General features: G+C 37.5%; 43 protein-coding genes and 2 tRNA genes (1 of these 45 running past the window's edge). 22 read left to right on the plus strand and 23 right to left on the minus strand.

What is annotated here, in order from left to right:
* Positions 1 to 14: 14 nt before the first annotated feature.
* Both EPA86_RS10685 and EPA86_RS10690 read left to right on the plus strand, forming a co-directional pair.
* Positions 15 to 90, plus strand: a tRNA-Val gene (locus EPA86_RS10685).
* 66 nt (positions 91 to 156) lie between these two features.
* A tRNA-Val gene (locus tag EPA86_RS10690) sits at positions 157 to 232 on the plus strand.
* Between the two features lie 261 nt (positions 233 to 493).
* Here the strand turns inward: EPA86_RS10690 and EPA86_RS18460 are convergent.
* The gene (locus tag EPA86_RS18460) at positions 494 to 5,569 is read right to left on the minus strand and encodes a S8 family serine peptidase (RefSeq protein WP_281284879.1); all 5,076 of its coding nucleotides are present in this window, start codon (positions 5,567 to 5,569) and stop codon (positions 494 to 496) included.
* 224 nt (positions 5,570 to 5,793) lie between these two features.
* Here EPA86_RS18460 and EPA86_RS10700 point away from each other — a divergent pair, with 224 nt between their 5' ends.
* From EPA86_RS10700 to EPA86_RS10720, 5 genes are all read left to right on the plus strand, one after another.
* Positions 5,794 to 6,636 (plus strand): MipA/OmpV family protein, encoded by an 843-nt coding sequence (locus EPA86_RS10700; protein WP_140603435.1) that lies wholly within the window; start codon positions 5,794 to 5,796, stop codon positions 6,634 to 6,636.
* Position 6,637: 1 nt separating this feature from the next.
* Entirely contained in the window at positions 6,638 to 7,027 is a 390-nt protein-coding gene (locus EPA86_RS10705; protein ID WP_140603436.1) for a DUF3019 domain-containing protein, read from the plus strand.
* A complete protein-coding gene (locus tag EPA86_RS10710) occupies positions 7,024 to 7,734 on the plus strand; it encodes a response regulator transcription factor (RefSeq protein WP_170309631.1) in 711 nt (236 codons plus the stop codon). The genes EPA86_RS10705 and EPA86_RS10710 overlap by 4 nt, the downstream gene beginning before the upstream one ends.
* On the plus strand, positions 7,731 to 8,960 hold the full coding sequence (locus EPA86_RS10715) for a sensor histidine kinase (RefSeq protein ID WP_140603438.1): 1,230 nt from the start codon (positions 7,731 to 7,733) through the stop codon (positions 8,958 to 8,960). Before EPA86_RS10710 ends, EPA86_RS10715 begins: the two co-directional genes overlap by 4 nt.
* Positions 8,961 to 9,087: 127 nt before the next feature.
* A complete protein-coding gene (locus EPA86_RS10720) occupies positions 9,088 to 9,474 on the plus strand; it encodes an RNA-binding S4 domain-containing protein (protein ID WP_140603439.1) in 387 nt (128 codons plus the stop codon).
* Positions 9,475 to 9,485: 11 nt separating this feature from the next.
* On the opposite strand, the gene EPA86_RS10725 is transcribed toward EPA86_RS10720, so the two are convergent.
* Entirely contained in the window at positions 9,486 to 9,971 is a 486-nt protein-coding gene (locus EPA86_RS10725; protein ID WP_140603440.1) for a GNAT family N-acetyltransferase, read from the minus strand.
* 67 nt (positions 9,972 to 10,038) lie between these two features.
* Here EPA86_RS10725 and EPA86_RS10730 point away from each other — a divergent pair, with 67 nt between their 5' ends.
* The 3 genes from EPA86_RS10730 to EPA86_RS10740 all read left to right on the plus strand — a co-directional run bounded on the left by EPA86_RS10730 (position 10,039) and on the right by EPA86_RS10740 (position 14,313).
* The gene (locus tag EPA86_RS10730) at positions 10,039 to 11,037 is read left to right on the plus strand and encodes an ion channel (RefSeq protein ID WP_140603441.1); all 999 of its coding nucleotides are present in this window, start codon (positions 10,039 to 10,041) and stop codon (positions 11,035 to 11,037) included.
* A gap of 143 nt (positions 11,038 to 11,180) precedes the next feature.
* Positions 11,181 to 12,881: a proline--tRNA ligase gene (locus tag EPA86_RS10735; protein WP_140603442.1), complete on the plus strand. Its 1,701-nt coding sequence runs from the start codon at positions 11,181 to 11,183 to the stop codon at positions 12,879 to 12,881.
* A gap of 211 nt (positions 12,882 to 13,092) precedes the next feature.
* Positions 13,093 to 14,313 (plus strand): pyridoxal phosphate-dependent aminotransferase, encoded by a 1,221-nt coding sequence (locus tag EPA86_RS10740; RefSeq protein ID WP_140603443.1) that lies wholly within the window; start codon positions 13,093 to 13,095, stop codon positions 14,311 to 14,313.
* Between the two features lie 108 nt (positions 14,314 to 14,421).
* On the opposite strand, the gene EPA86_RS10745 is transcribed toward EPA86_RS10740, so the two are convergent.
* The 10 genes from EPA86_RS10745 to EPA86_RS10790 all read right to left on the minus strand — a co-directional run bounded on the left by EPA86_RS10745 (position 14,422) and on the right by EPA86_RS10790 (position 22,906).
* Positions 14,422 to 15,711, minus strand: coding sequence for an acetyl-CoA hydrolase/transferase family protein (locus tag EPA86_RS10745; RefSeq protein ID WP_140603444.1), 1,290 nt, complete (start codon positions 15,709 to 15,711; stop codon positions 14,422 to 14,424).
* A gap of 160 nt (positions 15,712 to 15,871) precedes the next feature.
* A complete protein-coding gene (locus EPA86_RS10750; protein ID WP_140603445.1) occupies positions 15,872 to 16,462 on the minus strand; it encodes a NapC/NirT family cytochrome c in 591 nt (196 codons plus the stop codon).
* Positions 16,463 to 16,485: 23 nt separating this feature from the next.
* Entirely contained in the window at positions 16,486 to 16,941 is a 456-nt protein-coding gene (locus tag EPA86_RS10755; protein WP_140603446.1) for a nitrate reductase cytochrome c-type subunit, read from the minus strand.
* Between the two features lie 2 nt (positions 16,942 to 16,943).
* Positions 16,944 to 17,804, minus strand: a complete 861-nt coding sequence (napH, locus tag EPA86_RS10760; RefSeq protein ID WP_140603447.1) for a quinol dehydrogenase ferredoxin subunit NapH — start codon at positions 17,802 to 17,804, stop codon at positions 16,944 to 16,946.
* 2 nt (positions 17,805 to 17,806) lie between these two features.
* On the minus strand, positions 17,807 to 18,565 hold the full coding sequence (gene napG, locus EPA86_RS10765) for a ferredoxin-type protein NapG (protein WP_211664928.1): 759 nt from the start codon (positions 18,563 to 18,565) through the stop codon (positions 17,807 to 17,809).
* 44 nt (positions 18,566 to 18,609) lie between these two features.
* A complete protein-coding gene (napA, locus tag EPA86_RS10770) occupies positions 18,610 to 21,099 on the minus strand; it encodes a nitrate reductase catalytic subunit NapA (RefSeq protein WP_140603448.1) in 2,490 nt (829 codons plus the stop codon).
* Positions 21,096 to 21,386 (minus strand): chaperone NapD, encoded by a 291-nt coding sequence (locus EPA86_RS10775; RefSeq protein ID WP_140603449.1) that lies wholly within the window; start codon positions 21,384 to 21,386, stop codon positions 21,096 to 21,098. The genes napA and EPA86_RS10775 overlap by 4 nt, the downstream gene beginning before the upstream one ends.
* Positions 21,387 to 21,484: 98 nt before the next feature.
* The gene (locus EPA86_RS10780) at positions 21,485 to 21,625 is read right to left on the minus strand and encodes a TIGR02808 family protein (protein WP_140603451.1); all 141 of its coding nucleotides are present in this window, start codon (positions 21,623 to 21,625) and stop codon (positions 21,485 to 21,487) included.
* Positions 21,612 to 22,145 carry a ferredoxin-type protein NapF gene (gene napF / locus EPA86_RS10785; RefSeq protein ID WP_140603453.1) on the minus strand — a complete coding sequence of 178 codons (534 nt, stop codon included), beginning with the start codon at positions 22,143 to 22,145 and terminating at the stop codon, positions 21,612 to 21,614. Before napF ends, EPA86_RS10780 begins: the two co-directional genes overlap by 14 nt.
* Positions 22,146 to 22,573: 428 nt before the next feature.
* Positions 22,574 to 22,906 carry a fibronectin type III-like domain-contianing protein gene (locus EPA86_RS10790; protein ID WP_246058362.1) on the minus strand — a complete coding sequence of 111 codons (333 nt, stop codon included), beginning with the start codon at positions 22,904 to 22,906 and terminating at the stop codon, positions 22,574 to 22,576.
* A 65-nt stretch (positions 22,907 to 22,971) separates the two neighbouring features.
* Here EPA86_RS10790 and EPA86_RS10795 point away from each other — a divergent pair, with 65 nt between their 5' ends.
* Both EPA86_RS10795 and EPA86_RS10800 read left to right on the plus strand, forming a co-directional pair.
* Positions 22,972 to 24,504, plus strand: coding sequence for an MFS transporter (locus tag EPA86_RS10795; protein WP_140603457.1), 1,533 nt, complete (start codon positions 22,972 to 22,974; stop codon positions 24,502 to 24,504).
* 111 nt (positions 24,505 to 24,615) lie between these two features.
* Positions 24,616 to 25,617: a LacI family DNA-binding transcriptional regulator gene (locus EPA86_RS10800; RefSeq protein WP_140603459.1), complete on the plus strand. Its 1,002-nt coding sequence runs from the start codon at positions 24,616 to 24,618 to the stop codon at positions 25,615 to 25,617.
* A 67-nt stretch (positions 25,618 to 25,684) separates the two neighbouring features.
* On the opposite strand, the gene yfbR is transcribed toward EPA86_RS10800, so the two are convergent.
* Positions 25,685 to 26,299, minus strand: a complete 615-nt coding sequence (gene yfbR, locus EPA86_RS10805; protein WP_140603461.1) for a 5'-deoxynucleotidase — start codon at positions 26,297 to 26,299, stop codon at positions 25,685 to 25,687.
* A gap of 203 nt (positions 26,300 to 26,502) precedes the next feature.
* On the opposite strand from yfbR, the gene EPA86_RS10810 reads away from it, so the two are divergent.
* Positions 26,503 to 28,476 (plus strand): collagenase, encoded by a 1,974-nt coding sequence (locus EPA86_RS10810; protein ID WP_140603463.1) that lies wholly within the window; start codon positions 26,503 to 26,505, stop codon positions 28,474 to 28,476.
* Positions 28,477 to 28,750: 274 nt separating this feature from the next.
* Here EPA86_RS10810 and EPA86_RS10815 read toward each other — a convergent pair whose 3' ends face one another.
* The 4 genes from EPA86_RS10815 to EPA86_RS10825 all read right to left on the minus strand — a co-directional run bounded on the left by EPA86_RS10815 (position 28,751) and on the right by EPA86_RS10825 (position 33,338).
* Complete coding sequence (locus EPA86_RS10815) at positions 28,751 to 29,959, minus strand: EAL domain-containing response regulator (RefSeq protein WP_140603465.1); 1,209 nt, start codon at positions 29,957 to 29,959, stop codon at positions 28,751 to 28,753.
* A 207-nt stretch (positions 29,960 to 30,166) separates the two neighbouring features.
* Positions 30,167 to 30,334, minus strand: a complete 168-nt coding sequence (locus EPA86_RS18220) for a hypothetical protein (RefSeq protein WP_170309632.1) — start codon at positions 30,332 to 30,334, stop codon at positions 30,167 to 30,169.
* Positions 30,335 to 30,621: 287 nt separating this feature from the next.
* Positions 30,622 to 31,149, minus strand: a complete 528-nt coding sequence (locus tag EPA86_RS10820; RefSeq protein ID WP_140603467.1) for a DUF6942 family protein — start codon at positions 31,147 to 31,149, stop codon at positions 30,622 to 30,624.
* A gap of 140 nt (positions 31,150 to 31,289) precedes the next feature.
* Positions 31,290 to 33,338, minus strand: a complete 2,049-nt coding sequence (locus tag EPA86_RS10825; protein ID WP_140603469.1) for a glucosidase family protein — start codon at positions 33,336 to 33,338, stop codon at positions 31,290 to 31,292.
* Between the two features lie 290 nt (positions 33,339 to 33,628).
* On the opposite strand from EPA86_RS10825, the gene EPA86_RS10830 reads away from it, so the two are divergent.
* The 3 genes from EPA86_RS10830 to EPA86_RS10840 all read left to right on the plus strand — a co-directional run bounded on the left by EPA86_RS10830 (position 33,629) and on the right by EPA86_RS10840 (position 37,804).
* Entirely contained in the window at positions 33,629 to 34,570 is a 942-nt protein-coding gene (locus tag EPA86_RS10830) for an extracellular catalytic domain type 1 short-chain-length polyhydroxyalkanoate depolymerase (RefSeq protein WP_140603471.1), read from the plus strand.
* A gap of 141 nt (positions 34,571 to 34,711) precedes the next feature.
* A complete protein-coding gene (locus EPA86_RS10835; RefSeq protein ID WP_140603473.1) occupies positions 34,712 to 36,988 on the plus strand; it encodes a TonB-dependent receptor in 2,277 nt (758 codons plus the stop codon).
* Positions 36,989 to 37,129: 141 nt separating this feature from the next.
* Positions 37,130 to 37,804 carry a response regulator transcription factor gene (locus EPA86_RS10840; protein WP_140603475.1) on the plus strand — a complete coding sequence of 225 codons (675 nt, stop codon included), beginning with the start codon at positions 37,130 to 37,132 and terminating at the stop codon, positions 37,802 to 37,804.
* 4 nt (positions 37,805 to 37,808) lie between these two features.
* Here the strand turns inward: EPA86_RS10840 and EPA86_RS10845 are convergent, their stop codons facing one another.
* Together EPA86_RS10845 and EPA86_RS10850 are read right to left on the minus strand one after the other, a co-directional pair.
* Positions 37,809 to 40,298 (minus strand): bifunctional diguanylate cyclase/phosphodiesterase, encoded by a 2,490-nt coding sequence (locus EPA86_RS10845; protein WP_246058364.1) that lies wholly within the window; start codon positions 40,296 to 40,298, stop codon positions 37,809 to 37,811.
* A gap of 166 nt (positions 40,299 to 40,464) precedes the next feature.
* A complete protein-coding gene (locus EPA86_RS10850) occupies positions 40,465 to 43,992 on the minus strand; it encodes a PAS domain-containing hybrid sensor histidine kinase/response regulator (protein ID WP_140603476.1) in 3,528 nt (1,175 codons plus the stop codon).
* Between the two features lie 131 nt (positions 43,993 to 44,123).
* Between EPA86_RS10850 and EPA86_RS10855 the strand changes: the two genes are divergently transcribed.
* Positions 44,124 to 45,338, plus strand: a complete 1,215-nt coding sequence (locus EPA86_RS10855; protein ID WP_140603478.1) for an MFS transporter — start codon at positions 44,124 to 44,126, stop codon at positions 45,336 to 45,338.
* On the plus strand, positions 45,326 to 46,258 hold the full coding sequence (locus EPA86_RS10860) for an alpha/beta hydrolase (RefSeq protein ID WP_140603480.1): 933 nt from the start codon (positions 45,326 to 45,328) through the stop codon (positions 46,256 to 46,258). The genes EPA86_RS10855 and EPA86_RS10860 overlap by 13 nt, the downstream gene beginning before the upstream one ends.
* A gap of 121 nt (positions 46,259 to 46,379) precedes the next feature.
* Here EPA86_RS10860 and EPA86_RS10865 read toward each other — a convergent pair whose 3' ends face one another.
* The 3 genes from EPA86_RS10865 to EPA86_RS10875 form a co-directional block, all read right to left on the minus strand.
* Positions 46,380 to 46,751: a carboxymuconolactone decarboxylase family protein gene (locus EPA86_RS10865; protein WP_140603482.1), complete on the minus strand. Its 372-nt coding sequence runs from the start codon at positions 46,749 to 46,751 to the stop codon at positions 46,380 to 46,382.
* A 92-nt stretch (positions 46,752 to 46,843) separates the two neighbouring features.
* Complete coding sequence (locus tag EPA86_RS10870; RefSeq protein WP_140603484.1) at positions 46,844 to 47,626, minus strand: 3-hydroxybutyrate dehydrogenase; 783 nt, start codon at positions 47,624 to 47,626, stop codon at positions 46,844 to 46,846.
* Positions 47,627 to 48,247: 621 nt separating this feature from the next.
* Positions 48,248 to 49,759, minus strand: coding sequence for a leucyl aminopeptidase family protein (locus EPA86_RS10875; protein ID WP_140603486.1), 1,512 nt, complete (start codon positions 49,757 to 49,759; stop codon positions 48,248 to 48,250).
* A 368-nt stretch (positions 49,760 to 50,127) separates the two neighbouring features.
* On the opposite strand from EPA86_RS10875, the gene EPA86_RS10880 reads away from it, so the two are divergent.
* The 4 genes from EPA86_RS10880 to EPA86_RS10895 all read left to right on the plus strand — a co-directional run bounded on the left by EPA86_RS10880 (position 50,128) and on the right by EPA86_RS10895 (position 57,063).
* Positions 50,128 to 50,652, plus strand: coding sequence for a hypothetical protein (locus EPA86_RS10880; protein ID WP_140603488.1), 525 nt, complete (start codon positions 50,128 to 50,130; stop codon positions 50,650 to 50,652).
* A 95-nt stretch (positions 50,653 to 50,747) separates the two neighbouring features.
* Positions 50,748 to 51,104, plus strand: coding sequence for a hypothetical protein (locus tag EPA86_RS10885; RefSeq protein ID WP_140603490.1), 357 nt, complete (start codon positions 50,748 to 50,750; stop codon positions 51,102 to 51,104).
* A gap of 42 nt (positions 51,105 to 51,146) precedes the next feature.
* A complete protein-coding gene (locus EPA86_RS10890; protein WP_140603492.1) occupies positions 51,147 to 52,157 on the plus strand; it encodes an alpha/beta hydrolase family protein in 1,011 nt (336 codons plus the stop codon).
* A 355-nt stretch (positions 52,158 to 52,512) separates the two neighbouring features.
* Positions 52,513 to 57,063 carry a PKD domain-containing protein gene (locus EPA86_RS10895; protein WP_140603494.1) on the plus strand — a complete coding sequence of 1,517 codons (4,551 nt, stop codon included), beginning with the start codon at positions 52,513 to 52,515 and terminating at the stop codon, positions 57,061 to 57,063.
* 212 nt (positions 57,064 to 57,275) lie between these two features.
* Here the strand turns inward: EPA86_RS10895 and EPA86_RS10900 are convergent, their stop codons facing one another.
* A protein-coding gene (locus EPA86_RS10900; RefSeq protein ID WP_140603497.1) for a hypothetical protein crosses the window boundary here: on the minus strand, positions 57,276 to 57,671 show its 3' portion. The gene runs 309 nt beyond the window's last position; only the last 396 of its 705 coding nucleotides appear in the window; the start codon falls outside the window, past its right edge; its stop codon occupies positions 57,276 to 57,278.

The following is a 57,671-nucleotide window of genomic DNA, read 5'->3' on the forward strand; positions in this document are numbered from 1 at the left end:
TTAAAACTCAAAATGGACGATTAGCTCAGTTGGGAGAGCACCGCCCTTACAAGGCGGGGGTCACTGGTTCAAGCCCAGTATCGTCCACCACTTTATTCATGCAAAACTGAACGATAAAGTGACAATTCTTTGCCATAAAGAATTAAAACTCAAAATGGACGATTAGCTCAGTTGGGAGAGCACCGCCCTTACAAGGCGGGGGTCACTGGTTCAAGCCCAGTATCGTCCACCATCTTAATTTATTTCAATTAACTCTAATACATCATTTAATTTAACGATGCCCATGTAAGTTGGTGTGAAAAACACTTTCTACTCTTTAAAACACGTGCCAGTGTATTGCTCAAGTCCTCTATCGTTTAACACAATTAAGTTAGTCATAATTTTTATTACTAACCAAAGCTCATTTATACTGTAAACTAATCAGATAAAACAGATAAAAAAAGCCTGAAACAAAAGCTTCAGGCCTTTAAGTTACTATCTTAGTCTAACTAGACTATGAAAGTTTACGTCTAAAGATTAATAATGAACACAATGACAATATTAGCCAAGACATTGAACCACTAGATTTCTTAGGTTCTGGATCAGGAGTTGGAGTTGGAGTTGGAGTTGGAACAGGCTCCACACCATCAGAGTTAACGGTCAGCATAAAGCTAGTTGAAGCAACATCATTGCTAAACACTTTATCAGTAACCGTTACTGTTACCATGGTTTCACCATGCCAATCAGCATCAGGTGTAATGGTAATAGCTGAACCAGAGGCATTATCACTTACTTCTGCCGTAAAGTTATCACCTGTTACACTGATATTATTCGCTGAAACACCACCATCAGCATCAGTGTAATAAACACTTACGTCTGTTGATGTATTTTCATCAATCACTTGGTCATTAATAGTATCAATATTAATGTTTGATGCTACTGAGATATTAGTTACAGCACTTGCATCAGATACACCATCAATAGCGCCACTAATATTTAACATTTGGCTTGTTGAAATTGCAGCTTTTGTTACCCGTGCTTTAAAGTTTACCGTAATGCTTGTTGATTCAGGGCTAACAATATCGTAACAAACTACTAAACCAGATTTAATAACATCTTTAAGGTTGTTATAAGCTAAAGAAACACCAGTATGACCATTTAATGGCCACATTCCTGCGCGAGGGCCGTTATACCCACGTAAACCAATAGAACCTGAACCTTCTTGGCTACCAAAGTCTACATTGTCATAAGCCATAATAACTTCATATTCGCCCGGAATGTTTGAGGTATTGCTGCGCATAAACATTTGATGATCATAACTATCATCACGCTCATCAAAGGTAGTATTCCAGTTCATGTCAGTGCCTTTATCATGAGTTTTTGCATTGTCCCACTCAAGCACAACATAATCACCTAAATAAGCTAAGGTAACGCCACTTTCTTGCTCTGCATCCCAGCTGTTACGCTCTAATTTTGCTAGCGTAAGGCTTTGATTCCAGTTCATATCCTGCTCTGCATTCCATAAAGAAGCAAACAAGTAATCAGGTGGTGTTGTATAGCCAGTACTTGGTAATTCAAGATGAATTTGCTGAGGCATAATATCCCAAGGGTTATAGTTACCTATATCTAACTGCACCCAGCCTCTTGAACTCATTACCATTTGGTTAGTTTTAAAGTAAGCTTCATTATCAAATGGCGTCAAGTTGCTGCCAGTATCTGTAATGATAGGAATCTGCAACTCATGAACCCAGTTGCCCCAGCCCCACTCATTTACTTCAAAGAAAGATCCCCATGAAGGTTGAAGTCCATAATTACGTAGATCAACATAATTCCCTTCTGTTTCAGGTAAATATTCTGTCCAAGGCGTTTTACACATTGCATCATTTTCATTAGTTGTTACAACATAATTCGTTGCCCAATCAGCTGAATTCACTTGCTCTTTATTGATAGTAAAACCATTGTCAGTTAATACTAATCCTTCAACTTCATTCATTGAACCAGGCACGATTGATAAACCACTAGATAATTCAGCGGTTAAGTCTACTGTTCTGTCATCGCCTGACTTGTTAGCTTGAACAACAACTCGCATGTCAACAATATCACCAACTAAAGCATTCGTTTGAGATGCATTAATAGATACGGTATTAGCACCCCGCTTTATCGTCATTGGAATAAATGTTAATGAGCCTTGTGCATTATCCGCAGCTTGTACAGCAATAGCTGAGTGATATACAGTATTTTGCTCTAATGTACTATTCCAGCTAATAGTCATATCCGATGTTAATTCATCATCTGCAGACTGTGCAAAATCGAAACTAAAGTCAGAACTAACTTCTTTTGGTACGACTACATGATTTACAGAAAGTGTATCAACACTGTCAAACGGGTATAACAAGTTATTGTGTACAATAATTGAATACTCCCCTGCTTCAGGGTTTTCAATTGAACAAAACTCCCCTTCCGTTGTTTGAGGCAGTGCAGAAGCACAAATTGCTTCAGTGTAATGAAATTTACCATCGCTGTTGTAATCTCTAACAACGTAGATATCAGCATTAATGTATGAATTTGTACCTAAATCATTATTACTTGTTGTATCAATTACTGCACCTAGCTCAGCTCTTAATATTGCTGAATTTTCAGGTACAGTTACAGGAATAACTTTTAAGAAATCATGAACGACAATACCTGCATCAACATCATCTACTACATTGAAGTAACCTTCATTATTGAACACTTGAACGCCAAACCCCATACGAGGAATAACCATTTCAGTATTCGTTAACTCAACTGGTGCAAAGGCAACAGCACTAATTGCTCCGGTAGGTACTCCAAATGGAATATTCGCAATAAATGTACTGGCATTATCATCAGTTGCATCAATGTTTACCGTATTTGGTAAGGTTTTACCTTTAAATAGCGATGAATAAGGCCAAATAGCCATAGGTGTAGATTCATTTTCAGAGATGAACTGAATCTCACCTTGATCAGCATGAATAGTGCCGTCATACCATGCCATATCAATTTCTTCAAAGTTACTGGTGATAGTTAATGTTTTAGATTCACCCGCTTTTAAAGAAAAAGTGCTTGGCATAACAGAAACTTGAGCAGACGGGTCTAAAGACCATTCATAATCTAAATGAGCTTGCTGAAGTTTTTCAACATTAACAGACCAAGTGCCATCTTGAGTCGCTGTAACGGTACGTGTCCAACTACATTGACGACCACAATCCATATTGATTAACTGAGGTAAGTTTAAGTCACGAACTCGTCCACCATTATGTGGATTAGCACGTTTAAAGTTCTCCTCGGTCTCATCCATAATTAAACCAGAATCAATGGCTCTTGCAACATTAACTAAGCCATGACCAGCGCGATATGGGCCAGCAACAACCACTTCGTTATAATATGGGTGTTCCATTTTAATGGCTTTGGAATCAGCAGACATTTGTAATGCAGACTGTACTTGAGATGCAGTCCACTCCGGATGTGCTTGACGTACTAACGTCATAGCACCGGCAACATGAGGACTTGCCATTGAAGTACCGCTAATGCGATTCCAATCACGGGTATCAGAAACCGCTTCAAATGGGTTTTCTTCTGTCCATGCAGCAAAAATATCTACACCTGGAGCAGCAATCCCCGGCGAGAAAAGTTCTTCTACTGTTTGCGAAGGGCCACGAGATGAAAACGAAGCTAACCAGTCGGCATCTTCTTCATTAATATCACGTGTTACTTGTGAAGCTGTAATTGTACCCATATGGTCTGAGCCTGAGGCCAACCAAGGTTTTAATGCCTTAATTTTCCAGCTTGGTCCTTCCCATTGATCACGAGTAATATGAATACCAGGAATCACATACGGATCATCATTAATTTGATCACCTTCAACAGAGGTATTGTAAAGTACAAAAGCACCAGCACCACCGGCTTGAACATTAACTGCTTTTTCAAAACGAGCAATATCGCCACGTTCACACACAACAATTTGTGTTTCTGTGAAAGTACCAGGAGCAAATGGTTCGTTACAACGCGCATCACCAAAATCTGCACCTAATACAAATTCTCCCGTAAAGGAACCTGAGATTCCAGCACCTTCAAAGGTGGTTGGGGTTTTAGATTCATCGCCACCAGAAAAGCCAGTTAAGGTTTTGCCTGCTATATTAATAGAACGTGCATGCGTAGTTGCTGCAACGTTCAATACCCAAGGAGAAGTATGATCAACGGTATAAGTTGAATCTGTCCCTCGAGAAGCACCTGAGTTACCAGCAGAAAGAGCTACTGCAACACCAGCCTCACGAGCCGATAGAAAGGCCATTTCAAACGCATCATCCCATGGGAAATTTTCACTACCACCAATAGACATATTGATAACATCAACACCATCTTTTATCGCTTGGTCAATGGCAAACAACATTGCTTCACCACTACACCCCCCCGTTGGCATACATACTTGATAAGAGATGATGTTTGCCCTAGGTGCTACACCTGATGCTTTTGGCATTTTAACGCCGATAGGCTTGCCATGACCATCACCAATTAAATCAGGCAATAAATCATCAACGTCATATTGAACGTTACCTGCAACTGTACTGGCAACATGTGAGCCATGACCATTCCAATCTTCACCAAACTCAGGCATTAATCGAACGGGATCTTCCCACGAGTTTTCAGGTACTGAGAAAAAGGTGTCAGTTACTGTTTCATGAGTATAGACCCCAATAAGTTTATCATTACAACGCTCTGCATATTCTTCTAATGCACAATCCCCCAAATAGTTACCAGCACCTAATGGGTTGGTGTGGGTATAACCATCTTCATCGGTAGCTGCAAATGATGGATGCTGGGTATTAATACCGGTATCAATGATACCAACAAGCATGTTCTCACCCTTGTATTTCCCACCGCTAACAATACCAGTACCATCCCAAACACCACCAGCACCGATATGCTCAGGGCCAACATCCGTATGCAGTTCATAATTCATCGAACGTTGAATATAAGCAACTTCTGATAACTCAGCTAAACGCAGAGCTTCAGCTTGTGTTAAATCCATTGTTACTGCATTAATCGCATTAGTAAATTGACGTTTTACATCAGCATTTACCCCTTTACCTTGTGCTTTTTGCACAAATTTGTCTTGTTTATTCAACAAATGTTGTTCATACGCATTAATTGCTGATTCAGTATTACCTACCGGTTTAGCACCATTAAACAACTTAACATTATTATTTAAACTCGCTCTTGTTGCTTTAAGTCCCTTAATACTGCCGTCATAGGTTGCGATTGGTTGATCAATTAATCGAACAATATATGTATGTTTACCCGTTAATTCTTTTTCTTTTGCTATTTTTGTTGTGTAATCTTTCGGGGTGAGCTGCATATTCCTCTTATCACCTTGGCGCAGTGGTGAAAGAAAATTATTACCTGCATTTTGCGCTGCTTCTTTTTGAACTTCGTACAGCTTCATCATATCAATTGATTTAGGCTGAAACTGAGTTTCATTAGCAGCATAGCCATGGTCATTGGCACTTGCCGCAATACCGGCGGCACAAAATGCCGACGACATTGCTATAACTATAGTTTTAATCTTCATTGGATAACTCCCAAATTGTTTGGACTGAAAATTCTTCAGACATTTAAAATAAAACATAGAAAACAGTCAGGTTCAGCTCAATTCGTGTGCTAAATTGTTTGAGTGCAGACATGAAAATGTACGAATTTGTATGAGGGGGTGTATTAACACTTAGAGAGCGGTATGATAAGTAATCTGTGATCATTTGTATGTTTGTGTAATATCACGTTAGGTTGTTTCTAAAAATGTTTCAGAAGTTTTACTGTTTTCTATTTATTGCTTTGATAAGCCTGTACGTTCACTCCGTACATGCGTGTGACTCTGACTGTGTCAAAGAAGACAGCTGGGCTGCTGGTATAGCCGTTGGATTTGGTAAATACTCAAACCCTTTGCATGATGGCAAAGATCGTAATGTTAGCGTATTACCTTCTTTTTATTATTATGGTGAAAAATTCTATATAGAAAACACAGAAGTCGGTTATGTATTAGAGGAAAATGCAGACTGGATGCTGACCCTAAAGGGAAAGTTTAATAATGACGGTCTTTATTTTAACGAGTCTAAATTTGATAGCATCATCATTTCAGATATGCTCGGTCCTGGCTGGTTTGAAGAGCCCGATGAATCAGTATCTGTTGATGAGGTTGATAGGAAATACTCCTATATGGCTGGACTAGGTGCAAACTACTTTCTCAATGAAAATTTCATGCTGACAGCTGGCGCTTACCACGATATAACAGGGGTACACTATGGTTATAGCTTATCAACAAGCGCACAATATTTTTTACAACGAAATAATTGGCAATGGCAAGCAGGAGTTGGAATTGAATATAAAAATAGCGATTTAACTAATTATTATTATGGCTTACGGCCAGAAGATGGAACTTCCTATGTGGATTTCAATGTAAAATCAACCATCAATTTTTCGGCGTCAGCAACAGCATCATATCGCCTAAATGATAACTTCTTTCTAACTGCAAGCTACTATTACGAGTGGCTTGACTCAAACATGACTATCAGTCCAATTGTAGAAGATACGCATACGCAATTTTTCTTTCTTGGAATAACTGCTCAATACGGCTCAAACTAATATGAAGCTATTATTGACGATACTCATCTCCACAATAGCTTTATATTTTAGCCAAATAAATAAAGTAAAAGCTGATGACCCCTTATTGTCAATATCGCCTGAAAGCTGTATGGCAAAAGAAGGATGGTGTAAAACATCCCTTGAAATATCCTGGAAGTTAATCAAACCACAAAATGTTTGTATAAATATAGAGTCTCAAGACAAAGCATATTGTTTTAGACAAAGCCTAGAACAAAGCAAAGTTATTGCAATAAGTGTAAATCAGCCCATCAAAGTATATTTAACTTCTCTTACTTCTAACAAAATTATCGCTACGGCCAAGATGAACGTTTTAATGCAAGAACATAAAACGAGGAAACGACAACGACACGCATGGAGTATTTTACGATGAGCAATGAAAAACACATAATAATCATCGAAGATGATATTATGCTTGCGGACTTGACTCAGAATTTTCTTGAACAAAATCAGTATAAAGTGACAGTTTTTAATTCTGCCAACGCATTTCTAGATAAAGCTCAAAGTTTAAACATTGATATCATTATTTGTGATATTAACTTACCCGAAATGAATGGCTTTGAATTATGCGAGTTATCTCGTAAACGTTACAATGGGCCTTTTGTTTTTCTTACAGCCAGAAAAGATGATGCTGATCATATACAGGGACTTAGCATCGGTGCAGATGATTACATCAATAAACCTGTCAAGCCACCTCTATTATTAGCTCGCATAAAAGCAGCATTAAGAACAAATGAACGAAATAAATCAGACATAACCTCAAATTGCATAAAGCTAGAGAACTTAACTATTGATAAAGATGCTCGATTATTATCAGTTAATTCAAAGCCTATCCCGCTCACTTCGGACGAACTTGATCTCTTATGGTTATTTATTGCTAAGATGAATAAAACCCTAAGTCGAGATGACCTTTTTCTTGAGGTTATTGGAAGGCAGTATGACGGGCAAGATAGAGTCATTGATGCAAGAGTTAGCCGTTTACGCAAAAAGTTTAATGCCATTGAAGACAACCCTTATGAAATAAAAACAATTTGGCGAAAGGGGTACACTTTTGCCAGCAGAGGGTTACCTCCACAATGAAATCACAATTTTTACGGCTATTCTTTGTTATTTTAGCTAGCTTATTCCTAATAGGCTATTTTACTGAAAAATTCATAGATCAAAATGAAGAAAATAACCCAACTATTAGTGTTGAAGCACTACAAGATATGGTTGAAATTGAAACAAATCGAGGTTTAGAGCTTTCTAATACGCGATTTATTCCAATAGAAAAACTAGCATGGCCTGATGACCTAACAACAAAACTCAAAAATGGCGATATCATATCTTTAAGTAATGTGAATCAAGAGATTTTCTATTACTGGTTAATGAAAGAGCAGCCTAAACAAGTAATAGAGTTAGGGCCCTTTTTAATAGACAATGACGATAGCATTGTGTACATTTCGCTGAGTATCGCATTTTACGGTTTCTTTGCAGTATTTTTATTCGTATGGCTATACCCTATATTCAGAGACATCATCGAACTGATTGATTTAACCAATATTTTTTCAAAAAAACGAATTAAAATTAAAAGTAAAGTAAGATCAAACTCAATCATATCCCCCCTTGCCATTAGTGTTGAAAGTATGTCGAGACAAATCATCAGGTTTCTCAGTTTACAGCGTTTTCTGGCAAGCTCAATTTCTCATGACATAAGAACTCCTATTTCAAGAATAAACTTTCTTTTAGCGATGACTACACCAGAAAATTTAGAAGCCAATAAAGCCAAGATTGAAACTGAATTAGATGAAATAGATTCACTTACTGATGACTTTATTGAATTAGCGAGAATTGAAGAATGTCATCATCAGTTAGAAATCAAACAAGGCAATATGCAACCATGGCTTAAAAAGCTTGTAGATAGAATTCAAAGTACAACTTCTATAGCTATTAAGTTAAATATTAAAAATGAACTCAATATTAATCACGATGAAAAGTTCTTACAACGTGCTATACAAAACGTGATTTCAAACGCCATTAAATATGCTGAAAATCAGGTAGTTATTACAGTTACTTGCAATAGAGAACAGATAGAAATCCGCATAGAAGATGACGGTATGGGCATAAAACCTGAAGAACAAGAGCGATTAACAGGACTTTATGAGCGTGGAAAACCTTCAAAAATAGTTAGCTCTGGTTACGGTATTGGCTTAGCTTTTGTTAACGTGATTCTTGAGTGGCACGGCGGTAATGTGAGTATTAGTCAGTCTGTTTTACTCAATGGGGCTTGTGTCTCTCTCTTTATTCCAACACAAAAAGAACACTGAATTTTTTACAATTATAAGGAATTTTATTTATATAAATAACAAGATTTTGCTCGCTAGCTGACTATTTAGCTTCGAATAAAAAAATGATAAAATTAAAAAATACTTTAAATGCATTTATGTCCTTTTTATGTCAGACCAAGAATTGATCATAGAATTAGATCAACAACCCATAGAGTTATACAAATTACTTAAAATTGCAGATCTTGTATCAGGCGGCGGTGAAGCCAAAGTAGTAATTAGTGAAGGCTACGTGTTTCTTAATGGTGAAGTAGAGTATCAAAAAAGAAAGAAAATATACCATCAAGATATTATTGAATTTAATGGGACTTTATTGCATATACAAGTGAATGAAAACTTAGCAATTGAGCAAGAAATCAATGAAGAGGCAGAGCCAGCACCTCTTAAACAAGCAATGACAGAGGCTAAGCCTGAGAATAAACGAAATAAGCATTCAAACGCTACAAAAGACGACAGTGCGAATACTGCTCGAAAAAGAAGGCCTATTTCATTTTAATGAGTTATTAATTATGAAAGTTTTTTCTCCCAAAACATAGCTTTCCCCATTTTTTCATCAAGCTCGTAGCCCGCAAAGCCGAGCTTTTTATAAGCGTTTTGAGCAACTATATTCCCTTCGAGAACTTCTAAAGTTAATTTACAACATCCCTTTTGCTTGGCAATTTTTTCAACTTCATCAAATAAAAGGCCACTTATTCCCATGCCTCTATATTCAGATAAAACACCGCAATCGTGTATATTTATTAAGGGCTTACATTTGAATGTTGAAAAGCCTTCTACACAATTGATGATTCCAGCGGGCTTGTCATCTACATAACATAACACAGTAAAGACATCTGAGCGTTTCGCTAAACTTGCTACTAAGTTTTGCTTTACATGCTCTGAAAGTGGTTCACCTCCTCCCATGGGATCTAAAGCATAAGCATTTAATAACATCACTAAATCTGAAGCGTGTTGCTCATTATCATAATCAGCATGAATTAACGTAATCGTCATTGAAGTTCCTTCAAACAAAATATAGGTGGGTTTTACAATTTTTTATAAGGCACACTATACTCTAAAAATGACTGATAAAAAGCACACTTGCCAATATAAAGACCCTAATAATACGGATCATTCATCATATTGTTGTAAGGAAGCAGCCAATAGTTCAGGTTATTGTTTTTGGCATGATAAAAACACAGACAAATCAACACCCGACGTGAAAGGCAAATTAGAGTTGCACGCAAAAAGTGGTGGTATGCTTCGTGGCATAAAGTTAAGTAAAGCCCAACTCGAAGGTATAGATTTAGTTAATCACGGTCATAAACAAGGCTATGACTTTTCTCATGCAGATTTTTATCATGCCAACTTAAAAAGTGGTCATTTATTCAATATCAATTTAATGAATGCCAGTGTTATGAAAGCAGATTTAAGGGACTCTAACCTTAACTGTGCCAACCTAGAGAAAACTAACATGCTAGGCGTTAAATGGTCTGGTAGTAAATTTGAAAATGTCAAAATCGGCTCTAAACTAAAACAAGAATACGATGCTAAAAATGCTCAAATAAACAAAGACATGGCTGCATCTATTGATTATTTAGAACAAGCAGAAGAGATTTACCGTGATTTAAGAAAGCATGCCGAGCACGAAGGTATCTTTAGTCTTTCAGGCTTCTTTATTCAAAAAGAATTAACCATGAGACGATTACAACTTCCCAGATACAGCATCGCTAGATTACTTTCTAAAATGGTAGATATATTTTGCGGTTACGGTGAAGCACCTTTAAGAATCATAGGCTTATCTGTCATTATTATTATTGTTTGTGCGATTTTATATTCATTTACAGGGTTAAATTATCAAGATACCGTTCAAACTATTAGCAGCGAGCAAAGTTTGCAGCAAAACATACAGTTTTTTTTCTCTTCTCTTTATTACTCAGTTGTCACCTTTACTACCTTAGGTTACGGTGATTTCACGCCAGTTGGTTTATCTCGAGCAATAGCAGCTATGGAAGCTTTTACTGGTAGTTTTACTATCGCCTTATTCGTCGTTGTTTTTGTTAAGAAAATGACAAGGTAGTTTGGAACGATTTCTCACGCTCAATTAATATTCATCATAAAGATTCTTTTTGAAATATCTTTAATTATGCTCTTCTGCTAAATACTAAGCCCTGATAGAATAGCGCCATTATTATTACTGCCATATTACGGAATTTTTGTTCAATGCGTACTAGCCAATATTTACTGTCTACTTTAAAAGAAACACCTGCCAGTGCAGAAGTAATCAGCCATCAGTTAATGCTGCGTGCTGGTTTAGTGAGAAATGTTGCTTCTGGTTTATACACTTGGTTACCAACGGGTTTAAAAGTACTTAAAAAAGTTGAAAACATTGTTCGTGAAGAAATGCAAAGAGCTGGTTCAAATGAAGTATTGATGCCTATGGTTCAACCTGCAGACTTATGGGAAGAATCAGGCCGTTTAAATGACTATGGTCCAGAGTTGTTACGCTTAAACGATCGCCACAACCGTGATTTTGTTTTAGGGCCAACTCACGAAGAAGTTATCACTAAATTAGTAGCAAATGAACTAAGCAGTTATAAGCAGTTACCATTAAATGTCTTTCAGATTCAAACTAAATTCCGTGATGAAATACGCCCTCGATTTGGCGTAATGCGTGGCCGTGAATTCTTAATGAAAGATGCGTACACTTTCCATTTAGAGCATGAATGTTTAGAGAAAACCTATCAAAAAATGTTCGATGCCTATTGTCGAATTTTTGATAGACTAGGTTTAGATTACCGCCCAGTTATTGCTGATACTGGTTCTATCGGTGGCGATGCTTCTCATGAGTTCCATGTTTTAGCTGATTCAGGTGAAGACGATATTGCTTTTAGTGATGCCAGTGATTTCGCTGCCAATGTAGAAAAGGCTGAAGCCCTTGCACCAAGTGGTGAACGTGAAGAGCCCTCCAAAGATATTGAATTAGTTGAGTTAAAACTTGAGCGTTTAATTAAAACTACTGATACGCCGTTAAATGCCAGTGTAAAAACCTTATTAGTACAGGGTACTGCTACCGATGACGAATCAGAAAAATTTGTCGCTCTAGTACTACGTGGTGATCATCAACTTAATGAAGTAAAAGCGGAGAATCTACCAAGCGTTGCTTCGCCATTAACACTTGCTACAGAAGAACAAATATCTGCTCTTGTTAACTGTCATAGCACTTCATTAGGCCCTAAAGGCTTATCTGTTGAAGTTATAGTTGATCGCAGTGCTGCACACTTGAGTGATTTTACCTGTGGCGCTAATGAGAATAACCGTTCGTACACAGGCGTTAACTGGCAGCGTGACTGCGGAGATATTACAGTAGCTGATATTCGTAACGTAGTTGAAGGCGACCCAAGCCCATGTGGTAAGGGCAACATTGTGATTAAGCGCGGTATTGAAGTCGGTCATATTTTCCAATTAGGCCAAAAATATGCTGAAGCGATGAATTGTGCAGTATTAAATGAAGGTGGCAAAAACCAAACATTAACTATGGGATGTTATGGTATTGGTGTTTCTCGAATTGTTGCTGCTGCCATTGAACAAAACCATGATAAATACGGTATTAAATGGCCAAAAGCTATCGCACCATTTCAAGCAGCTATCGTACCAATGAATATGGCAAAGTCTGCTCGTGTAAAAGAGACTGCCGAATCATTATATGAGCAATTACTACAAGACGGCGTTGAAGTATTGTTTGATGATAGAAAAGAGCGTCCTGGTGTTATGTTTGCAGATCATGAACTCATGGGCACGCCTCTATTATTAATTGTTGGCGAGCGTAACTTAGATGAGAAAAAGGTCGAACTTAAAAACCGTATTACTGGCGAAAAGACTTTAATTGCCATTGAAGATGTTAAGGCTTTGTTTTCTAACTAATTGTCACGTCGTTCCTCATTGCTAGAAAGGGCCTACAGGGCCCTTTTTTATTGTTTTAATATTGTATATCTTCCTTTATAGCTAAATGTTTCATATTTATATTATTTTTCATTTAAAAAAAACAAATAAACAGTTTCAATCATGAAGAAAATTGGCAACAATGGAGTCAATAATCACCCATAAATTCATATATTAAAGAAGTGCCAATCTCATGAAAGCTATTACAAAATCATCTAAATTAAACAAGGTTTGTTATGATATTAGAGGTCAAATAGCAGCAGAAGCCCGTCGTCTTGAAGATGAAGGCCATAAAATTCTTAAATTGAATATTGGCAACCCTGCCCCGTTTGGTTTTGAAGCACCTGATGACATTTTAAAAGACGTTATACATAACTTGCCTAGCTCGCAAGGTTATTCAGAGTCTCAAGGCATTTATTCCGCTCGTGTTGCTGTTATGCAGTACTTTCAACAGCAAAACATTAAAGATGTGAGCGTTGACGATATCTATATTGGAAATGGCGTCAGTGAACTAATTGTTATGGCAATGCAGGCACTGTTAAATAATGATGATGAAGTATTAATACCAGCTCCTGATTACCCGCTTTGGACTGCATCAGTTGCATTGTCTGGCGGTACTCCTGTTCATTATCACTGTGATGATGAAAACTTTTGGTACCCTAATTTAGAAGATATGGCCGCCAAAATAACTAAAAAAACTAAAGCCATTGTATTGATTAATCCAAATAATCCTACGGGCGCTGTTTATCCAGAAGAAATATTACTTGGTATTATCGAACTAGCTCGTAAACATAACTTAATAATCTTTAGTGATGAGATTTATGACAAGATTTTATACGATGAAGCCACTCATATTCCTACAGCAAGTTTGGCGCAAGATGTTTTAATTCTAACAATGGGTGGTTTATCTAAAAACTACCGTATTGCAGGCTTTAGAGCTGGCTGGATGGTCGTTTCAGGCCCCAAAATACACGCTGAAGATTATTTAGAGGGCTTAAACATTCTCTCTTCTATGCGACTCTGTGCTAACGTGCCATGCCAACACGCGATTCAAACCGCTTTAGGTGGCTACCAAAGCATCAATGAGCTGATCACAGGTGATGGTCGTCTACTAAAACAGCGTAATATCGCAGCAAAAATGATCAATGATATTGACGGGTTATCTTGTCATCCAGCAATGGGCGCGCTTTACTTATTTGTAAAAGTTGATAATGCGAAATTTAATATCACTGATGATGAAAAAATGATATTAGATTTACTTAAACAAGAAAAAATACTGCTTGTACATGGTCGTGCCTTTAATATCAAAGACAGTAACTATTTCAGATTGGTCTTTTTACCTCATGTAGATGAGCTGGTCCCTGCCCTTGAGCGATTGAAAAACTTTTTTGAAACCTATAAACAAGTTAACTAATAAACAGAGTTATCAGTAAGAGTTTTATCGAAAAGCACTCTTTAAGAATAAAAACGATTAACATAAGTTAATCGTTTTTTTAATTGGATTAAAGATAACCAAAATTAACTATTGGGAGTTAATATGCCAAAGTTGATTCGCTTGTGCTGATAACTCTTCTCTAAAGTCTGGATGCGCGATAGCAATCAGTGCCTCAGCCCTTTCTTTTAGGCTTTTTCCTCGCAAATTAGCAACGCCATACTCAGTCACAATATAGTGAACATGCGCTCTCGTTGTTACTACACCTGCCCCACTATCAAGGGTAGGAACTATCCTTGATAGTTGGCCGCGTTTAGCCGTTGAAGGTAAAGCAATCACAGCTTTTCCTCCTTTTGATAGATTAGCACCACGGATAAAATCCATTTGACCGCCAACACCTGAATAAATTGAAGTACCGATTGAATCTGCACAAACTTGTCCCGTTATATCAACCTGTAGCGCACTATTAATTGCAGCGACATTATCATTACGACGAATAATTGAAGTATCATTAACATATTCAATGTCTAAAAAAGCGACTTGAGGATTATCATCAACAAAATCATAGAGCTTTTGAGTACCAGCAGCAAAGCCTGTGACGATTTTACCTGGGTGAACTTTCTTTAATTTGTTGGTAATGGCACCGGCTTCTATTAACTCAAGCACACCATCTGAGAACATCTCAGTATGAATACCTAAGTCTTTTCTATTTTTTAAACAAGCCAATACTGCATCAGGAATAGCTCCTATCCCCATTTGCAAACAATCACCATCATCTATTAATGCTGCTACATTTTCTCCAATCGCTTGAGTTACATCATCTAACTTAGCCTTAGGGTGTTGTGGTAACTCATCTTCTTGCCAATAAACACTATGAAATCTATCGTAAGAAATAAAGGCATCACCATGGGTTCTAGGCATTCTGGGGTTAATATGGGCAATAATTTTCTTTGCCATTTGACAGGCCGCATTGGTTGCTTCAACAGACACCCCCATAGTACACATACCATGTTTATCAGGAGGAGAAACTTGAATAATAGCTGTATCTATAGCTTGCTCTTTCGACCTAAATAATTTAGGTAATTCAGACAAAAATATAGGTACGTAATCAGCCTTACCTTGTGCAATTAAAGGACGCGTTGATGTACTAGTGAAGTAACAACGATGCCTCAGGTGAGAAGTTAGCGATTCGTCAGCCAATACTTCTCCTCTTTCTGTATGCAACTGCATTAAGGTTAAGTTCTTACGCGTTTTAGCATGTGTTGCTAATGCTGAGAATAAGACTCTCGGCGTAGCCGCCATTGAGTGAGTCCAGATGTATTCATTATCTTCAATAGTAGATATTGCTTCTAAAGCGGTTTTGCATATGTTCACTGACATAACATTTTCCAAAATAAAATTACCTTGGATAGTGTAATTAATCTTTAGTCAGGTACTTCTGATATACATCAATAATCGCTACGGCATGAGAATTTTAACTATAAAAAAAGCGACAATATTGTCGCTTTTTCGTTACAGTATGTGCTGATAAAAAGTGCTTTTACCAGTTTTCAACATCTTTCATGTCAGGTAGCTTATGTGCAATACCTTTATGACAATCAATACATGTTTTTTCACCCGTACCTAAAGCATCTTTGTGCATTTTTACACTACGATTACCTTGTTCTGAGAAATCCATGTATTCAAAGTTGTGACAGTTACGACATTCACGTGAATCTGTTTCTTTCATGCGTTTCCATTCACGTTCAGCCATTGAGCGTCTGTGATCATCAAACTTTTCAGGTGTATCAATAATACCTGTCATTTTGCCCCACACTTCTTTGCTCGCTGCAATTTTACGAATAATTTTATGTGTCCATTCTTTTGGCACATGGCAATCAGGACAAGTAGCCCTAACACCAGATCTATTCGCATAATGCACTGTTTCACGATACTCTTCATAGACATTGTTTTCCATTTCGTGACAGCTAATACAGAACTCTTCTGTATTGGTTACTTCTAAAGCAGTGTTGAAACCACCCCAGAAAATAATACCGCCAGCGAAACCGATAAGCAAAATAAACCATAACCCCGCACTGTTTGGCGATTTTAGGTATTGCAAAATGCCTTTTTTATTATTTGCATTCGTCATTTTATTCCCCTTTCACACTAGGATTATTCATTACCCAATGACTCAACAGGCTCAAAGGTATTTTCAACCAATGGTTTAGCGTCTGCTTGAGTTACATGACATTGAGAACAAAAATAACGACGAGGAGAAACATCTGAAAGCGTTTTACCGTCACGAGTTTCAAAGTGAGTTAAACTGATCTTGGTTGCGCCCGTTTCATTGGCATACTTCCAACCATGACATGTTAAACACTTATTACTATTAAGGTCTACACGATACCCTCTTGTTTGATGAGGGATCATTGGTGGTTGATGAACATAGTTACGCGCAATAGGATTTTTATCCTTTATCACACGCTTCATTTCATCAGCTTTTTTAGTAGCATCAAGCGTTGAGCTACCACGAAGAGATTCTACTCCTCCAGAGTTTACTTCTTCGGCTTGTAAAGACGTTGTACAGGCTAAACCTAAAACCATCACAACACTTAGTAATTTTTTCATAATTATACCTCTGCCTTTTCTGGCAAAATTGTCGTTATCTTAAATACATCTTTTGAGCAAATATCTATACATCTTGCACAGTTAGTGCAATCTGCAGAAGTTATTAGTGGACCAAACCCTTTATTCTCTCCAAAAAGAGGCATTTTTAACACTTGTGGCTCAGGGCAAACAGCAAAACAGTCCATGCATTTATCACACTGCTCGCGTTTGTCCGCCGTTACCTTTATTGGACTAAAACGCCCAACTAAGTTATAAAAAGCACCTTGTGGACAGATATGACCACACCAGCCTTGCTCAACGAGTAATAAGTCAAACAAGAATATACCAACGAGTATTACCCATCCAGCTCCCATACCAAAGATCACTCCTCGGTGAAACATAGATACAGGGTTAATCAACTCCCATGCCATTGTGCCTAGGTATATAGGCAGAACCAATGTCATAGCCAAAACCCAAAAACGAGTTTTACGAGACAATTTCGTTGATGTTCTAATTTTCAATTTTCGTCTTAACCATTGTGCTGCATCACTAATCATATTAACGGGACATACCCACGAGCAAAAAACTCTGCCGCCAAGTAAAAAATAAAAGCCTGTTATTAACATTGCACCTATTATCGCACTAGACTCTAGAAGATGACCTGCTGCAAATGCTTGCAAGGCCACAAAAGGATCTGTCATGGGCACTGTGTCTAATAAAAGACTAGAGCTCAAATTTCCTTTTATAATCCAAATGTCTAATAAAGGTCCTATTACAAATAGTGCCAAAATACCTAATTGGCAAAACCTTCTTAATAATAAATACTTATGTGTTGCAAACCAGCCTTTTGTTTCAATGGCTTCATGACCTATAGGGTGTTTCATAATTAACCTCCCTCCGGTACACGATCAGGTAAATCAAGCACTTCATCAATTAACGACCCACCAGCTTTGTCTTTTTCAATCCAACCCCAGCGGTAATGCTTACCCAACTCACCTTTTGCAATTTCACGAGGTAACACCTTAATTGCTGCTTCAGGTAATGGACATGCATGCTCACATTTACCACAACCTGTACACTTATCAGAGTGAACCGTTGGTATAAACATCGCGTGATGCCCTGTCCGCGTGTTTCGTTGTACCTCAAGAGTAATTGCTTCATCAATCAAAGGGCAAACCCGATGACAAATATCACAACGCAACCCTTGTGTGTTGAGGCACGTTTCTTGGTCTAATAATACAGCAAGTCCCATTTGAGCATCATTTATAGATTCAAGCTCAGGGGAAATTGCACCTGTAGGACATGCCTCCTGACAAGGAATATCTTCACACATTTCACATGGGATAATATTCGCATCAAAGTAAGGCGTACCCGTTGTAACAGGTTCAAATAATTTGCCGAGTTTCAACGTGTCATAAGGACAAGCTTCAACACAAAGACCACAACGAACACAAGCAGCTAAAAAGTCTTCCTCGATCAAAGCGCCAGGTGGTCGTAAACATTGAGCAGCTAAACTTTGAGATTGCTTGGCATAACCAGCAAGCCCCGTAGCTAATAAACCTACACCACAAATTCCACGACTAGCATCAGTGATTAGCTGACGTCTAGACATTTTTCTTGCTTGATAAGGTTTTGAACTGCTCATCGTTAACTTTTAAATCTCGTTAAAATTAGTATTCAGCTAAAGCATTACACTTTGGCAATTTTTACAGCACACTTCTTAAAGTCAGTTTCTTTTGACAATGGATCCGTTGCATCTAACGTTAACTTATTCGTTAACTGTTTAGCATCGAAAAATGGCATGAAAACTAACCCTTTAGGTGGGCGATTTCGACCGCGTGTTTCAACACGAGTCTTCACTTCACCACGACGTGAGGTAATCATACATTCATCACCACGGCGTAAACCGCGTTGACGTGCATCATCGGGATGCATGAAAATTACCGCATCAGGGAATGCTTTATGCAGCTCTGGTACACGGTTCGTCATTGTACCGGTATGCCAGTGCTCCAAAACACGGCCTGTGCTTAACCATAAATCATATTCTTCATCAGGTGATTCTGCAGGTGGCTCATAAGGTAGCGCGAAAATTACTGCTTTCTTATCTGGCTTACCATAGAATTGTACACCTGAGCCTTTTTCTACGTACGGGTCATAACCTTCTCTAAAGCGCCATAAGGTTTCTTTACCGTCAACAACGGGCCAACGTAAACCACGTGCTTCATGATAAGTATCAAAATCAGCTAAATCATGTGCTTTACCACGACCAAAAGTTGCATACTCTTCGAATAAACCTTTTTGGATATAGAAACCAAAATGATCTGCTTCAACGTTTGCATCACCTTTACAGTCAGAAGTTGGGAATTTATCAACTTGACCATTAGCAAAAAGTACATCGTATAACGTTTTATCTTTATACTCTGGTGCTTTAGCTACTAATTCTTCAGGCCACACTTCAGCCACTTTGAAGCGTTTAGAGAATTCTACTAATTGCCATAAATCAGACTTAGCTTCTCCTGGTGCTTGAACTTGTTGATGCCAGAATTGTGTACGGCGTTCAGCATTACCATATGCACCTTCTTTTTCTACCCACATTGCTGTTGGTAAAATAAGATCTGCTGCTTGTGCAGAAACAGTAGGATATGGATCAGATACCACGATGAAGTTATCTGGGTTACGATAACCCGGAATTGCTTCTTCATTCATATTAGGACCTGCTTGCATATTGTTATTACACATTACCCAATAAGCATTTAACTTGCCGTCTTTAAGCATACGGTTTTGTAAAACGGCATGATAACCAGGTTTTGGTGGAATAGTTCCCTCAGGCAGTTTCCAGATTTTCTCAGAAAAAGCTCTGTGTTTAGGGTTTTTAACAACCATATCTGCTGGTAAACGATGAGCAAACGTACCTACTTCACGCGCTGTACCACATGCTGAAGGTTGACCTGTTAATGAAAACGGGCTATTACCAGGTTCAGAGATTTTACCTGTTAATAAATGTACGTTATACATCAAGTTATTAGCCCACACACCTCGAGTATGTTGGTTAAAGCCCATGGTCCAGAACGAAGTAACTTTCACTTTAGGATCAGCATAAAGTTCCGCTAACTCAATTAAGTTCTTCACTGGTACACCTGATAGTTCAGATACATACTCAGCAGTGTACTTGCTAACAAATTTAGCATAGTCGTCAAAACTCATTGGTTTAGAGCCACCCTTACCAGGGTTTTTCGCAGCTTGCTCCAATGGGTGAGTTGGACGAAGGCCATAACCAATATCAGTAACACCTTCGCGGATATTTACATGATTTTTTAAGAAGTCTTTATTTACAGCTTTGTTTTCAATAACGTAATGTGCAATAAAGTTCAAAATTGCTAAATCTGTTTGAGGCGTGAAAATCATGCCATTATCTGCAAGCTCGAAACTACGATGCTTAAATGTTGATAATACATGTACTTTCACGTGCGGTGCACTTAAACGACGGTCTGTTAAACGCGACCATAAAATTGGGTGCATTTCCGCCATGTTTGAGCCCCAAAGGACAAAGGCATCGGCTTTTTCTAAATCGTCATAACAACCCATTGGCTCATCGATACCAAAAGTACGCATGAAACCGCCAACAGCAGAAGCCATACAGTGGCGCGCATTAGGATCAATGTTATTTGAAAGGAAACCAGCTTTATATAACTTAGCTGCTGCATAACCTTCCCAAATTGTCCATTGACCTGAACCGAACATACCTACTGATGTTGGTCCCTTCTCTTTCAATGCTTTTTTAAACTTGTCAGCCATCACATCAAAAGCGGTATCCCAGCTAACTGGTGTGAAATCACCCTCTTTATCATATTGACCATCAGTCATACGTAATAAAGGTTTAGTGAGCCTGTCTTTACCGTACATGATTTTTGATAAGAAGTAGCCCTTGATACAGTTTAAGCCTTTATTAACTGGCGCATCTGGATCACCTTGCGTGGCGACTACTTTACCGTGTTGCGTTCCTACTAATACACTACAACCTGTACCGCAGAATCGACATGGTGCTTTATCCCACTTAATTTTGCTCTCAGATGATTTTGTAATCATATTCGCAGCAGAAGTGGGGACTGATACGCCAGCTGCAACAGCAGTTGCGGCGATAGCGTTTGCTTTTATAAAATCCCGTCTAGTCAGTGTCATTTTTGCCCTCCTGAAAACTGTGCTAATCCGGCATCATTATGATGGAAAATTAATGATGAGGAGATCACACCGGGGATGTTGCTCATAGTTGTTATTGTTTCAATTAAGCGTTGATCTTTATTGTCTTCCTCTATTGTCACTACCATGTTACCTTTTTCAGTGATTTCATGGACTTCAGCGCCTGGAAACTCGCTCAGTTTGCTTGCAACTGCTTCAGCATTTTCTGGCTGAGCTACAAACATCACTCCTGCGATATTGACAGGGTTTTCTTCAAGTAGATTGATCACAATAATTGACCTCAGTTTAATTCGTTTATGTTAAGCCTTAAGACTTAGGTTTACTTTTACTTTACTTTTTTACTTATAAATAAAACTTTCGTTTTAACTTACTCTTCTTTTGCTTCTGCACCAGTCATTTTCAACAAAGCAATTGCAACAACTGCTGTGCCAATAAAACCAGTGAGAAAAATGACAGGCATTGATGAATAGCCTAGCACTGTCCAAATTAATGACTCAAGTGAGCTCATACTTATCTCCTATAGCTAAGGTAGTTTCTAAAAGCTTTATTTCTATTGCTGATTGCGGGCAAACAGCAACACATGCACCACACCCTGTACAATCATCTTGATTTATACGCATTTGTGGCACTGAAGATTTTAGATATTGAAATGAAATGGCTTGGGTATCACAGCTATCTTGACAGCTCTGACACATAATCTGATTCTGCGCTAAGCAATTACTTTTTACGGTAGTTTCAATTTGCCATGGTAACTGAGTAGTATCTTCAGAAAAGACATCTTCTTTACACGCCGAAACACACTTCTGGCAAAATGTACATTCGCCAAGGTTAAAGTCGACTTGTGGGAAGCCACCATCACCTTTTTTAATAATTTGAGTTTCGCAAGCAGAAATACAATCAGTACACTGGGTACAATTATCATACAATGACTGTTTATTTTTAAGCCAAGGTAAACGCAAAGCAGGTTTTTCACTAGGTCTTCTACCTCGGAAAAAGTTGCGTCGGGATTGATCTACACCTACAGCCATGTACTTGCCTTTTAAACTTTGAAAAAGTGTTACTTATTGAGTGGCTCGGTATTTATCTTAAGCCTAGCAAGCTAGAATTCTAGTTTTGCTTCAATAAATTAATAATAACCCTTCTTCTAATGATGGATTGATTATACACCGATTGAATTGACAAACATCAAGTAGCGTTATTTATAACTTGATGTAGATCAAGAAAAATCTCAAATCTTTTGACATATATCAAGATGATAATAGCAGGTAAAATTTACTCTTGCTGACTTTATAATCAACCAACAAAAACGAAGGTGTGAAAATGAACAAGAATCATTCATTTTGGATAGGAACAATAGTGCTTATTTAACTACTTTTACATTATCGCAATTAAGGATAATCTAATAAATATGAGGTTCAACTCGGCATTTAAGTATCACCTCACATTGATTTTCGGATCAGTTATAAGTAAATGTTTCAGACAGCATAATGTTATCCGAGGAATTCCCTACCAGCACCGTAAACTCACCTTTTTCAGCAAGCCAATTATTTTGCTTAACGTCCCAAAAAGACAAGTCTCTTGTATTTAGTTTTAAGGTGACTTGCTTGCTTTCTCCAGGTGACAACCATACCTTTTCAAAGGCTTTTAACTCTTTTAAAGGTCTCTCTACACTTGAGGTCGTATCATTAAGGTAAAGTTGAACCACTTCAGCCCCTGCTACTTTGCCGGTATTTTTTATTGTTAACTCGACAAAGAGATCTTCACCAGCGCTCAATTCTTTATGTGACAATTTAAACGTACAGTGAAGCAAAGTGGCATTGCCTATAGTGAAATGATAAGCCAAAGATAACAATCATGACTAAACTTCATTTAAAAGAAAAACTATCTTATGCTATGGGAGACGCTGCAGCGAATCTTGTATGGCGCGGCGCTCTCGCTTATTTAGCCGTTTTCTATACCGACACCTTTGGTTTAACAGCTGCTGCTGCGCTACTTTTTTTAGTTGTGAGACTCTCTGATGGTATTTCGGACATTATTATGGGCATGGTAGCCGACAGAACTCACACCAAATGGGGTAAATTCAGACCTTGGATCTTATGGTCTACCCCTTTACTCGCTTTGTTTATGGTGCTTTGTTTTACCACACCTAACTTTAGCGATACAAATAAATTAATCTATGCTTATATCACCTACATTGGCTTAACATTAGCTTATACCTTAAACAATGTTCCTTACTCTGCCCTAATGGGAGTGATGACACCTGATGATAAAGAGAGAACTAGTTTATCAGGTTTTAGATTTGCCGGTGCGTTTGCTGGTGGTCTTCTCGTCATGGGTTTCTTACCTGATTTAGTGAACCTATTTGGTCAAGGTGATAGCGCTTTGGGTTACCAACGTACTATGTATTTCTTTGCATTCATTTTAACAATACTGATGCTCATCACTTTTGGAGGCACTAAAGAGAGAGTTTTGACACCATCAGAGTCAAGTCACTCACTGAAAAGTGAATTGTTAGATTTATCCAAGAGCCTACCCTTTATTATCCTGCCGCTCTTAGCCATAACCCTATTCTTTTATTACCGTGATTTATATAGCGGTATCTTTTTCTGCATTGTTTTCTGCTCCATGTGGTTAGTTATCAAGCGCGTTAAGAAGTTAGACTCAAGCCAATTAAGCTCCACTCAAATAGATATGGTAAACCTATTGACCAATAAACCATGGCTAATATTGCTCGGTATCGGCTTTTTAACCATGATGTTCAACGGTATTAAATACGGTGTTATTGCTTATTACTTCAAATATCAAATAGGTGACGAACTTTTAGCAGGTAAATACTTTATAGCCTTGCTTGTGGTTTCAATATTTGGGGCATTATCAACAGACTATTTAGCTCGTCTCGTTGGAAAAAGTAAATTACTAATCATCGCATTACTGTTAAGTGGTATATTGACCGTTGGTTTCTTTTGGGTTCCTACAGACAATTTAATGGCTGTATTTGTCTTAGGCTGCAGTGCTGAGTTTTTTGCAGCTATGATGCCGACATTATATTTCTCTATGCTAGGAGACTCAGCGGATTATTCAGAATGGAAAAACGGTAGAAGAGCTACTGGCTTAATATACTCTGCTGGCACCTTTGTTCAAAAAACGGGTGGTGGTTTTGCAGGCGCGCTTGTGCTCGTGGTTCTTTCAAGTTATGGATATAATGGAATGGACTCAAGCACTATTTCTGACGCACTTCCTGGCATGACACTATTAATGAGTTGGATTCCTGCTAGTTTCGCTTTTGCTGGAGCAGCCTTGATGTTGCTGTATCCGCTTACTAATGATCAGAATAAAATGATTTCTACCGAGTTAGATCAAAGGCGATTAGAGGTTAGCGCAATATAATCTATTATTTAGACCCGACTATCTATAGTGTTGATATAAATAATCATGGTAGAATTTTTATTATAAAAGAAAAATAACAACAAAACACTTTATCAAAAAAACAGGATTTTTATGGCGACAATTTATGAAGTGTCCAACCTCGCTGGTGTCTCCTTAGCAACAGTATCACGGGTAATAAATAATAATACCCGTGTCAGTGATAAGACAAGGCAAAAAGTAATAGATGCCATGGACAAGCTAGGCTATAGACCAAACTCTATTGCCCAATCATTAGCTTCAAATTGTAGTAATAGTGTTGGCATATTAGTGTCAGAGCTAAACGGTGCTTTCTTTGGTCAAATGATGGCAGGTATAGAGTCAGAGTTAAGAGCAGCAGGAAAACATGTCATCATCACGACAGGCCATAGTGATGAAGAAAAAGAAAAAGAAGGTATAGAGTTCCTAATTAGCAGAAACTGCGACGCGCTCATAGTACATGTTGAAGGTTTATCTGATGATTACCTTATTGAACTTGCTAAAGGCTCTACACCAATATTTTTTATGAGTCGCACGGTTAATACTATTGAAAAAAATTGTATAAGCTTAGATAACGAATTAGGTGGCTATTTAGCGACTAAAACAATGTTAGAGAACGGACATGAAAACATTGCTTACATTGCAGGGCCACAAGTTAAGCCTGATGCAAAAGCTAGATTTATAGGACATAAAAAAGCCTTGAAGGAATATGGCATCCCCTTTGACGATGAACTGTACTATGAAGGCAACTTTTGCGAAACAGGCGGTAATGATGGCTTGAAGCGCTTTTTAGATAAAGGCTTGAATTTCACATCGCTGGTCTGTGCCAATGATGAGATGGCATCTGGCGCAATGACATATGCAAGGGAGCATGGCATTTCACTTCCTGAAGATTTATCCGTTATTGGTTTTGATAATATTATTTTTTCACGCCATATTTATCCCAAATTAACAACCATCGATAACCCGGTTGGTGAAATGGGTCATATGGCAGCTAAACTTGTCTTAAAAAATGTCTACAACAAGAAGGACATAACCGTAAAATATTCATTTGAACCAAGCCTTATTGATAGAGACTCTGTCAGTAGACTTAACTAAATCAATATAATACTGAAGCTTTAGCTTGTTAGCTGTTTTTATTAAAGACAACTAGCAAGCTATTAAACTAATCAATTCTAGATAATTCATCCAAGGTTTGTGTGCATGCTGGGAACTGCGTTAAATAAAACTCTTCCACCTCAGGCCACTTTTCACAATGTTTAATAACCCGTTTTTTTAATAAAGTACAAGCATCGGTAAACTCACGGTTTCCAGTATTTAACTCCGACAAACTATAATGATATGCTGCTAAATCATCGGCTGCTTTTACAATTGACTTAATGTCTTTATCCACTTGTGATTGGATCACTATTGGCGCCATCACATCATGCAAATACTTGGGTAGCCCTTGATAAACCATAGATTGCTCTACTTCACGTTCAATTTTTTTTATTTGAGCCGTCAACTCAGGATTATGATACTTCAAAGGGCTTGGTAAATCCCCTACACCACCTGATTCTGACGCTTCATGATACAGAGCAGCAACAGCGATATCAGCGGGGTTATAAGTTCGCTTGAATTTAAGCTGACCGATAAGTGCAATTTGATGACTGATCACCGCAACATCAAATGAATGCTGAGAACAAGTCTCTGACTCACGAAACGTCATCAATGGCCAACGTATTATTTTGCGTAACCTTAATATCCAAGCGGTAAAACTACCTTCTTTATGATGAAACACTTATCACTCCACTTTAGCTAACTGACAAAATGCCAATTAAATTTAAATAACTTATGTACTAACTCTATACTTACTCTTTTTACACAATAAGTTAAGGGGAAAAACTACATTTTTTGATACAACTCAAGCAGCAATCTCACTTGAACTCTATTTTTATATTGTATACATTAAAGTGTTTGTATAATTTAAATAGTGAGTAGTTAATGAAAAAAACAATCCCTTTTCTATTAACAGCAATCAGTATTTCGGTACTTAGTGCTTGTTCTAATCAACAAAGTGTCAAATCTAACGATGTAAACCAACTGACTAATAATGCTGTAAGTGCTATTCAAAAACCTGCCATAAAAACATTACTCACAACTGATATTGATTCTCTATGGAGCCAAGACTTTGACCACTATCAAAAAGGGTTGCTAGCACAGGTTTCACAAGCAATATCAGCAGAAGCAAGTAAAGGTAATTTAAGCTCTAACTCATTAGATAAATTAAGTTTTTACTTACGAATATTTAGTAGTTTTGGCCCTGATAAAGACTGGCAAGCAGGTAGTGAAATAGCCTTGAATAATGCTTTAATTGCTTTGCAAAATATGGATGGTTTTTATCAACTCAATGAAAAAACGGCTAGATTACATGAAAACTACGCGGTAGCCCTTTATCGTTTGTACTTTTTAGAGCCGATGCAGCCTCTTGTTAAATCGCATATTGAACCGCTCACAAAGCTCATTAATTTGTATGCTAGTAATGAGCTCTCGTCTAACTCAACGATTAATAAAGCTCAACAATACGCCCTTTGGGAAGTACTCAGAGCTGGTGCAATATTACCGTATGAAGCGAAAAGAAAAAATAAAGCAGATAATTTGAATGACATTACAGCCAATCAAACCTTACAAAACGCCTTAATCGCTTTCATTAATTCTGACAACGCAATAATTGCTGGGGATGATTGGCCTGCTCAACATGCCGCTTGGGCACTGGCGCAATATTACAACGTCTACAATAAACAATACTGGAATGAGTATTACACAAAAACAAAAGAAGAGCGTAGTAAGTTAGATAATGATAAAGCTTCCCTTCCAAGTGAAGCTGCTATGAACGACTTAGATGAACAAGTTTGGACTGCACTTGAAACTTTTGGTCAAACACATAAAAAATCAGAAAAAGAAATAAAAACCTTATTTAGCATTCCTTATGTTGTGTCAAGCTTTCGTGGAAAGTCTGAATGTAAAGAAGGTAGTTTAGCAGGCCGATGTATTGAACCTACGATTGAAGAAGCGCTACCTATAAATCACACTTGCTCTGACAGCTTATTTATTTTAACGCAGAAATTAACAACTGCTCAGTTAAATGATTCTTGTAATCAATTAATTGCTCAAGAAGCAGACTTTCATAAAAAATTAGCAACTAACAACCAACCTGTAGCCAATGATTTTAATGACAAGTTAAGAGTGGTCATATTTAACAATGCTGCTGAATACAACAAATATGGGCAACTTGTTTTTGACATCCATACTGATAATGGCGGTATGTATATCGAGGGGACAACGCAGGATCCTGATAATATCGCTACCTTCTACTCTTACGAACATTTTTGGGTCAGACCTGAATTTAAAGTCTGGAACTTAAATCATGAGTATGTTCATTACTTAGATGGACGCTTCATTAAATATGACACCTTCAACCACTTTCCAAGTAATATGGTTTGGTGGTCTGAAGGCTTAGCTGAGTTTATTTCAAAAGCCGATGACAACCCTAAAGCGTTTAAGGTGCTATTAGATACTGAAGAGGATAAGTGGTTAACCTTAAAACAAGTCTTTGACACTGAATATAAAGATGGTACGACTCAAGTTTACCAGTGGGGCTATTTAGCTGTACGTTTTATGTATGAGAATCAATTAGAAGATTATCGTCAGTTAGCACACTTTTTAAAGACTGATTTCTTCAAAGGCTACAAAAATTTGCTTGATGAGTCTGGCGAGAAGTATCAAGATGAATTTCATCAATGGTTAAAAGATAACAAAGCGCTAGGTAAAAATAGTGAGGAAGCAAAAGATCCAAGAAAACCTCGCCAATTCTATCGCTATACTTATAAAGATTATTTACAACCTAAACATTTAACAGAAAGCAGCAGGCACATGCACTGGCAGTATTGGCATGCTAATGCATTAAAAAATAAATAATTTAAATGATTGAGGTTAAAAAGCTAAATCAACTTTTAATCAGGTAATAAAAGTCTCGACTTCAAAAACTAGATCACACTTAATATTAAAAATATGAAGTCGAGCATAAGAAAAACCAATAACAAAGCTATTGAAAGATTTAAATATCAGTGGGAGCTATATTGATATTTACCAGTCTTATTAATTGGGTTACGGTTATTCAGTAAGTCTTGAAAATAAGACAGTCAAAAAACAACTATTGTCATTTGATTGATTTGGAATGTTTATATCAGCCTTATGTTTTTGCGTTCCAATCACGTTGCCATGCTAGTACTTCTTTAGCTTTCATTGGGCGACTTATATAGTAACCTTGTCCGTAGTCACAGCCCATTTCAGTGACTAGGTTAATGATGTCTGAATCTTCAACCCCTTCTGCAATCGTTTTAATATGTAACTCCTTAGCCACGGAAAGAGTACTATTGATAAGCGCTAATTGATTTAAATTGCCTTTTTGCTCAATAAAATAACTTTTATCAAGTTTTAAATAAGTAACAGGAAACTTCTGTAAACGTTCTATAGTTGAATTATTCTGACCAAAATCATCTAACGCTAATTCAATTCCCCTCATATTTAAGCGGTTTAAGTTAGCAAGCTCTTGCAGAGGATCATCAGCTAACATACCTTCAGTAATTTCAATACATAGCTTATCAGCCGGCATAGCAAACTGTGAAAGTAACATAAATACTGTATCAGCAAACTCAGGTTGTTGTAGTGCTACGGGTGAAACATTAACTGATAGCTTTAATTCCAAGCCATTCATTGACCACTTTTTCCAATCCCCTAATGCCTTTTTCAACACAGCAAGTGTTATATGAATAATAAGTTCACTTTCTTCGGCTTTATCAATAAATCTATCCGGTGAAACTAGACCTAATCTAGGGTGGTTCATTCGACATAAAGCTTCTATGCCAATAAACTCTCTACTTGAAAGTTCAATTTGAGGTTGATAAAGCACCTCGATGTCATCATTTTTAATTGCTCTGATAATCTCATATGTTTTTAAAGACTCGGCGGATCTATTTTTACGGCGAGATACACCAATTTTCTTAAAGATGTTCTCAAAATCTGATTCATGAATAGGCTTAAGTAAAGTCCCTATGTAATTCAAACCATGACTCTTAGCTAAGGTTTCAACAGAAGAAATGATTTGAGTGGAAACACCACTCATAATGACAATATAGCCCTTGTACTCAATATTGCTTAACTTTTCCAGAAACTGAATACCGTCAACATTTGGCATATTTAAGTCTAAAAATACCAAATTAATTGACCTTGACGTTCTTAAAACATGCATCGCTTCTGCAGAAGAGCTCGCTTTATGAACATGTGTGATATTAAACGACTTTTCTAAAACTGTTGAGACATAATCTAATATAACGGTACTGTCATCAATAAGCAGAGCATTCAACCATTCATAGCCCTTTGTGTTGCTTTCTAAATCCATTTGAACGTCCAGTTAAGTCTTTAGTTGTGAGGTGCACGAAATACACCATTTAAGTATCGAACAAATAAATGGAAAATCAAGTATTGAAAAGAATAAAATTATTGATTTTCAACATAAAATAACAGACTGAATTAGCAAGTTTGTTATTCAATGCTTTGGGGCACATAAGAGCAACCCAATTAACTTTTGAGTTGCTCTACACTGTGGCTACAGTTGGAAAAGTTTTGTTAAAAACTGTTTAGATTCACCTGGTTTAGTAAAGTTAAAACGATGAGAGCCAGTTTGGTCTTTCACTACAATATTACTTTTATTGACTGAAATAGATTTTACTGGTGCTGCAATGTTATAAACCTTACCTTGATAAATATAAGACATAAAATAACTCCTTTTTGTCGATTCATCGACAATACAAAAGCTAACTTGCTAATTTTAGACAATAAAAGTACATCAAAAAGATGATAAAATTAGCACGTTACCAATTGAATAAATTGATTAAAAGGTGTTGACTGACTGTGAAAGGGAAAGACAAAACACGAATAAGCGTGAGGATTTTCTCATTAAACTAATTTTCTTGTTACGACTATGTATGGATCATAGGGATTAGCTTAACGGCGGCTAATGTAATTGATTACGCTTATAAAGTAAACAGTTTTCTAATCTATCTATATTTTAAAAGATATTATCAGCTTTATTAACCTGTCTATCTTCTTATTTGATAACTGCCTATAGTCAAAATAAGGACAAACAATGACATGATTTTGTTCATCAATAGCAAATTCGTTATCTAACCAAGTTAACTCAGCATTTAATGCGCCAGTTTTAATTAACGCTTTGGCATAGGTTCTTCCACAAATTATTTTAACGCACCTTTCAACATGCAAGAACTTAGGCGAAGAAAACAACAAGGCAATGTTACTCCCTGACTGTAACATTGCTTCATCTCGGTATTGCTGCCAACGACTAAATGCAGAAACATCCTCTATCTTTGAGGAATTAAGCGCATAAATCAGTTTTGCATAAACATTAAAAACTTTACGCCAACCATTACCACATGCTTGACCGATCGCATATATTTCACCTTGAGTTAGCGGTGTTAAATTTGATAGCTCTTGATATTCAGGCATATTAGGAAAATTGGCAATATAAACACCTAATGAAAATTGATTGTTACCAAAACCACTACCGCTCATCAAAGCTACCTTTATTTATCAACTTCTTAACTGGTAAGAGATATAACGTCTCAAACTACTTCACAGATCATAGTACCTTAACCAAAGTAAGTTGATGAAGCATTTTTATTAAAACACTTCATTTAACTTAATACCGCTGACTAGAGCGTTATTTTTATTGGGTTTTTACCATCCCACGCAAGGCGTTGCTCTGCTGTATTATTGGCATTAATAATGATTTCATATTGCGTAGAATTAACACTATCTCTTTGTACACACACATTAAAGTCATTCGAAAACGCACGAATATGGTTTAAACACATTCGATCCCATGAAGAAGGTAAATAGGGCGCAATATAAAATGCATTAAAGGCAACGGGTTCTATACCAAACAATCCTTCAGTTATAGTTCGAGCATACAGCGCACTTTCAGCAGACAAATGACGTTGATCTCCCTCAGGCCATGCTTCTACTGCATAAGGAACGTGCTCTCCTAATAGTCGTTTTCTAGAGTAATACTTAAAGTATCGTATTGCAGTATCGGTTTCTTGGGCATTAAAAATTCCACGAAATGCATACAAGGTTGCTCTATCCCAAAAGGTTTTATTTCCTGCTTCAGAGTAAATACCGTCTTCACTCCATAAATGTTCAGAAAGTAACGCCGCAAGAGTTTGCTCTTTTCTTTCAAAAAGCCCAAAAGTAAATGGTAAGGCTATCCAAGCTCTCAGTTTGTCATTTCCTTGATAATATTGATAAGTATCATAGCCTTGTACATTACCACCAAAATACTTTTCAATATTTTTTGCTAATACAATCGCTTTATTCTGATAACGTTCTGCCGTTGCAACATCACCCAACTCACGGTGAAGGTAACTCGCAGAAATTAAACTCCCGTAAGTTAACATATTGGTACTTAAGTTTACGTCACCTGCTGGAAAACGTCCTTCAAGTTCATCGCTATCAGAAGCAATAACACCTTCGCTAGTTTCCTGCTTAAAGCTATATTCAATACACCAGTTAATTAGCGGTAATAGCTCTGTCGCTTTTTGTTTATCACCATAAGCAAGAGCAAAGCGACTCGCCCCATAGGCTATCATAGCGCAGTCACCTCTATCACCTGCGCCATCCCAGATATCAGTACCTTCTGCAATAATTGAGGACGGAATATACTTCCATTCGTCATTCATAAAACGGGCAAAATGATAAAAGCTATTTATCGCCGACTCATTACCATTTTTATTTCCTAAAAACGGAAAAAATGGGTTGATATATTCTGCTTGATCATTCGCCCAAATAGCCGCGTAATATCGGCCGCCACCGGGACCGTGCATTAAGCCCCCTTTCGTTTTAAAAATAGATTCTGCTGAGCGAAGTTTTGCAAACTCAAACATTTGATTAATGACCGGATCAGGAGTAACAAGCTGTAAGTTTCTTTTTAGCCCCTCAACATATGCTTTTCTAGCAAGTAGCTCTTGCCCACTATCAAAGCTAGCAATTTGTCCAGTTTTTGTTGCTTTATAATCTACATTAACTATGAGAGTATCTCCTGATGCCAATGTGTATTTTCCTGATTTATCACTGGTAGCTTGCACTTTGTAACTACCATAAACACCTTGCTCCGCAGGCGTATAGTGCAGATACGCCAACGGCCCTAACTTTACATTCACAGAAGACTTAGAAAGATTTTTTATCGTTAATTGCTCTATCAATAAAGGCTTTGTTGGGCTTGGTGCTATTGTTCGAGTTACTGTTACCCCTGACTTTAAATTACTGTGAAGTGTTAAGGTGCCATCAATATCAACTTGTCTTAACAGCTCATGTTCAACCTCTTGACCATTTAAACTAATTGTCGGAGTAATTGATAAGTCAAAATCATGAATAAAACTTGCATGAGTATCATTAGGAATTGTTCTGAGCATTGGCCAAACAATTTTTCTTTTAAGGGTTAACCGACCTGTGTCATCATTTCCATAGTAAATAATGGCAGAAACTTGCTCGCCACTCATTTCTATATGGTCTTCGTGAATATCATTGACTCGCCAAGTAATGCCCTGCTCAGTTTGCTGCCAACGATTTTCTAGCGTATCAGCTAAACTATTGATATCTGTTTTTACTTGAGTTTTGAATTCAGGTTCAACATGAGCCTGTTTCGTATTGCAAGCTGTTATTATTGGCAGCATAGCTAAGATGGCATATACGCTAGATTTCATGGGTTCTCCTATTTTAAGTGATTATTAACAAGCACAATGGGCTACAAAATAAAATATCATAGCCCTAAGCTCGTTCAGTATTGAATCATGCTAAAAGGCTTTAGGCTTACACTAATGAGACATTAATCTCTCAAGAAATAACTTTTTTTATAGCGAAATAAAGTAGTTTATAACTGCTAATCAACGGCTTCGTTATTGCAGGATTCATTATCAATGACACTAAAGTGCCATTGATATTTGATGAAGATAAACGCCATTATGACTGCACCGATACCAAATGATTGATGCCAATGTTTTTCAATAAGAATAAATATTTCTACTTAGGGTGTTATATACTTGCCCTGCTCAGTTTCTCGTCACAGGCTACGTTCAAACCTTTAGTACAATTTGGCGAAAACCCAGGTGATTTAGCAGCAAGTTATTACCAACCAGAAAAAAGTAATGCTATTGTGGTATTACTTCATGGTTGTTTACAAAATGCTGAAAGCCTGGCCGAGCAAAGCGATTTTCTAGCCCTTGCCAAACAACATCAGTTTACTTTGTTATTACCGCAACAAAGCCAACAAAATAATGTTAAGTCCTGCTTTAATTGGTTTTCCAAACAAGATACCTCAAAAGATCAAGGCGAACTATTATCGTTAAAAAACATGATAACAACATTGCAAGATCGCTCACCCGTGAGTGATACCTATGTTGCAGGTTTATCAGCTGGCGGTGCAATGGCGAGTGCATTACTGGTGAATTACCCTGAAATGTTTACTTCAGGCGCTATAATTGCAGGCTTACCCTACCCTTGTGCAGACAACTTAGTGAAAGCTATTTCATGTATGCGAAACGGACCTTCTCAAAATGCTGAAGAGTTAAGTAAGCTCGCTTTAAGCTTAAATAAACCGTCTACGAAATGGCCCAGTATTTCAATTTGGACGGGCAAAATAGATAGCATAGTCAACCCTAAAAATTCATCTGCTTTAGCTAATCAGTGGGCACTAATATTACAAGCCAATGAGCAAAATCAAGTAGGAGGTACTAAAGGCTTTTCAAAATCGATATGGAGTACCAGCAAACAGGCCAACGCTGTAGAGCTGATTGAAGTTGACAATATAGGTCATGGCATCATGATAAACTCGCAAATTGAAAACGGTGGAACGAGTGGAAATTTCTTATTAGAGTCACCTATAAGTTCTGTCAAAAATATAGTGAGTTTTTGGCAGTTAAACGCAAACAACCCTTAGTTAAAACCCAATAAATACAAAAGGTTAACAATAGCACCATAGTAGTAAATCTTTTTTCAAATATATCTTGTAGAGTGATTATTAGCACTAAATATTACTACCATAAATTATAAAAAATATTACAAATAGAGGGTTGTCTTAATGAACAAGTTCAACATAAAGAAAAGCTATATCGCGCTAGCTATAACATCAGCACTATCAGTCAATGTATCATATGCAGAAGAAGCTGCTGCAGAACAACAAGATTCAGGTTTAGAGCGAATAGAAGTTACTGCTCGTAAAACAGCTGAAAGCTTACAAAATGTACCTGTTGCGGTAACATCAATAGGTGCTGAGCAGTTAGCGCAAAATGGGGTGAGCGTTATGACTGAAGTTCAGCAATTCTCTCCAAATACCACACTTCAAAGTAGCCGTGGTACAAACTCAACATTAACCGCATTTATTCGTGGTGTTGGCCAAGATGATCCATTATGGGGTTATGAACCTGGTGTAGGTATTTACGTAGATGACGTATATATTGCCCGTCCACAGGGCGCTGTTTTAGATATTGTCGATGTTGAACGAATCGAAGTTCTTCGAGGCCCTCAAGGCAGTTTATATGGTAAAAACACCATAGGTGGCGCAATTAAATATGTTACTAAGAAAATGTCTGGTGATATGGAATTTGACTTGGCTGCAACGTTTGGTAACTATGCCAGACAAGACTACAAAGTCGCTGCTAAGCTTCCTGTGATTGGCGATAAACTTTATTTTGGTTTTGCTTTAGCTAATTTAACTCGGGACGGCTTTGGTAAATTTTTAGAGTCTGATTTACCCAACCAAGACTTAGAAAACTATAACAAAGATGTATTTGCTGGCCGAGCAACCTTAGAGTTTACCCCGTCAGATGATTGGTTTTTCCGTTTTAATTACGACAAAACTATTGATGATTCAAATGCTAAAGGTGGTTATCGTTTATTACCAAGTATCGTAACTGATGCACCTGTTCCTGACAGCGTATATGACTCTTACACGAGTATGCCGACATGGAACAGTGTTGAATCTGAAGGCATGAGTTTAACTGCTGAATACTTTATTAATGATTTTTGGTCACTAAAATCAGTCACGGCAAGTAGAAGCAACTATTCAAGAACCAATATTGATTTTGATAACACTGCTGAACGTATTTTTGATGTACCTGCAATTTACGACGACGAGCAATTCACCCAAGAGTTTCAATTAAACTACGATGGAGAAGATTTAACATTTGTTTCAGGCTTGTACTATTACGATGGCGAATCTTGTGGTCATTTCGATGCTATTTTAGAACATTTAGGCACATCTTTAAGTCTTCCAGGTTTAACTCGTGAAGTGACAGGTTGCAATAACAGTGAAAGTTATGCTGTTTATGCTCAAGGCTCATATAATGTTACCGACAAGCTGTCTTTCACCTTAGGTGGTCGCTACACCCAAGAAGAAAAAGACGCCATTGTGAACAATGGTGTAGTTTACCAAACCGTATATCCTGAAGATGGTTGGGTACCTGGTTATGAGCGTGGTGATGTTGCCTTCCCTGAAGTACTTAACGACAGTGAAGATTGGTCACGTTTTTCACCACGTGCAGGTGTCGAATATCAATACAGTGCTGACATGATGTTCTTCGCAAGTTATTCTCAAGGTTTTAAATCTGGTACTTTTAACCCTAGAGCTAGTGGGCCTGAGCCAGCGGTAGATCCTGAAATTGTTGATTCATTTGAAGTCGGTGTTAAAAGTGAGTGGAATAATAACTTACGTGTCAATGCCACAGTATTTTATTTAGTTCATCAAGATAGACAGTTTGTCACGGTTCTACCTATTGAAGGTGGTGATGGTAGTGAACTAAGCCAGCGACTTGGTAATATTGGTCAATCAACAGCGACAGGTTTAGAGCTCGAAGTTAATTATGCCGCGACTGATAGCCTTGATTTATTTGCAACTTTAGGTTTAATCGACTCATCGTTTGAAGAAGTTAACTCCTATGACAGTGATGGTAACCCAATAGATATAACCGATGATTTTACTATTACTAATACTCCTAAAACTACGGCAAATATCGGCTTTACTTATGATATTGAAAGCTCAGTAGGCGGCTTTGTTGTTAATGGTAACTACTATTACCGTAGTGAATATGACTTAAACGTAACCGATAATTTATTAACTCAAGATGGTTACGGTTTGCTTAACTTTGGTGTTAACTGGTATAGCAATGACGGTGATTGGACTGCAGCATTGCATTGGAAAAACATTACAGATGAAGAGTACTTAGTTGGTAATTACGCATTTTTAGGCGAACAAAATGATGACGGTAGTTACAATCCAGGTCTTGGAGGCGATACAACCTTAATTGGCTACTATGGCGACCCTTCAACGGTTTCATTAACCATAGGTTATTCGTTCTAAATACATTAGGCTGAGAAAAAGAGCTAGTTATTACCGGCTCTTTTTCCGATAATCAAACCAGATTATTTTGAATAAAACTTTTTTCGTGAAAGCTAAATTCGAAAAAATAATATTAAGCTAAACATAAAAAGGTAAAAAGCTATGAGTGAAGCAAAAGTTGTCATTGCTGATGATCATCCATTATTTAGAGCTGCATTAAAGCAAGCTGTTGGTCATTGTTTACCTTTTGCCAAAACAGCTGAAGCATCAAGTTTTGAGGAATTACTATACGTCATCGATGCTTCTCCTTCATTAGAAATTGTTTTTCTTGATTTACATATGCCTGGCAATGATGGTTTTACGGGTTTGACGCAACTACAAAATAATCATCCTGATCTTATTGTGATTATGGTCTCTTCTGATGAAAATCCTGACATTATGCAAAAAGCTATTCACTTTGGTGCTGCAGCTTTTATTCCTAAATCAGCTGATCTAACCACAATCTCAACAGCGGTAAACTGTGTGCTAGAAGGTGATTCTTGGTTACCAGAAGAAATGAACAATTTAGCCGATTCTGAGCAAGCAAAAGCACATAAGCAACTAGCCCAGCAATTAACAAAACTTACACCACAACAATATACCGTATTAGCTTTAGTGGCTGATGGACAACTCAATAAACAAATAGCAGGTATTTTAGATATAAAAGAAAATACCGTGAAAAAACATGTCTCTGCAATATTATTGCAACTTGGTGTTAATAACCGTACTCAGGCAGGGTTAGCCTATCAACAACTCATGCTCGCACCGCAAACTACAAGTGAAGTGTTAGCAAGCTAAACCTTCAAGTTATGTACTTATCATTTAAAGCTGCCACAGGTAATGGTTTATCAAAATAATATCCTTGAATTAAATCACATTGATAAGAACGCAGTAAGTCAAACTGTTCTTTTGTCTCAACCCCCTCTGCTACTGTGGTTAAATCATAAAATTGCCCAATGGCAATAATTGTTTTCACTAAAGACTCGGTCTGATTATTTACCAATACTTTATCGATAAAAGAGCGATCTATCTTGATTTCATTTAAGGGTAAATTACCTAAATAACGTAAAGACGAATAACCTGTACCAAAATCATCTAATGACAGTTTTATACCCAGCGTGCGTAGCTCAATTAAAATAGGTTGTATCTTGTTTAAATCAGAGATGAGAATATTTTCAGTGATTTCTAAAGTGATTAAACTAGCATCAAAATCTAATGAGGTGATAGTTTTCGATAAGTGGGGTAAAAATTCAGGCTCTATCAACTGTTTCGGTGATATATTAATAGATAATTGAATCGCAGAAATACTGTTATTATTGAACTGTTTAATATCGCTAATAGCTTGTTCAATAACAAAGCAACCTATTTCAAAGATCATGCCTATATCTTCTGCGGTTTGTATGAATTCATCCGGAGAAACTGGGCCAAGGGTTTTATTATTCCATCGAACTAAGGCTTCAACGCTCGCTATTTTACTCGTTTTCACGCAAATTTGTGGTTGATAATTTAGTGATAATTCTTTCTCAAGCAACGCAAGTCGCAACTCTGACTCAATTAAAAAGTCTCGTTTAACTTGCTCATCTATTTGCTGATTAAAGAATAAGGAACGGCCTTTTTGCAACGATTTAGATTTATAAAGTACGATATCGGCTTTACTGATAAGATCCTCGGCGACTGTACCATCACTCGGATACATTGCCACACCTACACTACACGTTGAATAAATAGATTTTCCTTGTATTACAAACTCTTGTTTGAATAAAGCTTGAATCGCTTTGACTTTTTGTTTTGCTTCTTCATTGCTTTGAATCAATGGAAAACAAAATATAAACTCATCACCACCAAAACGTGCAACACTATCATGCTGTGACAGTATTTTCGGGAATTTTTCACCGAGTACTGCTAATAAACTATCCCCTACAGAATGGCCATGTAGATCATTAATTTTTTTAAAATCATCTAAATCGACAAACATCAAAGCTAGCTGTAGGTTTGATTTATCACTCAGTGCTATACCTTGTTTTATTTGCTCATTTAACATCACTCTATTAGGGAGTTTCGTTAAGGAGTCGTGCAGTGCTTGATATTGAGACTCCACTCTAATTTTATTAAGTTCAGTAAAATCTGCATTGATTTTATCTTCATACAAAGTAAAGCGACGCGCTAAATACTTTGTTAAAAGCAGCGATAATATAATGATAAATAAGGTAACTACAGAGCTTAACCCTAACAAGGTGTATAGCTCTTGTTTATGGTGTTCTTCAATCAGTTTTGAACGCTTTGCTAAATACTCTTGAGTTTCACTGATATAAAAGCCTGTACCAATGACCCACTGCCAATCAGCAAGTCCAACAACAAAACTAATTTTTTCTGCTGGCTTCCCAGTACTTGGCATTAAGGGGCTAGTGTATCGTATATAACTTTCACCTTGTTGAGCTACTTTAATTATTCTTTGTAAGGTTTCGGTATTTTTAGCATTAGTGACTCGATCGACGTTTGTATCTAGCAGCTCTTTATTATAATGAGCAAGAATTTTTCCTTGATAGTCCAGAAGGAAAATATAGCCATTTTCACCAAATCGAATATTTCTAATTCTTTTTATTAGTCTTTGTTTAATATCACTTTCAACATCAACAATATAATCTCCCGTGCCAATAAACCAATCATAAGGGGCGAAGTATTTGCCAAATCCTATTTTTTCGTATTCCTTGGTTTTATCGTCAGGTTTTACAAACCACCAATGATAGAATGCCTCACCATGTTTTTTAGCAAGTCGACCTAAATCCCGCACAATATAATTGCCACGAATATCTTGAAGGTTTGCTTTTGAGGTGCCTTCCATGTGCGGTAGTATCGGGTGCATAATACTCGCACCAGCAGTACTATAGATGAAAAAATACCCCCGACCATCATTAAAACGAATGCTTCGTAATGCATCTGTTATTAATTTTCTTACCTCAGCTTCTGGCTTATTTTTATTGTTGTTGTAAATCGTTGTCGCAATAGCATGAGCTTGTTGGATCTGATTATTAATGGTCGTTTTTAGGGTATTAACAGTGCTATTTTTTTCATAAATAATTTGTTGAGTAATTTGTTTTACTTGGGTTTTAATGGATTCTTTTTCTGAATTAATAAAGTCTTGTTCAAGGGTATGAATATCTGAGGAAAGCTGAGCTTTGTTATAATTTACCACGATAAAAATTGCTAATAGTGCAAATACAGTTATTAATACAGTAGGTATAACCCTAATGAGCCTTAATAACTTTTTATCATGAACCATTTGTATTTGCATTTATCAACTCAATAATGGCCTAATTAACTTTAGTAAAATCCTCGACAGTCTATGAGATAAGCCCATCGAATAATAAGTTAAGCAGAGTATTCCTAAATTTAACTAATGATATACGAAAAAAAGCGGGCTTACTTTGTATTTCCCTAATAATTAAAGGTTTATTGATCTAACTCTCTAAAACTTGTCTCATTAACTTCTTCAACGCTAATGCCTTAATGGGTTTACGCATAAAAAAGAAATTAGCTTTACTGGTGTGCTCTCTTACTTCTTCAGATGGATCTGCTGAACATATAATACATGGAGCATGCCACTGATTAGCTGCTAAGGTTTTTTGAACTAAATCGACACCATTTTTATCATGATCTAAATGGTAATCTGAAATGATTAAAGCTGGAATAAAATCTCTAAAGCTGCCCTCAGTTGCTAAAGCCTTATTAAGGGAAGACTCATCTTTTGCCGTGAGTACATCACTGCCCCAATCTAATAACTGTGTTTTCATCGCCGTTAACATCAGCTCTTCATTATCAATCAATAGTATAGGTAAATGGGTAAATTCACTTTGTTGTTTGTGCTTAGCAAGCTGATTAGTTTGAGTAGTATTTTGTCCAAAGGACTGATGGACAATGACACGAGGCACAGAAATACTAAAACAAGCTCCCTTATGCTCTATTGATTGTAGCGAAATAGATGAGTCTAACAATTTTGCTATACGCTCTGAAATAGCCAAACCTAGCCCTAAACCTGAAGTTTCCTGTGCTTGAGTTAATCGTTCAAACTCTTTAAAAATAGTTTGCTGTTTATCTTTCGCAATACCTGGACCATTATCCCAAACCTGTATATCTACTTGCTCACCGCGGCGTTTCACCCCTAAAACAATTTTGCCTTGTTTGTTTTTCTGCGGGCAATAATTCAAGGCATTAGATAAAAAGTTTTGTATGACTCGCCTAAGCATTCGCTGATCGCTTTCAATAAAACATTCACTTTCAATATAACTGAAATCAATATTAGCTTGCGCACATAATACGGAAAACTCTTTGCTTAATGGCGCCAGTAACTCCTTCACGGCAAAACTTCGCTTTTCAACTTTTTCGGTATTGGCATCGAGTCGAGAAATTTCAACTAAATCAGAAAGCAAGGTTTCTGCGGCACTAAGAGAGTTTTGAATGTTTGTTGCAAGCTCTTGCAGCTCTCCCCCTTGTACTTTCTTATTGAGCATATTGGTAAATAACGATAAAGCGTTGAATGGCTGCATTAAGTCATGACTTGCTGCGGCTAAAAATTTAGTTTTGCTGGTGTTAGCGGCTTCAGCCTCGGCTTTTGCTTGCGATAAAGCAATGGTTCTTTCCTGAACACGTTGTTCTAGACTCTCGTTAGCTTTTTGTAGTGTTTTTTCAGCTTCGATATGCGCTGTGATATCAGAAAAAGTACTAACAAAACCGCCACCAGGCATGGCTTGACCTCGTATTTCTATTACAATTCCACTGGGCATCAAACGCTGAAAATAGTGACTATGCCCCGCCTGCATATGCGCAACTCGACGTGCTATTAAATGCGCTACCTGCTCTTCACTGCCTTGATGCTGTGCGCTAGCATTTCCCCTGCTATCACTGATAATGCCACGTTCAATATTAAATCGTATTAGTTCACTTATTGGCTTACCCGCCATAACTAAGTGCGACGGATAATCAAGTAATTCAATATAACGTTGATTCCATGCTACCAAGCGCATATCAGCATCAATTACACTTATGCCTTGTTCTATATTCTCAACGCCCGCTTGTAAAAGCTCGCGATTAAACTCAAATAATTTACTGGCTTCATCAACAATATTTACCACATCTTCCAAAGGCATTGCTTGCTGCTTTGAAGCTGCTTTCATAACCATACGAGTTGAAGCAGAGCCAAGAACACTCGACAATTGCAAGCGTGTGTAATCAAGCAAACTCTCGCTTGCATCTTGTTCTTTCCTGCTTTTTTTCTTTATCGATTTATCTTGGCTAGCATCGATTTTTAACAATTTGTCTGCCGCAGCTTTATTCACAAATCTTACGAGTAATTGGTATAAGTCCTTTTTGCTAAGCTGCTGCTCAAAATGACTATTTTGTTTGTTTATAAACAGCTCTGCTTGAAGCTTTTCACCTAAACTGCGATGAGAAACAAATGAAATAATAATTAAACAACAGGTATTAGCGAATAAACTAACAAATAAGCCATGGCTTAATTCACCAAAAATATTAATACCAAACAATGCCGTAGGCTTTAACCAGCTGTGGTTAAATGGTCCATAAGTAAGCCATTCTGCATTAGGCCACAATGCGGGTACTAGTAAGGTGTAAAACCAGAAAGCACTGCCGACTATCAAGCCCCACAATGCGGCTTTTTTAGTCGCTTTTCGCCAATATAACGCACCAACAAGCAAGGGAAATAACTGAGCTAATAAAACGAACGAGAGCAAGCCTATGGCCGCTAAATGGCTTTGTTGATCGATAATACGCTCAAAGGCTAAAGCAAAAAGCAGCAGCAGCGCGATAGATATACGGCGAATATTAAGCAATAAACTGGGGACCGGCGTGTTAATCCGTGAAATAACTTGGTTATATTTAAGTAAAACAGGGTTAACGACCTCTGTTGCCACCATCGTACTTAACACAATAGTAGCAACGATGATCATACTCGTTGCCGCCGCCAAACCACCAATATAAGCCAAACCAGCTAACCAAGCTTGCTGATAAAATAACGGAATAGTAAGAACAAAAGTGTCTGCATCAACACTTCCACCAGGAAATAACACTTGCCCCGCTAAAGCAATAGGCAGTACAAACAGGTTAATTAAAATAAGGTAAAGCGGATAAAGCCAACGAGCCGTTTTTAATTCCGTTTCGTTATGGTTTTCAATCATCAACATATGAAACTGCTGAGGTAAAATGAATACCGTAACAATACCGAGTATTGCTTGAGCTATAGCAAAGTAAGTTTGGTTATTAACCGGCTCAGGCTGTGAATTTCTTGCGATATTTGCACCATGGTTTAGTAAGTCATGTAAACCATCGTACAAATAAAACGTCGCAAAAATACCAATTGCGGTCAGGGCAAATAATTTGATGATTGAACTAAAAGCAATGGCTAAAACCAAGCCTTTATTTTGTTTATTAACGGCAACCTGCCTAGCACCAAATAAAATACTAAACACAATTAAAACAAATGTTACCACGAACGTTGTGCTAATGCCGGACTGATAAGAACCAGTTAACAAATCAAAACTTTTACTAATTGCCCTTAGTTGTAATGCGATATAAGGAATCGTTCCCAGCAAGGCAACCAATGTGACACAAGCTGCAACATAAGGAGATCTGTCGTAACGACAAGCAATAAAGTCAGCAATTGAAGTTAGATTTAATTGTTTGGTAATGCGTAAAATTCGCAACAACATAGGCCATGCGATGACAAACGCCAATATAGTGCCAATATAAATAGGCGCGAGCCAAGCACCTGTTGCAGCAGCTTGGCCAACAGTACCATAAAATGCCCAAGACGAGCAGCTAACACCAATAGATAAACCATACACCCATGGGCGATTCAACCAACGACTCTGACTATGTTTTTGTCCCCAATAAGCAACACTGAAAAGTAAAAGCAAATAAGCTAAGGAAACAACAGAAATTAGCCAAGTATCTAGAGAAAGCCAAGCGAGCAACGATAAATCCTCATGTTTTTAATTGAGCTTAACATAACAAGCAAAGGTTAGTACTGCACGAAGGTAGTACATCAAAACTTTTATCATTACGTTAAGGTTATTACATGTGTTATTTGGGTAAAAAGTTATCTATGAAGTTGAATAAAATACAAAATAAATATGTGGTTGCTGTACTTGTGTTCTTAAGTTACACCTTATTCGCTATGGCTTGGGTGGGTGGCACTGCCAGCATGAACCAAATTATGGCCGCGATGAATATTGATAGTTTAGCTTCTGCTAGCTTTATTAGTGGTGCAGTCACTTTAGCGAAAATAGTGGGCACTTTTGCCGCGGCTTGGGTGGCGTTAAAGTTCGGTGTGAAATACGCATTTTTGATTTCAGGACTCCTTATTTCTATCGGTTTATTAACCCCGTTTGCTCCAAATTATGAGCTGTTATTGCTGAGTCGCTTTTTAATGGGTCTTGGCGGCGCATTAATGATTGTTTATTTCAACCCCATTGTTATGGCTTGGTTTGAGCCAGAAGAGCGCCCGACGATTAATGGTATTAATGCTGTATCCTTTAATGTGGGTACAGGGATTATCTTATGGCAAATGGGCGCATTCAACACTTTAACAGGAGGCTGGCAAAACAGCTTAGTACTGTTTTCATTAGCGAGCATAGTGTTGTGTGGCATTTGGTTGATGGTAGAAAATAAAGACAAAAAAGAAAGCACCGTAAACTCAGATACTACTGAAGAAGCATCAAATTATTCTTACATTGACGGATTAAAAGATAAATTCAATTGGCAATACGCCCTGACCTACTCAGGTATTTTAACTTTCTATATCTGTTTATTTACCTTCTACCCTAAAGCAGGCATTAGCCAAAGTGCGCTCGTTATTGGTTCAGGTATAATAGGAACTTTAGCGGGTATAGTGTTTAGTAAAAAAATAACCGCCAGATTACCGGTAATACGCTGGTCTGGACTTATCATAACCCTTACTGTGATAGGCCTGTCTTTTAGCACCTCTGAACTAATACAAACTAGCTCGGCAATGTTGTTAGGGTTCTTTATCTTTTTCCCTATTACTGCACTGGTGACAATTCCACATGAACTCCCAAGTATGACAGGTAAAAAAATCACCGTTATTTTCAGCTTATTTTATTCAATAAGTTATTTAGCTGGTACTTTAATCTTATGGGTTTTCGGTAAACTTGTGGACTTAAATCAAGGTGATTACACCTATTCATTTATCTTAATTAGCATTGTCAGCAGCACTTTTTTCTTTGGTAGCTTCTTTTTGCCTGAAACAAACCAACTTGAAACGACGACAACTAAAGGAAGTGTGCCATGCGAGGAATAGTTTCTAATAAGCTAACCGACTTTCTTTATCAAGTAGCTGATTCAGCAAGCACGGCAATTGCACAGGGCGTTGAGCTGACCCCACAATTAGTTAGAGCAAATTTAGATAAATTATCAGCCTTAATTGGTGAAGGGCCTGCACTTAAATATGTTAAAAAAACGTCCTTGTCTACACCTGAAAATACTGAAATTAAAGTAAACATTTACAGCCCAGCGCCAAAAGAAACACTACCTGTGGTTTTGCATTTTCATGGCGGTGGCCATATGGCAGGTAGTATTGCCTTATACGACAGTATCAGCCGAAAAATTGCTAAAGCTGGTCATTGTATCGTCATAGCGGTGGAGTACCGCTTAGCGCCTGAGCACCTTTACCCTAAAGGCATTGACGATTGCCAATACATCTCAGCTAATTATCAACAGTTACTGTCAGAGCTTGCCTTTAATGAACAACTCATTATCGTAGGAGATAGCGCAGGCGGAGCAATTTGCACAACGTTAGCCAGTAATAACCGACATAGCAATACCATTAATATCAACAAACAAATACTCATCTATCCCAGCGTTGACTACACCATGAGTTGTAAATCTGTTGAAGAAAATGGCAGTGGATTTTTACTCGAAAAAAGCAAAATACAATGGTATTTCAATCATTACTTTCAAGAAAGTCAATCAAGAGAAGCTGCTTCCCCGTTATTTATGCCCATAGATAAACACCTACCGAAAACGTTAATTTTTACTGCAGGGTGTGATCCTTTAAGAGATGAAGGTGTTGTGTATAAATATGCACTTATCGCAGAAGGTGTTTGTGTTGAGCACCACCAATTTGATGACATGATTCATGCCTACATGCTACTTGACGCTTTGGTGCAGGACGAATGCGAAAAAACATATCAATTAATTGGTGAGTTTATTAAAAAATAGCATTCATTAAAAAGTAACCGCTAACAAAAAGGCCATATCATTTTTCAATGATATGGCCTTTTCTTTACTTTAATTCACTATCGCAAAACATTACTAAGCCTCACTAAATTCAAGAAAACAATTATATTTTATCTAACTCAGTTAATACTTCAGTCGCGGCCCTAAATGCCTCTTGTGCTGCTGGTGCTCCACAATACACAGCACTGTGTAATAACACTTCTCTTATTTCTTCAACTGTTGCACCATTATTTATTGCCCCACGAACATGACCTTTAAGCTCTTGCGATGCTTTAAGTGCTGCCAACATGGCAACGGTAACTAAACTGCGAGTTTTCAACGAAATTCCATCACGTTGCCATGTAGAGCCCCAACCATGAGCATTAATGTAATCTTGCACGGGGCGTGTAAAGTCATTTGCATTGTTTAAGGCATTATCAACAAACTTATCACCCATTACTTGCCTACGTACCGTTTCACCTTGAATCTTTGTCATGAGAATCTCTTAACATTTACTTTTCTGCCATTATCTCTGAGCTAAGCTAGCATAGCTTAGCTCGAATTAACTATTTAGTTGCTTAATGGTCATTATTGCGCAGTCCATGCACCATCCATAGGTAAAGCAGATCCTGTAATACTACGGGCGCTATCACTGCATAAAAATAAAATAAACTCACCAATTTGGCGCGGGTTCATCATTTCTGGAAGCGGTTGCTTTGCTGTCACTAATTTATACTTAGCTTGTTCAAAGGTTACATCTTGCTGCTCTGCAATATTGCCTATTTGAGTGTTTATCAATGGGGTATCAACCCAGCCAGGACAAATAGAGTTTACTGTTACGCCATGCTCTGCGCATTCAAGTGCAACCACTTTAGTTAAACCAACAATCCCGTGTTTGGCCGCGACATAAGCGGCCTTATGGATAGAGCCAACCAACCCATGCACTGAAGCAATATTAATGATCCTCCCCCAGCCATTAGCTTTCATACGGGGTAGTGATTGCTGAATAGTATGAAACGCTGCCGATAGGTTAATAGCAATAATCATATCCCATTTATTGGTTGGAAAAGTATCAACTGCCTCGGTATGTTGCAACCCAGCATTATTCACTAATATATCCACTGCGCCCATGTGTGTTACGGCCTTAGTCATTAAGGTTTCAATCGCTTCTGGCTCCATTAAATTGGCACCATCAAATAATGTCTTAACATTATATTTTTCGGCAAATTCTGCTGCTAATGCGATACCTTCAGCTTCTGGTAACAAGCCATGTAAAACTAAATTAATTCCCTGCTCTGCCAGAACATGAGCCGTTGCTAAACCTATACCACTGGTTGAGCCCGTAATTAACGCTGTTTTGCCGTTTAACATAGTAAATCCTATATGAATGGCAACAAACAAAGCTGCGCCAAAGTTATCAATATTGCTATCACTTTAGCGTAAATAGTCGGATTTTTAATTGGCACCTTAGTGCCATAAAGTCGGAAGAGGTTACTTATTGCTTAATAGATTAGGAGGATTTAATTCATACCTTTACAGTGTTTTTCACAAAACAACCAAGCCACTGCATATAAACATTGTGAGCACAAAATGTATCTTATTTTGTGAAAGATGGAATATTTCCTTCTTTCACACATTGATTAGTTAACCTCATCTCGGGATAAAAAACTAGCTAGCTATTTGAAATGTAAGTGAATTTATATAAATCATTACTCTAGCTTTACAGTTTTTCTTAATACAAGACAAATTAGTGGGCCAATAGCTAGTCTATTTCAAACTAAAAGAAACTTCACATTTGATGAACTTTTAGGTGTTCAAAAGAATATCGATGCTGATATATCCCCTGATAGAGCTAAATAAACTGAATAAAGCAATGCATGATTATATGGCAGCTACTTTTGTAATTCGTATTGCCAAAAAAAAGCCTGATAATTAATCAGGCTTTAAGTGTTAAAAGTTTAGCTCAAGTAAGCGTAAACAATTTACTTAGTATTATTCATTAACTTTATGTTGATTCAAAACCCATTCAGTTAATAAGCGAACACCATAACCTGTACCGCCCACAGGCACTTCACCTTTAGCAGAAGAAGCTAACGCATTACCTGCCATATCAATATGGATCCAAGGTGTATCGCCAGCAAATTGTTGTAAGAAAGTTGCTGCAGTCGTTGCGCTAGGACCTCCTTTACCTGTGTTTCGTAAATCGGCAATTGTGCTCTTCAACCTGTCTTTATAACCAAGTGGTAAACGCCAGACTGGCTCATTAACCGCTTTACCTGCCATAGTTATCTCAGTAACTAATTGTTCGTTGTCACTGAATATACCACCTAACTCAGTACCAAGCGCACGATATTTACCGCCCGTAAGGGTTGCGATATCGACTAAAACACTTGGTTTATAATGTTTACGGGCATACCACATAGCATCAATCAGTACTAAACGACCTTCAGCGTCGGTATGAGTAATTTCAACAGACAGCCCCTCTGCAGTTCTAACAACATCGCCGGGTGCCTGCGCTTTCTCAGATACCATATTAGCCGCCACACCCATTACTGCGACAACGTTAACTTCAGCTTTCATTTTAGCAAGCGCTTTCACTGTACCAAGTGCGGCCGCAGCACCTGCCATATCAGATTTCATGCGTACAATGCTTTCAGAGGTTTTGATTTGATAACCGCCAGAATCAAAGGTGATCCCTTTACCTGCAATGGCAATTGGTGCGTCATTACTTCCTTCATAATGAGCAACAATTAAACGAGAGCCCTCTGAACTGCCTCTGCCAACGCCTTCTAAAGCGTTCATACCAAGCTTTTTAATTTCTTTGGGAGTTAACACTGTTACTTTTACGCCAAGTTTTTCAAGCTTTTTAGCTTCTGCGGCAAAATCAACAGCAGTCAATTCAGTCGGTACTTCATTGGTTAAATCACGTGCTAAGAAAATACCCGATTCAATATGCTCAAGCTTACCATAGGCTGATTTTGATGCTGATTTATCTGCTACATCAAAGGTATATGTTTTTTCTTGATATTTTTCTTTCTTGTATTTGTCGTAATTGTACGCGCGAAGGTTTATTCCATGCGCTAGCAATGAAACTTGCTTGGCATCAAAATGCTCAGCCGCAACTGACACATCATTAATATGCTTGCTAGTCAATTTACCAGCAATATTGCCACCCAGCTTAGTTAACTTAGCCTTTGATAATGGCTCATCACCAATGCCCACAATAAGCACACGATCATAGTTCATCTTATTTGGCGCAAGTACTTCAGTAAATGAATTATAGCCACCATCAAACTTATTAGCAGTTAAAGCGCGAGAGAGTTGTCCTTCGGTTTTTTTATCAAATTTAACAAAGTCAGTTGAATTGGCTTTACCTTTGAATACAACAAGCGTATCTGATTTACTGCTTAGTTTTTCGTTAAAATGAAATGTTTCTGCAAGCACAGGTTGAGAGATGGCTACTGCCATCAATACTGATGATAGCTTGGTGAGTTTTGCTTTCATGAATGGTTTTCCTAAGAATTTAATTAAATTTGATGATCATAATAAATATAACGAGTTAACAGGATAATGGTAAGTTATTTGGTCGTGTTAAACAGTTATTTTGTCGGTATTTTATGAAGATTGAAGTATACACACTAATAACTATATTTGTTAATGCCCCACATTAACCCGTTTATTGTTTTCTAATTCTTTTGAAACAAAATTAATGCATGCTTTAGTAGGAAGAATTGCCAAGAAAGATAACGAATACCAAGCATCGAATGAAAAGCAGCGAATGAAAAGCAGTTAAATGTACTTTATAACATTTGGTTCATGTGGGATATTAGTCACAATAAAATCATTATCACGGGATAATGTATGGAGTACAAATGAAAAATTTATGGATGACTATAACGCTTACTACAATATGCTTAATTTCTTGCGGTGGTTCAGGAGGAGACTCTTCAACAGGGACGCCAGATGATGATCTTATTGCCAAGTTAGCTAATACATCTTGGGAAAGAGAATGTTTTCCTTACAATGAGTTAACAGAGCCATGGAACATCAAAATTAAGTTAAAAATTGACTCTGCCCTAAAATCTACATATCGAACAGAGTTTTTCCACCCAACTGATTTAGAATGTGATTCAATGGTTTTTGACTATTTAGATATCTCAAACTTTAAGGTTTCAGGTAGAATCATCACAGAGGAAAGTATTGCTGCCAATGGGCTCGACGAAACTTTTGTTTATAATTCAGATAATCGTGAACTCCCGCCAAATTACACGTTAATTTATTTAGCTAGTGAAAAATTATATTTTGGTCAAAATTCTGGTGAAAATAATGGAGAAACACCTCAAACAAGACATTCATCAATCTCTCTTGATGATTATTTCACTCAGGTTTTAAATTAACAGAGGCTTAAACAGCAAAATAAAATAGCTAACTACTCGTAATTTTGGCAATTTTTGTTAACCTGCCGTATGTAATCTTTTCAATAGGAATAAGTATGAGTCAAATCAAAGGTTTTATAATTTCGATTATTATCGTCATTATTACATTTGTGATTTCTGCGGTAGCTGCGGGCTACCTAGCTGATTTTATTGGGGTTTGGAAGAAGCCCGTAATAGGTTCTGTCGCAGCTTCTTGTGTTGTTATTGCAGGTTATGTCACTGCGCCTAGCTATAAACAATTAGCTTCGGCAACATGGTTAATTATAGGTGCAATAGCGGCTTGGGTTTTATCTAGTACTTCACCCTACCCAGAAGATCACCCGACACTCATGCCTTTGTATTTAACTTATGCAAGTGGCTTCATAACATTATTACTATGCATGATATGGCATAAAAAACACGCCAATAAATAGCTCTATTTATCTTTAAATAAATCACATAAACACGGAGTCCATGTGAAAAAATACCTTTTAATAACCGCTATTGCTCTCTCACCCTTTACAGGCCATACATCCAATATAATTAAAAATGACAAGATTGAAGAGCAAAACAATTGCTTTACTTCAATATTTGAAAACTATGATTCTTGGCGTGGCTTTTTAGAGAATAAATATAAAAAGAGAATTAAATCAGAGGAGAAACGCTTAAAGAAATTATCATGGTTTGATTCTAGCTTTGGTGAAGAAAAATTTAATTATTACAAGAACAACCTCTCTTGCTCGACATTTAAATACTTTGTTGACGGTAATGCTGTTGAAGGTTTTGTCATTAAGCCTAAAACATCAACAGAAAAACTCCCTATATTGATTTACAACCGTGGTGGTAATGGTAATTATGGCGGCGTTGTTTTCGGTTCAATGATGCATAATTTATTTCCAATTGCCAACGAAGGTTTCATTATTGTTGGTAGTCAGTATCGTGGCACTTTTAATAAAATGGCAGTTAACTCTGATGAATTTGGTGGCGATGATGTCCATGATGTTACAGCTCTTTTAGATTATGTTGCAGATATTGAAGGGGCTGATACTCAACGCATTGGTATGTATGGTGCTAGTCGAGGTGGTATGCAAACACATTTGGCCATGAAAAAAGTCACGGGGATTAAAGCCATAGCTACCATTGCAGGTAATTCTGATTTATTAAAAGGCTTAGAATATCGCCCTAAAATGGAGAATGTTTATAAAAAACGGATTCCTGACTATGAAAAGAATAAAATTTCAGAATTAGAGAAGCGATCGGTATTAAGTTGGGTTGATGAATTATCACCGAACATCCCAATACTACTGCTTCATGGCGAAAATGATAAACGTGTTTCTGTTAAACACTCAATCCATTTAGCGGCAGCATTAACAGAGCACAAAATCCCGCATAAACTGGTGATATATCCTGATGATGATCATGGCTTAAGAAAAAACCGTGAAAGTGCAAATAAAGAATTAGTGACTTGGTTTAAAACTAATTTATAAAAAAACAATGACTTAAGAATGAGGCGAGTTTTCATCAACTCGCTTTATTTTTCAGCCTTCAGATTAAATTTCTTATACTTTCAGTTAAACCAAAACGACAACTAATATCTGCGATATAACCAATTAAAGTGCACTAAAATTATTACTCACTTCATTTGTTTTCTTCCATCAATTCACCTCTCGTTTGCTAGATAACTCTTCAAAGCTTTGCTATCGATCACTCAATTCAAGAACGCTTCTACGCAAAACAACACGCTAAATCATGAGCGAAAGGTTAAATTTTGTTCGTGCTATTTCTCTTAATAGCATGATTAAAAAATAATAATTATTAGAAAATAATAATAAGGAAAAACCTATGAAAGCGAAAACAAAAGCAAAAGTAGTACGCTTATGTTTGTTTACGCTCTTTGCTAGCTCTTTTACTGCCCAAGCTGTGGGCCCAAAAGCAGTTAATACTCTTAAGAACAATAAATTTCTTATTGAGAACCAAGCAGAAAGTGATAAAAAAGGTCATGATGAGCATAACTGTGGCACAGACCACAATGGCCAAGATTGGAAGACATTACAAAAGGAATTTGTAAAACAAATAAAAGCTAAGAAGCACCAAAATAACCTTCGTCAACTAAGCCAATCAAATGAGATATCAAGCTATAGCTTTGAGAATAGTGAGGCTGTTGATGGTCGTTATTACATTCCTGTTGTTATGCATGTTTATGGCGATGCCTATAACTGTACAGACGATACTCAAAAATGTTTAACAGACACAAAAATTGAAGACGCATTACGAAAGTTAAATGATGACTTTCAAGGACTATCGGTTGATACACCTGAAATCAACCCTATTTTTGCCGCCATTCGCAAAAACTTAAATATTGAGTTTGTGTTAGCAAAAAAAGATCCTGATGGAAACCCAACTAACGGTATTGTTCGTTACGACCAAGACAAAGCCGGATACGGTAACGGTGATGCTTCAATACAGGGTGATATTGCAGCTGATTCATGGGATAACTTTAAATACATGAACGTGTATTTACAAAATGACTTACACGCTGATGGCAAAGGCAACTATTCAGGTGTTGCATGGTACCCAGACGTTTCTATGAGTGAAGCTGGCACTTCTCGTGTTGTATATAACCCAAATTATGTTGGCTTAAATACTAACGAGAACTTCCGTTCAGTATTAACCCATGAGTTCGGTCATTGGTTAAACTTAATTCATACTTTTGAAAATAAAGTGTGTTCAATTACCAATGAAGCATTTTGTTCGACAACGGGCGATAGAACCTGTGACACCCCACAAATGTCAATGCCGTCGCAAATGCAAAACAATGCCATGAACTGTTTAGGTCAACCGACAAACACTGAAAACTTCATGCATTACACTGACAACTACGCTATGTTCACTAAAGACCAAGTTGATCGTATGACCGCAGCGCTTCACGGCCCTGCGCGTTCTACTTTATGGTCTAACGAAAACTTAGTTGCTACGGGTTTAGCGCAATATGTTAGTAGTGTTGTTCATCACTGGGATGGTGTTTCAGGCATCGATCTTGAGCCAGAAGGTGAAGTGTTGCTTACTCAAGAAAACATCTCAGCACCACTAGATGCCATTGAAACGTTTGAAGTGAATTTACCCCTTGATGCAACGAATGTTTTATTCTATTTAGATGGATTTACTGAAGATCCAGATATGTATGTATCAAGCGGAGTAACTCCTACTCCACCTGAAGCAGGCTCTGACTCTTGGATTGCAGATTTCATTTCATTCAATTCACCAGGTACTACAGAATCAGTTTCGCTTGATATCCCAGATACAACTGCACCTTATTACGCTTCAATCCATGCATTCACTGAATTTAACGATGCAAGATTACGTGTTATTCAAGGTAAAGATCCATATTTAGCTGAAGGTGAACGTCGCTATACCCTATTCAAAATTGAAGATTTATGGGCGAATAAAACCGATCCTATGTGGGAAAACCGCTTAGGTAAAACGCATACTTACCAATTTACTGTGCCTGATGATGCTACTCGTGTAGTCGTTGTAGTACCGGGTAATTACCAAGGCCCTAAAATGGCTGACGGTTCAATCAATAAAAATGGTGATTTAGACCTACATGTTAGTCGCAATAAAGAAGTTTCATTAGAAACTTATGATTGTCGTCCATATAGCTGGAAGCTCATTTCTGAATATTGTGAGTTTGATGGTGGTGGTACGTTCAATGTAATGATTGACCCTTTCCAAACCTACACGTCTGCAACTTTACATGTTTACTATGAAACAGCAAATACAGGTAACCAATTACCCTTTGCTAATACGAACGGTACACTATATGAGGAAGCGGTAGGTCATGCTATCCAATTTAACAGTGACGGTTCAAACGATCCTGATGGTGAGATAGTTAGCTATTTATGGAACTTTGGTGATGGTAATGAGAGCACCAGTCCTAATGCTAATCATACCTACGCTAACGAAGGAGAATATGACGTCACGTTAACAGTTACAGATAGCTCTGGTGAATCAACTACTGCAACAACAAAAGCGGTTGTAACATTGAACTCACCAAGAGATGCTGAACTTTGTGATGACTGTACGCGTTTCTACCTTAACGATGAAATTGATTTAACATCTATTGCTGGCGATACACCAAAAACTTACTACTTTGAAGCACCAGATGCAGCTTCTTTAGTAACATTTGAATTAGTGAGCCGTTACAATGGGGATCCAGATATTCATGTAAGTCAAAACCAAGACGTGTCTACTGAACAGTACGATTGTCGTCCTTGGAATGCTCCTGGTGCAACTGAGTTATGTCAGTTTACCAGTGGTGGTGTATTTAATGTCATGATAGACCCTTACAAAGACTATGATTCACTAAGATTTAGAGCCTACTATGATATTCGTGATGACGCCGATCACTCAGCACCGAATAAATTACCCGTAGCAAATGCTGGTGGAAATTATACTGGTCTTTCTGGCCATGCAGTTACATTTGATGGTTCACAATCTAGTGATGCTGACGGCACTATTTCTGAGTACCTTTGGGACTTTGGACATGGTGAAACACAAGCAGGTCAAGTAACGACTCGTACTTATGCTAATGCGGGTATTTATTTTGTTACGTTAAAAGTAACCGATAATGAAGGTGCAACGCATTACAATCGAGTACAAGTAACCATTACACCTGTTGGCGATATGGACGGTGACGGCGACGTAGACAGTGATGATATTAGTGCATTACAAACTGCTATTGCTAATGGCGATACCATTGACGCAAGTTTTGATTTAAACAACGATGGTGTAGTTGATTCATCAGATGTTGCTTTAATGAGTGATATTTGTTCTTACGACAACTGCAGCACTATTGCGCCACCACCTCAGGCCCCCATTGCTGCAGCAACAGCGCTTGATAACAACGTACAAGTAAATACTGATGTTAGATTCAGTAGCGAAGGTTCAAGCGATCAATATGGTCAAATTGTTACTTACGCGTGGAATTTTGGTGACGGCAATACCAGTGATTGGTCTGCACCAATACATCAATATGCGCAACCAGGTATATATGACGTCACTTTAACATTAACTGATAATGACGGCATGACAGCAACAAGTTCAACGCAAGTAAATATTGCTCATACGCCATTAACAGATATTTGTAGTACTGTTCCAGCAACAAATGAACGTGATTTAGTACCATCAGTTGAAACATGTATAGGCACTGAAGATAGCCTTACTATTCCACAAGTGAATCAATACAAGACTGTTGCTATTTCAATGATTAATGCACCTGAAGATTCGTTAATTTACTTTGGTGCGGGTAGCTGGCCTAAAATTAACACGGGTGAATACACGGCCGTTTCAACAGAACAAGATGGACAACAGTGTATTTTCTACACTATTCCAGACGATGCAACGAGTTGGGGTTATATTCAACTAACAGGTACACCTGCAGGTGCAACCATTGCCGTTGATTATGACGTAGCTTCATGTCGTCCAACATCTATTGATGATGTGCCAGCAGAAAATGCCTTACAAAATGGTGTGAGTAAAGTAGCATCGGGTGCTAAAAATGAAGAAGTTCATTTCACCATGGATGTACCTGCTTCTGTTGAATCATTAATCTTTAACACATCAGGTGGTACAGGTGATGCTGACTTATACGTTAAGTTCGGTGCAGAGCCTACAGCCAGTGATTATGATTGTCGCCCATGGAAAGGTGGTAACGTTGAATCATGTGATATTAGTAATATAGAAGAAGGCACTTACTATGTCATGCTACGCGGTTACAGTGATTTTACTGATGTAAATATTACCGGCTCATATACTGAAGGTGCCGCTAATGTTGCTCCTGTAGCTACAATCAATGGCCCTTACACAGCGAATACTTCAGAAACCATTGCAATGATAAGCAGCGCATCTGACACTGACGGCTCTATTGTAAGTTACTTATGGGATTTTGGTGACGGAAATACCAGTACTGCCCAAAACCCTAACCATAGCTACGCAGGCGCAGGATCTTTTACAGTGGTATTAACGGTAACTGATAATAACGGCGCTACCGCTTCAACATCAAGCACAGCAACAATTCTAGACTCTAAAGAGCTGCAAAATGGTGTTGTTAAGTTGGTGTCTGGCCAAGCAAATGGTGAAACTCACTACACCTTCACCGTGCCTGCTGGTGCGACTAACTTGAGCATCAGCACAAGTGGTGGTTCAGGTGATGTTGATATGCACGTTAAGTTTGGCAGTGAAGCATCACAAGCAGACTATGACTGTCGCCCATGGAAAGTAGGCAGTAATGAAACCTGTAACATTAACAACGTACAAGCAGGAACTTACCACATTATGCTGTTAGGTTACTCTGATTTTAACGCGGTTAACTTAGTGGGTAGCTATAACCCATAAGCTTTTATATTTAAGCTTGAAATAATAATTAAATAGCAAAACCTTTAAGCCAGTTTATTTAGTAAACTGGCTTTTTTAATGTGTAGCCACACTTCATATTCAGAACCTAACGGCCACTATAGGCTAAATAATTATTGATAAAATTTCGAGAGATCAAAGAAGCTGATATTTGTTCTTTTGTGTGACTTGTTAGGCATGCCGAATTAATATACTTAGCTCCGTTGCCCATAAATAAAACTACAATTTGGAATGAAAGAATATTTATCAAGAGGTTTAAGTTCGATTATTTCAATCTCACTTACTTTATCAATTTCAGTTTTTTGTTCAATCTCAAAGTAAAACCACCATCGTTCATTGAAAGAGGTTAATTCTAAATACGGGTAACTTCTTAATTTCCAAATACCTTCTAAATAATCAGTTCTATCACTAGGTTTGTTAGCAAAGAACAATTGATAAGTATTGTCTCGATACAATTTCATTTTAACGGGAATATCACAACCGCGTACTTCATACTCATTAACCAGATCTTGAGCGGGGGTTGTATCGTTTCGTTTGATCCCTTCATGTAGAAGGAACAAACCAATGCTATCATTTTTAAACCAATGATT

The sequence above is a fragment of the Litorilituus lipolyticus genome (genome assembly GCF_006439335.1).
GTDB classification, from domain to species: Bacteria; Pseudomonadota; Gammaproteobacteria; order Enterobacterales; family Alteromonadaceae; genus Colwellia; species Colwellia lipolytica.

Coding starts and splice junctions, on each gene's coding strand:
- EPA86_RS18460 (WP_281284879.1), bottom strand. CDS start 5,569: ATGAAGATTAAAACTATAGTTATAGCAATGTCGTCGGCATTTTGTGCC.
- EPA86_RS10700 (WP_140603435.1), top strand. CDS start 5,794: ATGTTTCAGAAGTTTTACTGTTTTCTATTTATTGCTTTGATAAGCCTG.
- EPA86_RS10705 (WP_140603436.1), top strand. CDS start 6,638: ATGAAGCTATTATTGACGATACTCATCTCCACAATAGCTTTATATTTT.
- EPA86_RS10710 (WP_170309631.1), top strand. CDS start 7,024: ATGAGCAATGAAAAACACATAATAATCATCGAAGATGATATTATGCTT.
- EPA86_RS10715 (WP_140603438.1), top strand. CDS start 7,731: ATGAAATCACAATTTTTACGGCTATTCTTTGTTATTTTAGCTAGCTTA.
- EPA86_RS10720 (WP_140603439.1), top strand. CDS start 9,088: ATGTCAGACCAAGAATTGATCATAGAATTAGATCAACAACCCATAGAG.
- EPA86_RS10725 (WP_140603440.1), bottom strand. CDS start 9,971: ATGACGATTACGTTAATTCATGCTGATTATGATAATGAGCAACACGCT.
- EPA86_RS10730 (WP_140603441.1), top strand. CDS start 10,039: ATGACTGATAAAAAGCACACTTGCCAATATAAAGACCCTAATAATACG.
- EPA86_RS10735 (WP_140603442.1), top strand. CDS start 11,181: ATGCGTACTAGCCAATATTTACTGTCTACTTTAAAAGAAACACCTGCC.
- EPA86_RS10740 (WP_140603443.1), top strand. CDS start 13,093: ATGAAAGCTATTACAAAATCATCTAAATTAAACAAGGTTTGTTATGAT.
- EPA86_RS10745 (WP_140603444.1), bottom strand. CDS start 15,711: ATGTCAGTGAACATATGCAAAACCGCTTTAGAAGCAATATCTACTATT.
- EPA86_RS10750 (WP_140603445.1), bottom strand. CDS start 16,462: ATGACGAATGCAAATAATAAAAAAGGCATTTTGCAATACCTAAAATCG.
- EPA86_RS10755 (WP_140603446.1), bottom strand. CDS start 16,941: ATGAAAAAATTACTAAGTGTTGTGATGGTTTTAGGTTTAGCCTGTACA.
- napH (WP_140603447.1), bottom strand. CDS start 17,804: ATGAAACACCCTATAGGTCATGAAGCCATTGAAACAAAAGGCTGGTTT.
- napG (WP_211664928.1), bottom strand. CDS start 18,565: ATGAGCAGTTCAAAACCTTATCAAGCAAGAAAAATGTCTAGACGTCAG.
- napA (WP_140603448.1), bottom strand. CDS start 21,099: ATGACACTGACTAGACGGGATTTTATAAAAGCAAACGCTATCGCCGCA.
- EPA86_RS10780 (WP_140603451.1), bottom strand. CDS start 21,625: ATGAGCTCACTTGAGTCATTAATTTGGACAGTGCTAGGCTATTCATCA.
- napF (WP_140603453.1), bottom strand. CDS start 22,145: ATGGCTGTAGGTGTAGATCAATCCCGACGCAACTTTTTCCGAGGTAGA.
- EPA86_RS10795 (WP_140603457.1), top strand. CDS start 22,972: ATGACTAAACTTCATTTAAAAGAAAAACTATCTTATGCTATGGGAGAC.
- EPA86_RS10800 (WP_140603459.1), top strand. CDS start 24,616: ATGGCGACAATTTATGAAGTGTCCAACCTCGCTGGTGTCTCCTTAGCA.
- EPA86_RS10810 (WP_140603463.1), top strand. CDS start 26,503: ATGAAAAAAACAATCCCTTTTCTATTAACAGCAATCAGTATTTCGGTA.
- EPA86_RS10815 (WP_140603465.1), bottom strand. CDS start 29,959: ATGGATTTAGAAAGCAACACAAAGGGCTATGAATGGTTGAATGCTCTG.
- EPA86_RS18220 (WP_170309632.1), bottom strand. CDS start 30,334: ATGTCTTATATTTATCAAGGTAAGGTTTATAACATTGCAGCACCAGTA.
- EPA86_RS10820 (WP_140603467.1), bottom strand. CDS start 31,149: ATGAGCGGTAGTGGTTTTGGTAACAATCAATTTTCATTAGGTGTTTAT.
- EPA86_RS10825 (WP_140603469.1), bottom strand. CDS start 33,338: ATGAAATCTAGCGTATATGCCATCTTAGCTATGCTGCCAATAATAACA.
- EPA86_RS10830 (WP_140603471.1), top strand. CDS start 33,629: ATGTTTTTCAATAAGAATAAATATTTCTACTTAGGGTGTTATATACTT.
- EPA86_RS10835 (WP_140603473.1), top strand. CDS start 34,712: ATGAACAAGTTCAACATAAAGAAAAGCTATATCGCGCTAGCTATAACA.
- EPA86_RS10840 (WP_140603475.1), top strand. CDS start 37,130: ATGAGTGAAGCAAAAGTTGTCATTGCTGATGATCATCCATTATTTAGA.
- EPA86_RS10845 (WP_246058364.1), bottom strand. CDS start 40,298: ATGCAAATACAAATGGTTCATGATAAAAAGTTATTAAGGCTCATTAGG.
- EPA86_RS10855 (WP_140603478.1), top strand. CDS start 44,124: ATGAAGTTGAATAAAATACAAAATAAATATGTGGTTGCTGTACTTGTG.
- EPA86_RS10860 (WP_140603480.1), top strand. CDS start 45,326: ATGCGAGGAATAGTTTCTAATAAGCTAACCGACTTTCTTTATCAAGTA.
- EPA86_RS10865 (WP_140603482.1), bottom strand. CDS start 46,751: ATGACAAAGATTCAAGGTGAAACGGTACGTAGGCAAGTAATGGGTGAT.
- EPA86_RS10870 (WP_140603484.1), bottom strand. CDS start 47,626: ATGTTAAACGGCAAAACAGCGTTAATTACGGGCTCAACCAGTGGTATA.
- EPA86_RS10875 (WP_140603486.1), bottom strand. CDS start 49,759: ATGAAAGCAAAACTCACCAAGCTATCATCAGTATTGATGGCAGTAGCC.
- EPA86_RS10880 (WP_140603488.1), top strand. CDS start 50,128: ATGAAAAATTTATGGATGACTATAACGCTTACTACAATATGCTTAATT.
- EPA86_RS10885 (WP_140603490.1), top strand. CDS start 50,748: ATGAGTCAAATCAAAGGTTTTATAATTTCGATTATTATCGTCATTATT.
- EPA86_RS10895 (WP_140603494.1), top strand. CDS start 52,513: ATGAAAGCGAAAACAAAAGCAAAAGTAGTACGCTTATGTTTGTTTACG.